The sequence below is a fragment of the Listeria farberi genome (assembly GCF_014229295.1).
Classification (GTDB): Bacteria; Bacillota; Bacilli; order Lactobacillales; family Listeriaceae; genus Listeria; species Listeria farberi.
Map to the genome: position 1 here is coordinate 283,796 of NZ_JAARZL010000002.1, position 57,671 is coordinate 341,466.

Genomic DNA, 57,671 nt, shown 5'->3' on the forward strand with positions numbered 1-57,671 from the left:
GCAAAGGCCCTGGTGAAGTAAACGCATAATTTTTTTGAAAAACTGGAGGTAGCGAAAATGGAAACATACTTAGAAATTGAAACATTGATTAAGCGTATTTTTAATAGTTTTCGTCATGAGGTAGAAGCAGTTCTTGACAAGAGACTAAGTGGTAGCGAATATCGAGTCTTGAGTCTCATTTCTAGTGGATTAACGAAAACATCTGATTTAGCTAAAACGCTTGATGTTTCAGCCAGTCATATCACAGCCATTACAGATACTTTAGTTGAAGAGAAATTTATTACTCGTCATCGTTCTGAAGTAGACCGCCGAATTATCGAATTAAAATTAACGTCCATGGCCGAGGAATTTGTTAAAGAAATTGATAAAAAGAAAAAAGAAATGATCGTTAAACGTTTTACTGTTTTTTCCGAATACGAACAGGCGGAATTTCGCAAGTTACTAAAAAAATTAGCAGATGGTTCACAATCAAATAAATAGTAAAAATCCTGTAGTTAATAAAACTACAGGATTTTTTTTAAACATTTTACTTTACAATAAAATAATTGTTCGTTATACTTTGAATTAAAGTTGCTCTAAGGAAACATTTTTAGTTGAGTATAAAAAATAGTCTTATGGGAAAAGGGTGGTAAAAATGAACATTCAAGGTTTAACAATAGCATACAAACAAAAAGTGGCGATTGATGATGTCACTCTTCAAATAGCAACAGGAAAATTAACTGGAATAGTCGGTCCGAACGGTGCGGGTAAATCTACGTTATTAAAAGGAATGATGGGATTAGTTCCCAGAGAACAAGGCATAGTAACATTAGATAATCGGCCTCTTTCTGATTGGAGAAAGAAAATTGCTTATGTTCCGCAACGTAGTGAAGTAGATTTAACTTTTCCAATTACCGTTTTCGATATGGTAGTTCTTGGTACTTATCCGGCACTTGGGTTAATTAAACGTCCAGGAAAAAAAGAAAAACAATTGGCATTAGATGCTTTAGAACAAGTAGAAATGACCGCATTTAAAAAAAGGCAAATCGGGGAACTTTCTGGTGGTCAATTACAACGTGTTTTTATTGCACGTGCTCTAGCTCAGCATGCAGAAATTTTCTTTTTAGATGAGCCATTTGCTGGTATTGATATGACTAGTGAAGCACTTATTATGAAGCTGTTAAAAAAACTAAGGGATAATGGAAAAACCATCGTAGTAGTCCACCATGATTTTCATAAAGTAGCTGCTTACTTTGATGAGATTATTTTACTGAATAAAAAATTAGTAGCATACGGACCAGTAGAACAAACATTTACAGAAGAAAAAATTAAATTTGCTTATGGTGATGCACCAGTAGCATTTGCGGCGGGGGTGTAGAAATGTTGTTTTTAGAAGGGTTAATGCAATATGGTTTTTTACAGAAAGCACTTATTACTTCTGTGACAGTTGGGATTGTATCGGGTGTTATTGGTAGTTTTATTATTTTACGGGGTATGTCGCTTATGGGAGATGCGATTTCTCATGCGGTCTTACCAGGCGTAGCGATTTCTTATATGATGGGGATGAACTTTTTTATTGGGGCAGCGACATTTGGTATAGCAGCAGCGCTTGGAATCGGTTTTGTTAATCAAAAAAGTCGGATAAAAAATGACACTGCGATTGGTATTGTATTTAGTGCATTTTTTGCTCTTGGGATTATCTTGATTTCGTTCGCGAAAAGTAGTACCGATTTGTATCATATCTTATTTGGAAATGTGCTTGCGGTGAGAAGTTCGGATATGTGGATGACAATCATTATCGCGATACTTGTTATTTCGCTCGTTACACTATTTTACAAAGAATTTTTAGTAAGCTCATTTGATCCAGTAATGGCAGAAGCATATGGTCTAAATGTAAAGTTTTTGCACTATTTCTTAATGCTTCTTTTAACGCTAGTGACGGTTTCGGCCTTACAAACAGTTGGAATTATCTTAGTTGTGGCAATGTTAATTACACCGGCTGCAACAGCGTATCTGCTTACGAATAAACTATCTAAAATGATTGTTTTAGCTTCCACGTTTGGAGCAGTGAGTGCGATTATCGGCCTTTATTTCAGTTATATTTTCAACTTAGCATCAGGTGCGGCAATGGTTTTAGTTGCGACAGTTATTTTCTTTATTGCCTTTTTATTCGCACCAAAACAAGGAATATTGTTTACTAAAAAGAGGGAGGTTATCGAATGAAAAAAATGATAGTTGTAGTGCTTTTCGCATTAGTAGTTGTGCTTGCGGGGTGTTCCAGCCAAAAAAGCGATTCAGAAAAAACGAGTGACAAATTAAATGTGGTTGCTACGTATTCAATTCTAGCGGACATTGTTAAAAATGTCGGTGGGGATAAAATTGAACTCCATAGCATTGTACCGGTTGGCGTTGACCCGCATGAATATGATCCTTTGCCAGACAATATTCAAAGTGCAGCAGATGCAGATTTAATTTTTTACAATGGCTTAAATTTAGAAACTGGGAATGGTTGGTTTGACCGAATGCTCGAAACCGCTGATAAATCAAGAGATGACAAAGAGCAAGTAATCGAGTTAAGTAAAGGGGTAAAACCAAAATATTTAACAGAAAAAGGAAAAACTTCTGAAACAGACCCACATGCTTGGTTAGATCTTCATAATGGTATTATTTATACTGAAAATGCACGAGACGCTCTTGTAAAAGCTGATCCAGATAATGCTGATTTTTATAAAGAAAACGCCAAAAAATATATCGATAAACTAGCTACACTGGATAAAGAAGCAAAACAAAAATTTGCGGATTTACCAGAAAATCAAAAAACATTAGTGACGAGCGAAGGAGCTTTTAAATATTTTGCAGCTCGCTATGGATTAAAAGCATCATACATTTGGGAGATTAACACAGAAAGCCAAGGCACACCAGAACAAATGAAACAAATTATTAGCATTGTTGAAAAAGAGCAAGTACCTAACTTATTTGTCGAAACAAGCGTGGATCCGCGTAGTATGGAGAGTGTATCTAAAGAAACAGGTGTACCTATTTTTGCTAAAATCTTTACCGATTCTACCGCCAAAAAAGGCGAAGTAGGCGACACCTATTTAGAAATGATGCGCTATAATCTTGATAAAATTCATGATGGTTTAGCTAAATAAAGAAGACGCAGAGATTAATTAGAAATCTCTGCGTTTTTTGCGTTTAAAGAAAGACTACGTTCTGTTTTACGAACCCGAATGGATAAAATAAACGCGGCGACAAACAAGCCAGTACTTAATCCTATCCAATAACCAAATGGACCAAGATTCGTAAATGATAAACCGTAGCCTACCGGAAGTCCAATCAACCAATAAGAAATAAAGGCGACAATCGAGGTAACCGTCACATCTTTATATCCTCTAAGTGCTCCGAGAACTGGCGACAAGACAGCGTCCGCAAATTGAAACAATATCGCATAAACTAAGAAATGCATGATTAAATTGCTCAAAGCGAAATCATTCGTATAGAAACCAGCAATAATATCACGGAAGAAAAACAGTAGCGCTCCATTAATACAGCCAATTAGAATCGCAGCTGTCATACCAATATGACGATATTGTTTGGCATCTTTTAAGCGTTTGGCGCCCGTTTCGTAACCACCAAGAATTGTTAGCGTGGAGGCGACACTAAGCGGGAAAGCATAAAGCAGTGTACAAACACTGTTGGCTGATTGATGAGCTGCAATCGTCTCCGTTCCAAAAGCGCCCATTAAAATTGTTACCGCTGAGAAAATACTCGTTTCAAATAAAATTGTTAAACCATTTGGCACACCAATTCCGATAATTTCTTTTATTTTAGAAAAATGTAGCGCCGTAAGTCCTTTAAAAATACCAAATTTGCGTAATCTAATTTGTGTTTGAATCAAAATAACACTAACCAAAACAACGAGCCAGTATGTAATCCCTGTCGCATAACCACTACCAGCGCCGCCCATTTCTGGAAAGCCAAAGTTTCCAAAAATAAAACAATAATTTAAAAAGATATTAAATGGTACGGTACAAAGGGTAATGAGCATCGTCACCCTGGTTAAACCAAGCGAATCAATAAAAGAACGCAAAATCGCTGAAATAAAGAAAGCGGGAATTCCGATACAAATGCCATTTAAGAAGTGGCGAGCGATATGTGCAACTTCTGCGGTGACAGGCATGTGCGTTAAAATAGTTGGAACGACTAAAAAATTAATAAGAATTAAAATAAAAGCTAAAAATAAGGCGATATATAGGCCATTGTGAACCGTGTTTTTCACTTGTTTTTCTTTTTTTGCACCGATTAATTGAGCAATAATAGGCGTGATGGCCATAAGTAAACCAGAAAAAGCTGCATTCACAGGAGCCCAAAAGGAGCTACCAATGGCTACACCCGCAAGCGCTTGATTCGAATAATTTCCACTCATCGTCGTATCAAAAAAAGTCATCGAGAAAAGTGTGAGTTGTGTAATGACAATTGGTGTGAAAATCGTTAAAAATTGTTTCCATTTTGCCCCATAAGTGACTGTTTGTTGCAAGTAATCATCTCCTTTTTGCATCCATTCAGATTATAGCATAAATAAGGTGTTCTGGCGGTGTAACAAAAAACTTTTCCTTTCGTATATCTACTATCTTTGTTATAATAAAGTTCTGTGGCAGGGGCAATACTCTGCGGGTTGGGAGAGGGACAATTTCATAATGAGGAAAAAGTATGCAGAAATTTTTCAACAAAGTATTTCGGCTGAACGAGCATAAAACCAATATCCGGACCGAATTTTTGGCTGGTATGATTGGCTTTTTTACGGTGGCATATATTATTGTCGTCAATAGCTCGATTTTAGCGGAAGCTGGAGTTCCTTATCAAGGAGCAGTCCTTGCGACGATTTTTATTTCGGCGTTAGGTTGTTTGATTATGGGATTTTGGGCAAATGCACCACTTATTCTAATGCCAGGAATGGGGATTAATGCGCTGTTTGCATATACCCTTGTTCAGGGGATGGGACTGAGTTGGCAGGTTGCACTCGCTGCTGTTACGATGAGTGGCATATTATTTATGATTCTTGCGTTTACACCACTTGCAGGAAAACTAAATAAAGCTATCCCGCTTATTTTAAAGCAGGCAATTACGGTTGGGTTAGGTATATTCTTAATCTTTCTAGGGCTTGAAAAAGGCGGAATCGTAACAAGTGGGAAACATGCCATTATTGCAGTTGGAGATTTAAGCGATCCATTCGTCTTAGCAACGCTAGTTACACTTTTACTAACAATGATTTTAGTTATCCGAAAAATTCCAGGCACTTTCTTATGGAGTTTAATTATCGGAACACTCGTTGGAGTAATGTTTGGTGTAACCGGGAAAGCTGATGGCGCTTCGATTAGTGTTGCGCCGTGGAGTGATGTTCTCTTTAAAGCCGATTTTTCTGGAATGGCGAGCGTTAGTTTTTGGAGTGCCGTCTTTACGATGACAATGGTCATTGTGTTTGAAACGGTTGGTCTTACAAATGGTCAAGTAAGACAATTAAAACAAACCGAAAAATTACCACGGGTTTTAAAAGCGAGTTCCCTAACTGCCTTTTTATCTGGCTTATTTGGTACAAGCCCAACCATCTCTGCGCTTGAGAGTGGCTCGATGTTTGCGAGTGGAGCAAAAACCGGTCTAGCAACAATTACGACAGGTCTTTTCTTCATCGCGTCTCTTTTTTTAATGCCGGTATTATCTTTTATTCCGAACAGTGCGATTGCGCCCATTTTAGTTGTAATTGGGATGTCGATGCTACAAGAATTTAAAGAAATGGATTTATCCAATCCGGCAGAAACTTTTTCAGCACTACTGATTATTGTGTTAATCCCACTGACGTATAGTATTGCAGACGGAATTGCGGCTGGTTTTATCGCGTATCCAATTCTTCGTGCTTTTACGAAAAACGAAGAACGTACTTCACCAGTCATGTATGTGATTGCAGCTTTATTTTTGCTCCAATTTATCATACAATAACAAAGAAGCAATGCGCTCTTCTTATTTTTAAAGGGGAGCGCGTACTTTTTATCTAACTGATGTGAAAAGAGGGTTCGAAAAATGTATTATTATCTAATCACCCTAGCCGTGATTGCGCTAGACCAATTGACTAAATGGATTGTTGTTCAAAATATGGAAATTGGACAGAAAATAGAAGTTATTCCTGGGTTTTTATACTGGACAAGCTATCGTAATGACGGAGCAGCTTGGAGTATTTTAGAAGGGCATATGTGGTTTTTCTATCTTATTACTGTAATTGTTATTGGAATTATAATTTATATTATGCAAAAATATGCCAAAGGAAAGCGACTATTTTCTATTAGTTTAGCGTTTATTCTAGGTGGTGCGATTGGTAATTTTATCGACCGAGTCCTGCATCAAGAAGTAGTAGATTTTGTACAAACAGTATGGGGAAATTATTACTTCCCTATCTTTAATGTGGCAGATGCCTCGCTTTCAGTTGGTGTCGTACTAATGCTCGTGTATGTTTTTGTAGACGACCGCAAAACGAAAGGAATTAAATAATGCAGAATGAAACATTGATTATAAAAGAAAGTCACGCGCGAGAACGTGTGGATAAAGTTATCGCTGAAATGATGGGGAAAAGTCGTTCAGCGATACAACTTATGCTGAAAAATGGTGATATTACAGTTAACGGAGAACTTGCGAAGCCGAATTACAAAGTACAAGTTGGCGACGAAATTCATTATGAAGCTCGTGAACCTGAAGAACTGGAAATTTTAGCCGAAGATATTCCACTTGAGATTTATTTTGAAGACAAAGATATGCTTGTTGTAAATAAACCTGAAGGAATGGTCGTTCATCCATCAGCTGGTCATGCGAGTGGAACGCTTGTAAATGCTTTGCTGTTTCATTGTGACGATTTGTCTGGTATAAATGGTAAAATTCGTCCAGGGATTGTTCACCGAATTGATAAAGATACATCGGGATTACTTATGGTTGCTAAAAACGACCATGCCCATGAATCACTAGCCAAACAATTAAAAGATAAAACTTCAGATAGAGAATATATCGCACTTGTCCATGGTGATATTGTCCACCAAAAAGGAACAATCGAAGCGCCAATTGGTCGAGCAAAAGAAGATCGTCAAAAAATGGCTGTTGTTCGTGATGGCAAGGAAGCGCGGACACATTTTGAAGTAATAGAACGGTTACCTGGTTATACACTTATTAACTGTAAGCTTGATACTGGGCGCACACACCAAATACGTGTTCACCTTAAATATATTGGTCATCCACTAGCTGGTGATCCAAAATATGGACCGAAAAATACAATCAAAGGTAATGGACAATTCCTTCATGCTGCTAAACTAGGATTTGATCATCCGAGGACAAATGAACGAATGACCTTTGAAGCATCGTTACCAGACTCCTTTGAGCAAGCACTAAAATCGTTACGACAAGAAAACTAAAAAAGAAGCAAGAATGCCTATTTAGGGGCATTTCTTGCTTCTTTTTCTTTCATAAGTGATTTGGTTGCTTGACGCAAAGTGGCAAAAGTTTTTATTCCTTTTTGCTCCGTTAAATTAACTTGTATCATTACTTTGGCTGTTTGCGGCTGCATTCCAGTAATGATTGGTGTCACTCCGACAAGTTTTAGAGAGGAGAAAAAATGCTCGATATATTCTCCAATATTAGCAGAATCAAATTGTGCGCCAGATAAGTCAATAATCAAATAGTTTACGGGTTGTTCGCAAGCTTCAAAAAGTGCTGTTTCAGTAATTTGTTTTGCTCGATCATCAGTAATTTTTCCAATAAGTGGCAAAAGAAATACTTTTTCAGCAAGCCAAATTAATTTTGTAGAATTTTTGATGATTTGATTTTCTTTTTGTTGCACTAACAGCTCTGTAGCAAGTGTATATCCTTCGATTAAATTTTGTGTAAAACTACTAAATACTTGATGCAGTTTAATACTAAAAAGATATAAATCGCGATAGTTACTATAATCTGCGTGTATCTCCGAGGCATAATCTAGTAAAAATTCTTCTAGCAAACGAATATGGAATAAAATTCGTGAAATTCCAAGTGACGTAATAAATTGTGCCTTCCCTAAATCACGTGCGAATGTATTCATTTTTGTAAGGTCTTCTGTCATACCTATAAATAAATTTTCCAAGATAAGTCCAGTTTCATCCATTAGACGGTGGTCATCTTTTAATGTGAGAACATAAGGGTCATCTACAGATATATAATACGTGAGCCAGCCTTTTACTACGATTTCTTTCTGTTGTAATAAACTATCCATAATACTCATTCTCTTCACCTCTCAAGTACATGTCTTTTAGCTATTAAAGCATAGCATAAAGCATAAAAAAAGAGGACTAATTTCTAAAAGGAGCCAATTATTTTAAAGCGTTTTATGTATAAAATGTGAAAACTTAAAAAAAACCGCAAAAAAAGAATCATCTTCTTGGTGATTCTTCTTTTTCCTACTATAAAGATATCCTTTTTTAGTTTTTGTTTGCTTGGAACTTAAATCAATGAGTGCAAAGGGGCTTCGTTTGATTTCTGGATTTAAACGACCTTCGCGCACTAGTTTTTGACGTTTCTTTTTCGCTTTAGATGTAGCCATAATTTTGGCCTCCTTTATGTTATTATAAATAGTATAACATGTTTTATATTTTTTTGATTGACAGGGAGAGTTCTTTCAGGTAATATGAATCTAATGAAATAAAGTCCTTTAACATAGTCCAGAGAGACTAAGAAGGTGGCGACAATTTGACGGGTTATTTGTATACTCGTACGCGTTCCCTTGCTTACACTGGCAGAGGGTTATTTTTTTGCACAAAAGGAGAGATTTCGGATGCAAAAACAAGTAGTTGTCATGGACGAGGCGGCAATCAAACGTGCGCTTACCCGGGTTAGTTACGAAATCATCGAACGAAATAAAGGGACAAAGAATTTAGCACTAGTCGGAATTAAGACTCGTGGTATCTATCTTGCTGAGCGTTTGCATAAGCGGATACTTGAAATTGAAGGTATTGACGTGCCAGTCGGGGATATTGACATTACGCTTTATCGCGATGACTTATCTTTCAAAGATGATAAAACGCGCGAACCCGCAGTACATGGGACGAACATTCCATTTGATATTAATGGAAAAAAAGTCGTTCTTGTAGATGATGTGCTCTACACTGGTCGAACTGTGCGTGCCGCAATGGACGCATTAATGGATGTAGGTAGACCAGCACAAATTCACCTTGCAGTACTTGCTGACCGTGGCCATAGAGAGCTACCAATCAGAGCAGACTATGTAGGGAAAAATATTCCGACATCAGGAAACGAACGAGTAGAAGTTCGCTTGACCGATGTGGATCATGCAGAAGATGCGGTCATCATTAACAAAAATGAATAATAATGTAACACTTTTTTAAAAGCAGTCCTGTGAGGCTGACAAAGAGTGATTAATTTCTATAGGGGATTATTCTATACTCTTTGTCGACCAAGGCAAGGGGTATTTTTTATGAAGAAAGAGGGAAGAAAATGACAGAAACGACAGAAACAGTAACAAAACCAGTACTAGATATACACGAAAAACCAAGCTTCAATAAATGGATTATTCTTAGCATCCAGCACCTTTTCACCATGTTTGGCTCTACTATCTTTGTGCCAAGTGTGACAGGGTTAAGTCCGGGAGTGGCGCTTGTATCTAGCGGGCTCGGAACACTTGCTTATCTAGGAATTACTCGCGGAAAAATACCCGCATATCTAGGTTCTTCCTTTACCTTTATTGCACCAATTACAGCATTACTTGCCGCAAAATTTGGCGGAGGGCCGGGCGCAGTTATGGTAGGAACTTTCTCAGTCGGAGTTGTGTATGCGATTGTTTCTTTGATTGTTTACTACGCAGGTGTTAACTGGATTCAAAAGGTGTTACCACCAATTGTTGTTGGGCCGGTCATTATGGTTATCGGTTTGTCGCTCGCTCCAAGTGCAGCGGCGATGGCAATGGGGACGAACAATGGTAACTATGATTTGAAAACGTTAGGAGTTGCATTTGTCACGCTACTTGCAACCATCATCGCCATGATGTTTTTCAAAGGATTTATGGGCTTGATTCCGATTTTGTTCGGCTTCATAGTAGGCTATTTAACAAGTATGGCGCTTGGTATGGTAGATTACACGCTAATCAAAAATGCTTCGTTTTTCCAAGTACCAGATTTCAGCATTCCATTTGTAAATATCGACCCAGTAATTACAATTACAGTCGTTCTAAGTATGGCGCCGCTTGCGTTTGTTACGATGGCAGAACACATGGGGCATCAATTACTATTAAATCGAATTACGAATAAAAACTTCTTTAAGGACCCAGGACTTCATCGTTCCTTGCTTGCAGATGGTACAGCTTCGATTATTGCATCTTTAATCGGGGGACCACCTGTAACAACATACGGTGAAAACATTGGTGTTCTTGCAATTACAAAAGTATACAGTGTGTTTGTTATCGGAGGAGCGGCAGTTTTTGCTATCCTCTTCGGATTTATCGGCTACATTAATGCAGTTATCACCTCGGTTCCAACGGCAGTTCTAGGCGGAATTTCCCTGTTACTCTTCGGGGTTATTGCAACAAGCGGGCTTCGAATGATGATTGAAAACAAAATTGATCTAAGTGTTAATCGTAATATGATTATTGCATCTGTTGTACTAGTAGTAGGAATTGGCGGCTTATTCATTAAAGCTGGAACGTTCGAACTATCTGGTATGGCACTAGCAGCAGTCATTGGAATTATCTTAAACTTAGTCTTACCAGCCGAGCATAGATCAGCATAACACACGACAAAAACCTCTGCAGACAAAATTTCACAGAGGTTTTTGTATAAAATGAATGAGAAAAGGTGGCGCTTTGAATGAAAAATTTGTTGTCTATGGAAGCATTAACTGTCCATGAAATCGAGCATTTATTAGAGCAGGCGACACAGTTTAAGCACGGAAAAAAAGCAACATTGAAAGAACAAGCTTTTGCAGTAAATATGTTTTTTGAACCAAGTACTAGAACACATACGAGCTTTGAAGTAGCGGAGAAAAAGTTAGGAGTGGAGGTTGTCTCCTTTGACGCAGCAACTTCTAGCATGACAAAAGGAGAAACGCTTTATGACACACTGTTAACCATGGAAGCTGTCGGAGTAAATGTAGCAGTTATCAGGCATTCTGAAGAAAACTACTATGCTGGGCTTGATAAATTAAATATTGCTATCGTAAACGGTGGAGACGGATGCGGAGAACATCCGAGTCAATCACTACTAGACTTATTCACGATAAAAGAACAATTTGGAACATTTCAAGATTTGAAAGTAGCAATTGCAGGTGATATAAGGCACAGCAGAGTAGCAAACTCAAATATGAAAGTATTAAAAAGACTTGGGGCGAAGTTGTTTTTCTCTGGGCCGAGAGAATGGTTTGATGAAAGCTACTTAGAATATGGCACGTACCTACCCGTCGATGAGCTTGTTGAAAAAGTTGATGTGATGATGCTTCTGCGTGTACAACATGAGCGACACAGTGGAACAGAACAATTTACAAAAGCAAGTTATCACGAAAAATTTGGACTTACAGTTGAGCGGGCAGCGAAATTAAAACAAGATGCAATCATTATGCACCCAAGTCCAGTGAACCGCGACGTTGAAATTGCTGATAGCTTAGTTGAAAGCGAAAAATCACGCATTGTTACGCAAATGACAAATGGCGTTTTTATAAGAATGGCAATTTTGGAATCTATTTTAAAAGAACAGGAAATGAGGGCGAAATTATGTACGTATTAAAAAATGGTCAAGTGCTAAATGAATCAGGCGAACTAGAGAAGAGAGATGTACTTATTCAAAACGGCAAAGTTAATTTGATTACCGATTCTATTGAAGTAACAAGTGGCGAAGAATTTGACGCTACAGGTAAGCTAATCGCACCAGGTTTTATCGATGTTCACGTACATCTTCGCGAACCAGGCGGAGAACATAAGGAAACCATTTTGACAGGAACAAAAGCGGCGGCACGCGGTGGTTATACGACAATTTGTTCGATGCCGAATACAAAGCCTGTTCCAGATTCCAAAAAAGTAATGGAAAGTATACAAGCAAAAATCAAAGAAACAGCAGAAGTTCGAGTGTTACCATACGCATCCATTACAACGAGTCTTGGAACGGACGAGCTAGTAGATTTTGAAGCTTTAAAAGAAGCTGGAGCATTTGCTTTTACAGACGATGGCGTAGGGGTACAGCTAGCCGGAACGATGTACGAGGCAATGAAACGAGCAGCAGCACTAGATATGGCAATCGTTGCTCACTGTGAAGACAACTCGCTAATTTACGGCGGAGTGGTCCATGATGGAATTTTTGCTGAAAGAGAAGGACTGAAAGGTATTCCAAATATTGCTGAATCAGTCCAAATCGCACGGGACGTCTTACTAGCAGAAGCAGCAGGCTGTCACTATCATGTCTGTCATATTTCAACAAAAGAATCTGTTCGTGTTGTGCGAGATGCGAAACGGGCAGGAATTCGTGTCACTGCCGAAGTTTCCCCACATCACTTAATTTTAGACGAAGAAGCTATTCCTGGAAATGATGGTAATTGGAAAATGAACCCACCACTTCGTAGCAAAGAAGATCGTGCGGCACTTTTAGCGGGATTACTTGACGGAACAATTGACTTTATCGCAACAGACCATGCCCCACACGCTGCAGAAGAGAAAAATGTACCAATGGAACAAGCAGCATTCGGAATTGTAGGATTAGAAACAGCTTTCCCACTTTTATACACACATTTTGTTAAAACGAATGAATGGACATTGAAACAGCTAATTGACTGGATGACTGTAAAACCGGCAGAATGTTTTAAACTACCATACGGAAAACTAGAAGAAGGCGCAGTAGCAGATATTGTCGTACTTGATTTAGAAAAAGAATCAACTATTGATCCAGACACTTTTTATTCAAAAGGAAAAAACACACCATTTGTAGGAGAAACGTGTATCGGCTGGCCGGTAGCAACGTTTGCAGAAGGAACGCTTGTATACAATGAGGGGGAAATTAAATGACAAAGCGAATTTTAATGCTAGAAGATGGTAATTACTTTATCGGTGATGCGATTGGTAGTGAAAAAGAAACAATCGGTGAAGTTGTTTTTAATACGGGAATGACTGGCTACCAAGAAACAATCACAGACCCTTCCTATTATGGACAAATTATCACTTTTACGTATCCACTTGTTGGAAATTACGGGGTGAATCGTGACGATTTTGAATCCATTAATCCTGCTGTTAAAGGAGTTGTGGTACGTGAGGCTGCAGAATTCCCTTCTAACTGGCGTAACCAAATGACATTAAATGATTTTTTGAAAGAAAAAGGTATTCCAGGAATTGCAGGAATTGATACACGTAAATTAACCAAATTAATTCGTAAAGAAGGAACGCTTAAAGGAATACTGTCAGTAGCATCAGCAGATAAAGAAGAATTATTACATCACCTTCGTTCTGTGCGCCTTCCTGTTGATCAAGTACACGAAGTTTCCTCAGCTAAAGCATTTGCAAGCCCAGGAGATGGTAAACGAGTAGTGCTTGTTGATTACGGTGTAAAAAGTTCGATTTTGCGAGAATTAAATAAGCGTAATTGCTATGTGACGGTTGTTCCTTACAATACAACAGCTGAAGAAATTTTGGCGATGCACCCAGATGGTGTGATGTTATCCAATGGACCAGGGGATCCAAAAGATGTTCCAGAAGCATTAGAAATGATTCGCGGTATTCAAGGTAAACTACCATTATTTGGAATTTGCTTAGGACATCAACTATTTGCGCTAGCGAACGGAGCGGATACGTTCAAACTAAAATTTGGTCATCGAGGTGCGAATCATCCAGTAAAAGAACTAGCAACTGGCCGTGTGGACTTTACTGCGCAAAATCACGGTTATGCGGTAGAAAAGGAATCACTTATCGGCACGGATTTAAAAGTAACGCATATTGAATTAAATGATGAAACAGTTGAAGGTCTTGCACATAAGGAATACCAAGCGTATACCGTACAATATCATCCAGAAGCAAACCCAGGTCCAAGTGATGTTAACTACCTATTTGACGAGTTTATGGAAATGATGAATGTGAAAGAGGAGGGTGAATTACATGCCTAAACGTGACGATATAAAAACAATTCTTGTAATCGGCTCTGGCCCGATTGTTATTGGACAAGCAGCGGAGTTTGACTATGCGGGAACTCAAGCTTGCTTAAGCTTAAAAGAAGAAGGTTATCGGGTAGTTTTAGTGAACTCGAATCCAGCGACGATTATGACAGACGCAGAAATGGCTGACAAAGTATATATTGAGCCAATTACACTTGATTTTGTATCGCGCATCATTCGTAAAGAACGTCCTGACGCAATTTTACCTACGCTTGGAGGACAAACAGGGTTAAACATGGCAATGGAACTTTCAGCTGCAGGAATTTTGGATGAATGTAATGTGGAAGTACTTGGAACCGATTTAACAGCGATAAAAAAAGCAGAAGACCGGGAAGCTTTCCGTGATTTGATGAATGAACTTGGGGAACCAGTACCAGAAAGCGATATTATCCACAATTTAGACGAAGCATATACTTTTGTAGAACGAATTGGCTACCCGGTTATTGTTCGCCCGGCTTATACGTTAGGTGGTTCTGGCGGCGGTATATGCCATAATGAACAAGAATTAATTGAAACAGTAACAAGTGGTTTAAAGTTAAGTCCAGTAACACAATGCTTGCTAGAAAAAAGTATAGCTGGTTTTAAAGAAGTAGAGTATGAAGTGATGCGTGATGCGAACAATAACGCAATGGTTGTTTGTAACATGGAAAATATTGACCCAGTTGGTATACATACAGGAGATTCGATTGTTGTTGCACCAAGTCAAACGCTTTCCGACCGCGAATATCAATTATTGCGCGATGTATCCTTAAAAATTATCCGTGCACTTGAAATTGAGGGAGGCTGTAACGTTCAACTGGCACTTGATCCAGATAGTTACAACTACTATGTTATCGAAGTAAACCCACGTGTGAGTCGTTCTTCTGCGCTAGCATCTAAAGCGACAGGGTACCCAATTGCAAAACTAGCAGCGAAAATTGCAGTTGGCTTAACGTTAGATGAAGTTAGAAATCCAGTAACAGGAACAACTTTTGCTCACTTTGAACCAACACTAGATTATGTGGTTGCGAAAATCCCACGCTTTGCTTTCGACAAATTTGAACAAGCGGATCGTCGTCTTGGAACGCAGATGAAAGCAACCGGAGAAGTCATGGCAATCGGTCGTTCTTGGGAAGAAGCTCTTTTAAAAGCTGTACGTTCGCTTGAAATTGGCGCGGACCATTTACTACTTGAAGAAGCCGAAAATGCTGACGAGGAAACATTAGAACGCAAAATTTGCTTCCCAGAAGATGATCGCTTATTCTTCTTAGCTGCAGCCTTGCGTCGTGGTCAAACAATCGAACAACTCCACGCGAAAACAAAAATAGATTTATTCTTCTTATATAAACTTAGTAAAACAATGGAACTTGAAAATCGTATCAAAGAGAACCCGCAAAACCAAGAGATTTTGGTAGAAGCAAAACGGGCTGGATTTTCTGATGCTTTCCTTGCGACTTGCTGGAATATAGACGAACAAGCCATTTACGACTTACGAAAAGCCCAAAATCTTTTCCCGGTTTACAAAATGGTCGACACATGTGCAGCTGAGTTTGAATCAACAACTCCATACTTTTACAGCACATATGAAGAGGAAAATGAGTCCACACGGTCTGAGAAAGAAAGCGTGATTGTACTTGGCTCTGGTCCGATTCGGATTGGTCAAGGAGTGGAATTTGATTATGCAACTGTGCATTCAGTGTGGGCAATTCAACAAGCAGGTTATGAAGCAATTATCATCAATAATAACCCAGAAACAGTTTCGACCGACTTTAGTATTTCGGACAAACTATATTTTGAGCCACTGACATTAGAAGATGTGATGCACGTCATTGAAATTGAGCAGCCACTAGGAGTTGTCGTACAATTTGGTGGGCAAACGGCTATTAACTTAGCAGACGGTTTAGCTAAGCGAGGGGTAAAAATTCTTGGCACAAGCTTAGAAGATACCGACCGTGCGGAAAATCGTGATGCCTTTGAAAAAGCGTTAGAAATTTTACAAATCCCACAACCAGCTGGGAAAACTGCTACTTCCGTGAAAGAAGCAATCAATGTAGCGACAGATATCGGCTATCCGGTTCTAGTTCGTCCATCTTATGTACTAGGTGGTCGAGCAATGGAAATTGTGGAATCAGAAGAAGCGTTAAAACATTATATGACAAACGCCGTTAAAGTAAATCCAAAACATCCAGTTTTAGTAGACCGTTATGTAAGCGGCCAAGAAGTAGAAGTGGATGCAATCAGTGACGGTGAAAACGTCTTAATTCCTGGAATTATGGAACACATCGAACGGGCAGGTGTCCATTCAGGGGACTCAATTGCTGTGTACCCAGCACAACGTTTAAGCATTCAAGTGAAAAATACAATTGTGGATTATACGACAAAGCTAGCAACTGGCTTAAATATTATCGGTATGCTGAACATTCAATATGTGGTGGACGGAGAAGAAGTTTTTGTTATCGAAGTGAATCCGCGTTCAAGCCGGACCGCGCCATTTTTGAGCAAAATTACGGAAATTCCAATGGCAAATGTGGCGACGAAAGTGATTTTAGGAGAAAACTTAATTGACCTTGGTTACACGCCAGGACTTGCTCCAGAAAAACAAGAAATTTTTGTCAAAGTGCCGGTGTTCTCTTTCGCGAAATTGCGTAGTGTTGATACGTCACTTGGGCCTGAAATGAAATCAACTGGTGAAGTCATGGGCAAAGATGTCACACTAGAAAAAGCACTCTACAAAGGTTTTGTTGCGAGCGGGACAACCATGCATGACTATGGAACAGTACTTTTAACCGTAGCTGACCGCGATAAAGAAGAGGCAGTAGAACTAGCTGCAAGATTCAATCGCATTGGCTTCACTATCATGGCAACAAAAGGAACTGCAAGTACACTAGAAGAAGCAGGAATTCCAGTTTCGCAAGTGAAAAAAATTGGTGAAAATCAAGAAACATTAATTGACTATATCCGCAATGGCCAAGTAACGCTCGTAGTGAATACCTTAACAACTGGTAAACGTCCCGAACGTGATGGCTTCCAAATTCGCCGCGAATCTGTTGAAAATGGCATTCCAGTTTGTACATCGCTTGATACCGCAGAAGCAATCTTGCGTGTACTAGAATCACGCTCTTTTGAACTCGAATCGATGAATGCCAGTGAAGTGAAACAACCAAAAGCACGAGTATAAATAGAAGAAACGGGGTGGAACCGTGTTACAGACGGAAATGAAAGTCATTCAGCAAACTGAAATTGCAGATAAAGTATACGAATTAATTTTAACAGGGGAATGTGTAGCCGATATGTCACCGGGACAGTTTTTAATGCTGAAACCGAGTCGTTCTGATTTATTAATGAGACGTCCGATAAGTATTTGTTCTTATGATAAAACAGCCAATACATGCATTCTGTTGTACCGAGTAGAAGGCGATGGGACAAGAGATTTCAGTAAACTTTCAGAAGGGGATACTATCGATGTGTTGGGTCCGCTTGGAAAAGGTTTCGATATTGACCGGACACCTTTACCAAAAACCGCTCTTTTAATCGGAGGCGGAATCGGTGTTCCTCCAATGTATCAACTCGGTAAAGAATTAGCTGGAAAAGGCGTTCAAGTCACGTTTGTAAACGGGTTCCAATCTGCGAAAGACAGTTTTTATGAAAAAGAAATGACAGCATATGGCACGGTTCATATTGCGACAGTGGACGGCTCGCTTGGAACACAGGGTTTCGTCACAGATATTACGAAAAATTTTCCGGAAGAAGCAGATGTTATTTACAGTTGCGGGCCAAAAGCAATGCTACAGGCAGTGAAAGCAAATTTTCCAGAAACGAAAACGTATCTTTCATTAGAAGAACGGATGGCTTGTGGGATTGGAGCTTGCTACGCTTGTGTCTGTCCAAAAGCAGATGATGTGAAAAAGCAATTTAAAGTTTGCGAAGATGGTCCAGTATTTCGTGCGGATGAGGTGAGTTTATGAATCGATTAGCTGTAGAAATTCCCGGATTATCGCTCAAAAATCCGATTATGCCCGCATCAGGATGTTTTGGTTTCGGGCAAGAATATAGCAAATACTATGATTTAAATGAACTTGGTGCGATTATGGCCAAAGCCGTGACACCAGAACCTAGACTTGGGAACCCCACTCCGCGAGTAGCAGAAACCGCGAGCGGGATGCTTAATGCAATCGGCTTACAAAATCCTGGTCTGGAACATGTGTTAGCGCATGAACTCCCATTTTTAGAACAATTTGAAACACCGATTATCGCTAATGTGGCGGGAGCGACGGAGGACGATTATGTCCAAGTCTGCTCCCGAATCGGGGAATCAAAAGCAGTGAAAGCAATCGAACTCAATATTTCCTGCCCAAATGTGAAGCACGGCGGTATCGCTTTTGGAACGGATCCGGAAGTAGCGCACCGTTTAACGAAAGCCGTGAAAAGTGTCGCAAGTGTTCCCGTTTATGTAAAACTATCCCCGAATGTAGCAGATATTGTTTCTATCGCGCAAGCAATTGAAACAGCTGGTGCGGATGGGCTCACGATGATAAATACCTTACTTGGCATGCGTATTGATTTAAAAACTAGAAAACCAGTTATCGCAAATGGAACAGGGGGGCTTTCTGGCCCAGCAATTAAACCTGTTGCTATTCGGATGATTCACCAAGTCCGCTCGGTAAGTAATATTCCTATCATTGGCATGGGCGGTGTGCAAACCGTAGATGACGTACTAGAATTCTTGATTGCCGGAGCAGATGCAGTCGCAGTAGGAACGATGAATTTTACCGACCCATTTATTTGTCCGAAATTAATTAGTGAACTACCAAAACGAATGGACGAACTCGGTATTTCTTCCCTACAAGATCTTAAAAAGGAGCGAACAAATCAATGAATAAACCTATTATCGCGCTTGATTTCCAGACTTACGAAGAAGTAGCGAGCTTTTTAGCCAAATTTTCTGGAGAAACACTATCCGTGAAAGTTGGCATGGAACTTTTTTATAGTAATGGTCCAATCATTGTCGAAAAAATAAAGCAACAAAATCATGAAATTTTCTTAGATTTAAAACTACATGATATCCCCAATACGGTCAAAAGTGCGATGATTGGCTTGGCAAAACTAGGCGTTGATATGGTTAATGTACACGCAGCTGGTGGGAAGAAAATGATGGAAGCTGCCCGGGAAGGTCTAGAAATAGGTTCGCAAAGTGGGAAACGCCCAAAAATTATCGCCGTAACACAATTGACAAGTACAAGTGAAACGGACATGCAAAGAGAGCAATTAATAAAAACGAGCCTGCTTCAATCCGTCATGCATTATAGCGATTTATCGAAACAAGCTGGGCTAGATGGTGTGGTTTGTTCTGCGCTAGAAGCAGAAGACATTAAACGACAAAATGGCACTGAATTTTTACGTGTAACACCAGGCATCCGACTGGCAAGTGACACAGTAGATGATCAAATTCGTGTCGTAACACCAGAAAAAGCGCGTTTGATTGGCTCGTCAAACATTGTCGTTGGTCGCTCTATCACACGCGCAGATGACCCGGTAGCAGCTTATAATCAAGTTTTAGAGGAGTGGAATGCATGAGCATCGAAAAACAAGTAGCTGAACAATTATTAGAAATTAAAGCTGTATTTTTAAAACCAAATGAGCCTTTCACTTGGGCATCTGGAATTAAATCTCCTATATACTGCGACAATCGCCTAACGCTAGGCTTTCCAAAAGTTCGCCAATTTATCGCCAAATCATTAGCCGAAAAAATTAAGCAAACATTTGGTGAGGTAGATGTTGTTGCTGGTACTGCGACTGCAGGAATTCCACATGCCGCATGGGTGAGCGATTTACTAGACTTACCAATGGTTTACGTGCGTTCCAAAGCAAAAGAACATGGTAAAGGGAACCAAATTGAAGGACCAATTGCTAAAGGTCAAAAAGTAGTGGTAATTGAAGATTTGATTTCGACTGGCGGAAGCTCATTAAAAGCAGTGGAAGCGCTGGAGGAAGCTGGAGCGGAAGTAGTTGGAATCGCGGCCATTTTTACATATGGACTCGCTAAAGGGAAACAATTGCTAAAAGAGTCTGGCACAAAACTAGTAACATTAACGAACTACGATGAGCTAATTGAAGTAGCTCTAAATGAAAATTACGTGACTGGTGAAGATATGGCGACACTGAAAGAATGGAAGAAAAATCCAGAAAACTGGGGTAAATAAAAAGAAGCTCACCTTTATTACAGGTGAGCTTCTTTTTCTATTAATATACTTTATAACTTTCACCAGTTTGTGCACCAAAAACGCTTTTTTCAAAAGCACGAGCGACTTTTGCAGCTGGAACTGGAACGAAGCCTTGGAAAAATGATTCCAGTTTGTCCCAAGATTCTTCTAAAACATTTGGGCTCACGGTGTTAATCCGAATTCCACGAGGCATTTCAAGTGCAGCCGATTTAGCAAAAGCAGTAACCGCACCGTTTGCCATCGCTGCTGAAGCCCCTTGAACGATTGGATCTTCCATCATAATACCGGTAGTAAGCGTAAAACTTCCTTTGTCATTCAATGAGTCAATGCCCAGTAAAACCAAATTAATTTGACCGCCTAATTTACTACTAATCGTCACCGCATTTTTCTCAGGCGTTAATTCTGTTAAAGGGGAAAAAGTGGCACTGCCTGTTGCCGAAACAATTGCATCGACTTTGCCAACTTGGGCGTACATTTTTTTGATACTATCAATACTCGTAATATCCACTGTCACGTCGCCACTATGTCTGCCCGCTGTAATCACATCTGCCTTTTTCTCCAAACGGTCTTTCACCGCAGAACCAAGCGTACCAGAAGCACCAATTAATAAAATTTTCATTCGTCTATCATCCTTCCAATAAAAAAATAATGTCAGTAAATATGTACCCTAAAAATAGAAAGAAAAAACGGCTCCAAGAAGGAACCGTTAATTTTTCAAGCCTAGAACAAGCTTTTCATCTGGTGTAACAAAATAAGTCGTTTGGTTATCATAAATGACATAACCAGGTTTGGCACCATTTGGTTTTTTCACGTGTTTAACAAGCGTGCCGTCGACGGGGACGGTTGCTGAAAGGCGCGCTTTTGAATAATAGGCTGCAATCATTGCGGCTTCTGTAATCGATATCTCATCTGGATTATTTGATTGAATGACCACATGCGAACCAGGCAAATCTTTTACATGGAACCAGTATTCATTATTCCTAGCTAATTTATTCGTTAAATAATCATTTTGTTTATTATTTTTTCCGACTAAAATCGTTAAGCCAGTCGAAGAAGTATATTTTTCTGGAGCAGGTAAAGTCGCTTTTTTACGGCCGCCTTTTTTCTGTTTGTAGCGAAGATAGCCTTGTTCAGCTAGTTCTTGGCGGATTTCTTCCACGTCTTGTGGGCCGGATGTTTCAAGTTGTGATTCCACGGACTCTAAGTAAGTAATTTCTTCTTTCGTGAGTGCGATTTGCTCTTTCACTACTTCGACCGCGTTACGTAGTTTTTGGTAGCGGCTAAAGTAGCTTTGCGCATTGGCGGATGGCGTTTTTCTAGTATCAAGCGGAATCGTCATTTTCTTCATATCATCGTAAAAGTTTTCTACAGTAATTTCTTCCATCCCGCGTTCCATTAAATGCAGGTTGGCAGTTAGAAGTTCACCTTGAATACGATAAACATCTGCTTTTTCTGTTTCGAGCAAAGTGTTTTCGAGTTTTTCGATTTTCAGCCTGCTTCGAGCCAGTTCGTTGGATAATAGTTTTTCTAAATCATGCGCGAATTGATGGACACGATCACGACGTGCTTTACCTATATAAAAATGGTCTAACAGGGTACTTAAGTTAGCGAATTCTGTTGTGTCTGCATCGATATGACGGAGCGGGAAAAAATAGTAATCCTCTTTATTTTGGATGCGCCATTCGTTTGGCACGGCTGCATGTCCTAAATGCTCGTTCACTAGCCCAATTACTTCGAAAAAGGCGGCAACTAGCGAATCTGCCGTTAAGTTCCCAGCACGAAATACTATTTCCCGAGCAAGCAAAGGGCTGAATCCTGCAAAATTTTGTACAAGTTGCTTATCCATTCGACCCGCTGAGAAATCTAGTCTATCCAGAATCTGCTCTGAAGTAACCTCAAATGGGTGGAGTTTATCCGTTGCAGGAGGTAACACATAAGTCGCTCCAGGAAGCAGTGTTCGGTAACTATTTTGTGCTGGAGAGACGTGTTTAATACAATCAACAATCACATTTTTCTCACGGTCGACAAGGGTAATATTACTATGACGTCCCATGATTTCTACAAATAAATCACAAAAACGATTTTCACCAATATCATCTTTCCCGCGAATACTAAATTGTAAAATCCGTTCATTAGGAAGTTGCGTGATAGACTCAATAATTGCCCCTTCTAAATATTTCCGGAGTAACATACAGAACATTGGCGGAGTTGCTGGGTTTTCAGGTATATCATCCGTCCACTGAATCCGTGCATAGCTAGGATGCGATGAGATAAGTAAACGTTTATTTTCACGATTTTTTCGGATATATAAAACAAGTTCATGTGAAAACGGTTGGTGGATCTTCATAATGCGCCCACTTTCACCGTGTTCGGCAAGTTCTTCAGTCATAGCTTTTAAAAACATTGCATCAAACGCCATTAGTTATTCATTCCTTTTTTAGTTAGTTACTTTCTATTTTAACATACATTCCGAAAATGTATTGTATGCATGAAGGAGCTTTGGTATAATAAGAAGTCAGAACAAATTTCAAGTAATCTTAGAGGGAACTTTAAGTTATGAAAGGTGTCTTGCCAAATGGTGAAAAGCATGACGGGATTTGGGCGCGCCACAAAAGAATTTGAAGCGTTCAAAGTAACCATTGAATTAAAAGCAGTCAACCATCGCTACTCCGAATTTCTTTTTCGGATGCCTAAACAACTCGCTTATTTAGAAGGAAAATTAAAAAAGATCATAAGTAAGCAAATCAAACGTGGTAGAATTGAAGTTTTCTTTTCCATCACAGGAGAGCAAATTTCAAAACGTGAACTACATATTGACTGGGACCTCGCAGACAGCTATTACCGTTTTATCAAACAAGCAAGCGCTAGATATGAATTACAAGAATTACCTACAATGACCGATTTACTTCAAGAGCAAGCCTATCTTTCAATTGAAGAAGAAGTGGAGGCAAGTAGCGAGCTAGAGCGATTAGTTTTAGAAACCCTTGCCCGTGCAACCGAGCGACTGGACGAGATGAGAAGTATGGAAGGAGCAGAATTACTGCTGTATTTCAAACAACATCTTACAGCACTCGAAACAAGTTTGGAAATCATTCAAGCCGAAATTCCAAATACAGAAAAACATTATCAAGAAAAAATTGAAACTCGCTTACAAAACGTTGTAGGCGACCAATTTGATCCTAGTATCGTTCTTACAGAAGTCGCAATGCTACTTGAAAAGGCAGATATTAACGAAGAAGTCGAACGAACTAAGAGCCATTTAAAGCAATTTTATGGTATTATTTTACTCGAAGAACCAATTGGACGGAAACTGGATTTTCTTATCCAAGAAATGAACCGTGAAGTTAACACGATTGGATCCAAAGCAAGTTCTCTGAAAATCACCGAACAAGTGGTTGAAATGAAAACGACGCTAGAGAAAATTCGGGAACAAGTACAAAATGTGGAATGATATGCAGGAGGGGAAATGATGACAGAAAGAGGACTGTTAATTGTACTTTCAGGTCCATCTGGAGTAGGTAAGGGAACTGTTCGGGAAGCTGTTTTTAAAGATCCGGAAACAAGTTTTGATTATTCTATTTCTATGACAACGCGTCTTCCTCGTGAAGGAGAACAAGACGGTGTCGATTATTATTTTCGTTCACGAGAAGTGTTTGAACAAGCTATCAAAGACGGAAAAATGTTAGAATATGCAGAGTATGTCGGTAACTATTACGGCACTCCGCTTGAATATGTCGAGGAAAAACTTGCTGCAGGAGTAGACATTTTTCTCGAAATTGAAGTGCAAGGAGCAATGCAAGTTCGAAAAGCGATGCCAGAAGGAATTTTTATTTTCTTAACGCCACCAGATTTGTCCGAACTGAAAAACCGGATTATCGGGCGCGGTACAGAATCGATGGAAGTTGTCGAGGAACGCATGGAAACAGCGAAAAAAGAAATCGAAATGATGGCGTCTTATGATTATGCTGTGGTGAATGATGTCGTATCAAAAGCCGTACAAAAAATCAAAGGCATCGTCGAAACAGAACACTTAAAAACTGAGCGAGTAATTCATCGCTACAAAAAAATGTTGGAGGGATTACAATGATGTTATATCCATCAATTGATAATTTATTGTTAAAAATCGACTCAAAATACTCGCTAGTCACAGTGGCTGCTAAACGCGCACGCTACATGCAACTGGAAAATGATAAAGGCGTATTGCCAAGCTACCAATCTGACAAATTTGTTGGGAAAGCATTAGAAGAAATTCATGCTGGAAAATTAGTTTTACAAAATGATGATAAATAAGCTTAACTGCTCCGCTTTCCTGCGGGGCTTTTTTGTTAGCCGCACGTACAATAAAAATAAGCTGAAATCTAGTTTCTTCATGGTTTTGTCCTGTCTTAATTTAAGGTATAATAGAATTAATGATTTTTATATTAAAATGAGGTGACTTGTCAATGCAAGGAAAAAATATCTTACTCGCAGTGTCCGGTGGCATTGCTGTTTATAAAGCAGTCGCACTTACAAGTAAATTAACGCAAGCAGGAGCAAACGTCAAAGTGATGATGACAGAACATGCTCAGGAATTTGTTCCACCGCTTTCGTTCCAAGTATTATCTAAAAATGATGTATACACAGATACATTTGACGAAAAAAAATCAAGTGTGGTCGCGCATATTGACTTAGCTGATTGGGCCGATTTAGTAATTGTCGCACCAGCTACCGCAAATGTGATTGGCAAAATGGCAAATGGCATCGCAGACGATATGGTAACCACGACCATTCTTGCAACAGAGGCACCTGTCTGGGTAGCACCAGCGATGAATGTCCACATGATCCAGCACCCAGCAGTCATTCGCAATATTAACAGGTTATATACAGATGGTGTCCGTTTTATCGAACCAGAAGAAGGTTACTTGGCATGTGGCTATGTTGGCCGCGGGCGTCTCGAAGAACCAGAAAAAATCGTTCTCCGTATTGCGGATTTTTTTCAAGAAGATAAAGACCTACTTCAGGGGAAAAATGTACTAGTAACAGCTGGCGCGACTCGTGAAAAATTAGATCCAGTCCGCTATTTCACTAATCACTCAACAGGGAAAATGGGCTTCAGTATAGCAGAATCAGCAGCACGTCATGGTGCGAATGTCACGCTAGTTACTACGAGCGAGACGCTTCCCGTACCTCCTGGTGTTGAAGCTATCTATGTGGAATCAGCAGAAGAAATGTACCAAGCCGTAAATGAACGTAAAGAGACACAGGCTATTTTCGTGATGACAGCAGCAGTTGCCGATTACACACCAGCACAAATTTCAGACCAAAAAATTAAAAAACAGCCGGGTGATTTTACGATTGAAATGAAACGAACGAAAGATATTTTACTCGAAATTGGTCAACAAAAAAATGCAGAACAAGTTGTAATTGGTTTTGCCGCTGAAACAGAGAATTTAGAAGTAAATGCACGCAAAAAACTGACATCTAAAAACGCTGATATGATTGTCGCAAACAATATTAGCGAAGCCGGTGCAGGTTTTTCTGGTGACACGAACATCGTGACATTTTACCGGAAAGATGGTTCTAGCGAAGCGTTACCAATATTAGATAAAAAAGAAGTTGCTGAATATATCATTAAAGAAGCCGCTAACTTTTTAAGGAAGTGAACAAATGATTAATATAGCAAAAGTGATAGTGGACGTTCCAGCCATGCAAGTGGACCGTCCCTTTGATTACTATATTCCAGAAGATTTAGAAGAACTTATTCGTCCTGGCATGCGAGTAAGTGTCCCATTCGGGAATAGAAAAATACAAGGCTTTGTCATTTCGCTTGGTAAAACAGAAGAAAATCCAAAATTAAAAGGTATTGAGGCAGTGATGGATTTAGCGCCTGTTTTAAATGAGGAGTTGATGGAACTTGGGGATTGGTTAGCAGAGGAGACGCTTAGTTTTCGCGTTTCTGCTTATCAAGCCATGTTGCCTGCTGCATTACGAGCGAAATATGAAAAATATTTTTTGCGCTTAGAGGAAGAAAATGAAGAATTAGAACGCTTATTCGAAGGTTATGAAACACTTGATTGGAAAGTTGCAGAAACACGAGGCTTACTTAAAGAAATTAGTAAATGGGTGAGAGAAGGTAGTGTAGAAGTTGTCTACCAAGTGAAAAATAAAATTACTAACAAAAAAGTTCGTGTTGTTAACTGCTTAAAAACGCCACACCAACTAGCTGAAATAATAGAAGATATGCCTAAAAATGCCAAAGCACAATCACGTGTATTAGCATTTTTTCAGGCATATGAAGGAACAGAAATCCCCATCACTGAGTTAAAAAAACAAGCTGAAACGACCGATGCAACCATTAAAAAACTAGTGGATTTAAACATACTCACTATCCAAGAAAAAATCATTTCACGTGATCCATATCAACATCATCAATTTGAAAAAAGCGAATCGCTCCAGTTGCTACCAAATCAAGCGATAGCCTGTGAGAAAATTACCGCAGCAACGGAGCAAGAAACATTCTTAATACATGGTGTTACTGGAAGCGGAAAAACAGAAATCTATCTACAAACAATTGAAGCAAAACTAAAAGAAGGTAAAGAAGCTATCGTTTTAGTACCAGAAATTTCTCTTACCCCACAAATGGTAGAGCGTTTTAAAAGCCGATTTGGAAGTGAAGTTGCAGTATTACACAGTGCACTTTCTTCTGGGGAAAAATACGATGAATGGCGTAAAATTGAACGTAAAGAAGCACGAGTTGTCGTTGGAGCTCGCTCAGCTGTATTTGCACCATTTGAGAATTTGGGCATTATTATTATTGATGAAGAACACGAAGCGAGTTATAAACAAGAAGACAATCCGCGCTACCATGCAAGAGATGTAGCGATTTGGCGCGCGGTTAAATATCAATGTCCAGTTGTTCTCGGGAGCGCGACACCATCCCTTGAATCTTTTGCTAGGGCGAAAAAAGGTGTTTATACATTGATTGAACTTCCTAGTCGAGTGAATGAGCGAGCGATGCCAGAAGTTCGTGTAGTAGACATGCGTGAAGAACTACGTAAAGAAAATCGCACCGAATTTTCCACTGAATTGCTAGAAAAAATCAAAGATCGAATTGCTAAAAAAGAGCAAACGGTATTAATGCTAAATCGGCGTGGTTATTCTTCTTTTGTAATGTGTCGTGATTGTGGTTATGTCGTGGAATGTCCTAACTGTGATATTTCGCTCACATATCATCAATCAAGTAACCAAATGAAATGTCACTACTGCGGTCATGAAGAACGTGTCCCGCAAAAATGCCCAAGCTGTGAAGGTGAGCATATTCGTTACTTTGGAACAGGAACACAAAAAGTAGAAGAAAGCCTGACGAAATTAATTCCAGAAGCACGTGTGATTCGCATGGATGTCGATACAACAAGAACAAAAGGCGCCCATGAAAAATTACTTAAAAGCTTTCGTAATCATGAAGCTGATATTTTACTCGGAACACAAATGATTGCTAAAGGGCTCGATTTCCCAGATATTACCTTGGTTGGCGTATTAAACGCTGACACCATGCTTCATTTGCCGGATTTTCGTGCCTCAGAACGGACTTTTCAACTTCTTACCCAAGTAAGTGGACGAGCTGGACGCCATGAGCGTACAGGTGAGGTGGTTGTTCAAAGCTACAACCCAGAGCATTACAGCATTGAATTTGCTAAAAAACATGACTTTATCGGTTTTTATAATCACGAAATGCAGTTACGGAAAATGGGGGCCTACCCGCCTTTTTACTATTTAACGATGATTAATGTCAGTGATGAAAATGAAATGAAAGCCATTCGAACTATACAAGAAATGGCACAGTTTTTACGAGGTAAGTTAGGTCCCGATGCCGTTATTCTTGGTCCAGTACCTAGCACTATTACTAGAATAAAAAACAAATATCGTTACCAATGTATTATTAAATATAAAATCGAACCAAACTTGAAAAAAGAATTAAAAACCTTAATTACTCATTATCAAAAAGACCAACAAAAAGGCTTAACTATAACCATTGACGTACAACCTTATGTACTAATGTAAAAGGAGCAAACCGATGACAAAAATTATTTTTATGGGTACACCTGAATTTTCTGTTCCCGTTTTAACACAATTAGCCAGCACGTATGATGTAGTTGCAGTTGTTACACAGCCAGACAGACCAGTTGGACGCAAACGAGTTTTAACACCACCGCCAGTAAAAAAAGCTGCTTTAGAATTAGGTATTCCAGTCTACCAACCAGAAAAATTACGGACATCTAGCGAATTAGAAGAACTGATTGCACTTCAGGCTGATTTACTTGTCACAGCTGCATATGGACAAATTTTACCAAATAATTTACTTGAATCACCAAAGCATGGCGCAATCAACGTTCACGCATCACTTTTACCAGAATATCGCGGCGGTGCGCCAGTTCATTATGCACTGCTTGATGGCAAAACAGAAACAGGTGTTACCATTATGTATATGGTTGAAAAATTGGATGCTGGCGATATGATTAGTCAGCGTAAAATCCCTATTACAGAGGAAGATAATACAGGTACTATGTTTGATAAATTAAGTAAGCTCGGTGCCGAGCTATTAATGGATACCTTACCGGACTTTTTAGCAGGAAAAATTACTGCTATAGCGCAAGACCCTGAAAAAGTAACTTTCGCGCGAAATATTTCTAGAGAACAAGAAAAAATTAATTGGGAAAAATCAGGCCGAACGATTTTCAACCAAATTCGTGGACTTTCTCCTTGGCCAGTCGCTTATACAACGCTTGAAGAAAAACCTTTTAAAATTTGGGAAGCAATATTTGAAGATACAAAAACAACGGGTGCACCAGGTACGATTTTAACGGATAAATCAACACTAAAAATCGTAGCAGGTGATGGTACTCTCATTGTCCCAACAGTAATACAACCAGCTGGAAAGCCGAAGATGGATATTCATTCGTTCATGTCTGGTGCTGGTAGAAATCTAAGCAAAACAACAAGGTTTGGTGAATAAATGAAAAAACAAAAAACAGTTCGTGCGATAGCTTTAGAACTTATTATTAAAATCGAAAACAATCAGTCATATAGCCATTTGTTAATTAACGATGCACTAAAAAAACAAAAATTAAATCCACTTGATAAAGGACTTTTAACAGAGTTGGTATACGGGACAACACAGCGTAAAATTACACTTGATTACTATTTAGCTCCGTTTTTAAATAAAGAACCAGATAACTGGGTGAAAAATTTACTAAGAATGTCCGTTTATCAATTAACCTTTTTAGATAAAGTTCCAGAGCATGCGATTTTAAATGAAGCTGGTGATATTGCTAAAGATCTTGGACACCAAGGCGTAACAAAATTTGTCAACGGAGTGTTGCGAAATGTTATTCGTAAAGGCGTACCAAGTATTGAGTTAATCAAAGACCCAGTGCAAAAAATCGCTGTCGAAACAAGCTTGCCGGAATGGTTAGCAAGACGATGGGCTGATCAATATGGCCTTGAAAAACTGCGTGAAATCGGACTAGCGTTCTTAGTAGCTCCACACCAAAGTATCCGTGTCAATGAGACGGAAATTCGCGCCGAGCAACTAATCAAAGAATTGAATGACCAAGGTATCACTGTTACACGCAATGAATTTATCCATGAGGCTTTACTTGTTGAAAAAGGCTCCGTAGCAGAAACCAAAGCTTATAAAGACGGTAAATGTAGTATTCAAGATGAAAGCTCAATGCTTGTAGCTTATGCGCTTCAATTAGAAGACAATTTAACTGTACTAGATGCTTGCGCCGCTCCTGGCGGGAAAACAACCCATATCGCGGAGAAAATGCACGGCACGGGTATGGTTCATGCACTTGATATTCATGAAAAGAAAACAAAACTGATTAATCAAGCCGCAAAAAGATTACAACTATTAAATATTCGTACAGCGCATTTAGATGCGAGAACCGCAAGTACCATGTTTGAACCAGAAACATTTGACCGTGTTTTAGTTGATGCTCCATGTTCAGGGTTTGGTGTTCTGCGTAGAAAACCAGATATTAAATACGCAAAATCAGAAAAAGATATTCATAAATTAGCAGAAATTCAACTAGCGATTTTAGATGATGTTAGCCAATTAGTAAAAGAAAATGGTATATTAGTTTATAGTACTTGTACCATTGATAAGGAAGAAAATGAAACGGTTTTGCGCGCATTCCTAGAAAAACATCCAGAATTCATACTAGAACCAGTAGTACTTCCTGAAAAATTGGCACAAATTAAGAAGGACGATGTTGTACAACTTTTACCAACAGATATTGGAAGCGATGGTTTCTTTGTTTCCAGCTTAAGAAAAGTGAGTCTTGAAAAATAGTGAGGTGCGTATAAATGCATGCAGAATTTAGAACAGACAGGGGTAGAATAAGACATCATAATGAAGACAATGGCGGCGTGTTTGAAAATAAAGATAAGCAGCCAATTGTTATTGTTGCAGACGGTATGGGTGGGCACCGCGCGGGAGATGTAGCGAGCGAAATGGCAGTCCGTTTACTTAGCGATGCGTGGAAAGAAACAACCGCTCTTTTAACCGCGGAAGAAATCGAAAAGTGGCTTCAAAAAACAATCCAAGAAGTCAATAAAGAAATTGTACTTTACGCGGAAAGTGAAATGGATTTAAATGGTATGGGTACAACCCTTGTTGCAGCAATTATGGCTCAGTCACAAGTAGTTATCGCCAATGTAGGGGATAGCCGAGGTTATTTACTTCAAAATAATGCAATGCGCCAATTAACTGAAGACCACTCACTTGTACACGAGCTTTTAAGAACTGGTGAAATCAGTAAAGAAGATGCGATGAATCATCCGCGAAAAAATATTCTTTTACGAGCACTAGGTGTTGAAGGCAAAGTAGAAGTGGACACATTTGTAGTCCCTTTTCAAACAAGTGATACATTATTACTTTGTTCGGATGGCTTAACTAATATGGTTCCAGAAGCTGAAATGGAAGAAATTCTAAAAAGCAAACGAACTCTTTCTGAAAAAGCAGATGTGTTTATTACAAAAGCGAATTCTTACGGGGGAGAAGATAATATTACTGTGTTGTTAGTAGAGAGAAATCTGATGCAAAAAGGGAGGGATGCTTCATGATGATTGGTAAACGACTAAATGATCGATACAAAATTTTACATGCGATAGGCGGAGGCGGAATGGCCAATGTATACCTTGCGCATGACATAATTCTTGACAGGGATGTAGCTGTAAAAATTTTACGGATTGATTTAGCAGATGAAAGCAACCTTATCCGTCGGTTCCAACGTGAAGCCCAATCAGCAACTAGCTTAGTACATCCTAATATAGTTAGTGTGTATGATGTTGGTGAAGAAAATGATTTACATTATATAGTAATGGAACATGTAGATGGAATGGATTTAAAACAGTATATTCAAGAAAATCATCCGATTAGCTACGAAAAAGCTGTAGATATCATGCTTCAAATCGTTTCAGCAGTAGCAATCGCCCATCAGCACCATATTATTCACCGCGATTTAAAACCTCAAAATATTTTAATTGATCATGATGGCGTGGTAAAAATTACAGATTTTGGGATTGCGATGGCGCTTTCTGAAACATCCATCACCCAAACAAATTCTTTACTTGGTTCCGTCCATTATTTATCACCAGAACAAGCTAGAGGTGGGATGGCAACACAAAAATCAGACATTTATTCGCTTGGAATAGTTTTATACGAACTTCTGACTGGAAAGGTTCCTTTTGATGGAGAATCAGCTGTTTCTATCGCTATTAAACATTTACAAGCAGAAATTCCATCTGCTAGAGCGCAAAATCCAGAGATCCCACAAAGCTTAGAAAATATTATTATGAAAGCAACAGCAAAAGATCCATTTTTACGTTATCAAAATGCAGAAGAAATGGAAAAAGATTTACAAACTTGCTTAAATAAAGATCGTCTGAATGAACCTAAATATGTTTTTCCGACAAATGATGATGATGGAGACACAAAAACAATTCCAATTATCGCAACTAAAGAAGCAATGCAAAATTTAGATAAAACTATTGTCCCAGAAGGTAAAGTAGCTGCAGAAGAAGTGGTTACTGAAGACAAAAAAGATAAAAAGAAGAAAAAAATGAGTAAGAAAAAGAAGATTATTTTAATTGTTTCTTCGGTTATCGTCCTTTTCATCATTGGAATTTTACTATTATGGCTTTTAGGTAAAAGTCCAGATGAAGTCGCTGTTCCCGATGTTTCTGGTAAAACAGAAGATCAAGCAATTGCCTTACTTCAAAAAGACGGTTTTGTTATTGGGAAAACAGTAGAAAAAAATAGCGATGACGTGGAAGAAGGCAAAGTTATTAATACCGATCCATCAGCGGGTGAAATGAAAGAAAAAGGAACAAAAATCAATTTATTTGTAAGTATAGGCTCTAAGAAAATTACTATGGAAGACTATACTGGCAGAAGTTACTCTGAAACTAAAACTTTGTTAGAGCAACAAGGTTTCAACAATATTTCTGCAGAAGAAGTCTATAGTTCTGAAGTTGGTAAAGGAATGATTATTAGCCAAACACCAACTCAAGGAACAGAAGTAGTTGCTAAGTCTACAGATGTGAAGTTTGTGGTAAGTAAGGGCGCTGAACCGATAACACTAATAGACCTTCGTGGTTATACAAAAACAGCTGTAGAAGATTATGCTTCACCACTTGGACTTAAAGTTTCAAGTAAGGAAGAAAATTCTAGCTCCGTCGAAAAAGGGCAAGTAATTTCGCAATCCCCATCAGCTGGAACGACAATGAATACTGGTGATACGATCGAAATCGTCATTTCTGCAGGGCCAAAAGAAAAACAAGTTAAAGAAGTTACAAAAACATTTAATATTCCTTACACACCAAGCGATGAAGAAAATCCACAACCACAGAAAGTCCAAATTTATATACAAGATAAAGATCATAGTATGACAAGTGCATACCGAGAAATGAATATTACTCAAAATACTTCAATAGAAGTAACTTTCCAAATTGAAGAAGGTTCTAGCGCGGGTTATAAAATTATCAGTGACGATAAAGTAATCGATGAAGGTACAGTCCCTTATCCAAATTAAAAAAGAGAACGGAGGAAATGTGCTGGAAGGACAAATTATCAAAGCGTTGAGCGGATTTTACTATGTATTCTCTGAAGGAAAAATATACCAATGCAGGGCGCGGGGGAATTTTAGAAAACGAAATATTTCCCCCCTAGTTGGCGATGATGTAGAATTTCAAGTAGAAAATAAGACGGATGGCTATATTTTAGATGTACTATCTCGGGAGAATGCCTTAGTTCGTCCTCCTGTGGCAAACATCGATATTGCGATTCTTGTATTTTCAGCAGTAGAACCAGATTTTTCTACAAACCTGGCAGATCGTTTCTTAGTCGCAATTGAAAAAGAAGACATTCAGCCTGTTATTTGTATTAGTAAAATGGATTTAGCGACAGATGTAGAAAAAGAACAAATCGCTGTCTATAAAGAAGTATATGAAACGATTGGTTACGATGTTTTTGTAACCAATGATGAACCGGATAAAGAAGCAATTAAAGACTATATTAGTGGTAAAACCGCAGTTATAGCCGGGCAATCAGGTGTAGGGAAGTCAACCTTATTAAATAGTCTAAATAGTGATTTAACCTTAAAAACGGCCGAAATATCAAACTCACTTGGACGAGGTAAACACACCACTAGGCATGTAGAACTAATGCCGATTGGAGATGGTTTTGTTGCAGATACTCCTGGCTTTAGTTCGATTGAATGGGACGATTTACAACCAGAAACTTTACAATTTTGTTTTCCAGAAATGGAAGATCGTCGTAGTGGCTGTAAATTCCGGGGTTGCATGCATGACAATGAGCCCAGTTGCGCCGTAAAAACAGCTGTTGAAGCCAATGAAATAGCAGATTTTCGTTATAAACACTACATCCAAATTTTACAAGAATTAAAAAACAGAAAGCCGAGGTATTAAAAATGGGGAAAATAGCTCCTTCGATTTTAAGTGCAGACTTTGCAAATCTTGCAAGAGATATTAAAGAAGTAGAAAATTACGGTGCGGATTACATCCATATTGATGTAATGGACGGACATTTCGTTCCAAATATCACTTTCGGTCCCGCTGTCGTAAAAGCAATTCGTCCAGAAACAAAATTACCACTTGATGTTCATTTAATGATTGAAAATCCTGATACATACATCCCTGAATTTGCAAAAGCAGGTGCTGATTATATTACCGTTCATGTGGAAGCGTGCACGCATCTTCATCGTACGTTACAACTCATCCGTTCGTACGGTGTAAAAGCAGGCGCAGTTCTTAATCCAGCTACACCAATTGACGTAATACAACATGTTTTAAATGAACTAGATATGGTTTTATTTATGACAGTAAATCCTGGTTTTGGTGGACAAAAATTTATTCCAGAAGTACTAGAAAAAATTTCTTCCTTTAAAAAAATCGTGAATGAAAAAGGCTTAGACATCGAAATCGAAGTAGATGGTGGTGTAGATCACGAAACTGCGAAACTATGTCGTGACGCTGGTGCAAATGTTTTTGTAGCTGGAAGTTATATTTATGGAAATAAAAATCGTCAAACGCCAATTGACAAATTACGAGCTATTGTAGGTGAATAATATTGGGGCTGGGACAGATTTTTCGTTCCAGCCTTATTTGTTAGGAAAGAAGGGAACACAAATATGAAAATAATTAATATCATGGTTGGTGGACCTGCGTCAGAAATTCCTGATTTAATACAATATACGAATACAGATATTAGTTGGGTTGGCGTAGACCGCGGGGCTAAGCGTTTATTAGATAGGGGAATTGTTCCGACAGTTGCTATGGGAGATTTTGATTCGTTAACAAAAGAGGAACTAGCAGATTTAAAAACAAAAGTGGCTGATGTACATGAATTTCCTGCTGAAAAGGATGAAACAGATACAGAAATTGGGCTAAGCTGGGCAATGGAACAGAAACCAGATAAGATACGTATTTTTGGAGCAACAGGAGGCCGTTTAGACCACTTACTTGCGAATCTGATGATGTTAACAAAGCCGCGATTTTTAAAAGCAGTACCAGTAGTTGAAATGATTGACCGTTATAACTATATCAAAATGTATACCCCAGGGAGCTACACAATTGAAAAACTACCCGATAAAAAATATGTAGCATTTACAACAATGAAAGATGTTACAGGACTTACGCTAAAAGGATTCGTTTATCCACTTGATAATGCTACTTACCCAGTAGGTTCTGCACTTTCGAGTAATGAATTTGTCAATCACATTGGAGAGTTTTCTTTTAAAACTGGAATGATTTTATTAACACAAAGTAATGATTAATGAGAAATACGGGTGATTTTCGCCTGTATTTTTTTATTTGTAGACAAAGAAAAAATGCACCGACATAATTGTCGCTGCACTTGATTTCTCCTTCGATTAAACGCGTTCCACTTTACCAGATTTAAGCGCACGAGCAGATACCCAAACTTTTTTAGGTTTGCCGTTAACCAGAATCCGTACTTTTTGCAAGTTAGCTTTCCAAGTACGTTTGCTGGAGTTCATTGCGTGGGAACGTTTGTTACCGGAACGTGATTTGCGGCCTGTAATAACACATTCTTTAGCCATAGTTTACCCCTCCTTACAGAGCTCTTCGGATAATTTATTTAAAATAATCTATCCATTTGTTTTTCATACACTAGAATAATTTATCATAAACAAGTATACTTTGCAAGAGGATATGCGAAAATAGTGCAAAGAATTTTTACTTGACAGCATAAATACGGATTTAACCAGTCAAATTTGTGATATGCTTTCCAAAGGGCTGTGATTATAGTAAAATAGGTAAGGACAACTAAACGAACAAATAAAAACAATAATAAAAAATAATTGAACGAGAATATAATCCGTAGGGAGGAATATAGAATGGCAATCGAAATCGACACAAAGCTTGGTAAAATTGATATTACTAGTGATGTTATCGCAACAATCGCTGGCGGTGCTGCCGAAGAAAATTTTGGAATAGTAGGTATGGCAAGTAGACATCAAATACGTGATGGTTTAACAGACATTCTTAGAAGAGAAAATTATACAAAAGGTGTTATTGTAAGACAAGAAGAAGAAGGTATACATATTGACATGTATATTATTGTTAGCTTTGGAACTAAAATTTCAGAGGTAGCTCATAACGTACAAGAGCGTGTGAAATATACCCTAGAGAAAACACTCGGTATTACAGTGGAATCAGTGAATATTTATGTTCAAGGTGTCCGAGTAATCAAGGAATCATAAGGAGGATTATGTAAGTGAGTATATATCAGTTAGATCCAGAGAAATTTGCAGCGATGATAGCGCTTGGAGCAGAGAATTTAGCAAAAAATGCTGATTTTGTTGATTCATTAAACGTTTTCCCGGTTCCAGATGGTGACACGGGTACAAATATGAACTTATCCATGACTAGTGGAGCAGAAGAAGTAGCAAAAAATGACAAAGAAACGATTAGCGCTGTTGGAGCAAATCTTGCAAAAGGTTTATTGATGGGAGCTCGTGGAAATTCTGGTGTTATTTTATCCCAACTTTTCCGTGGTTTTTCTAAAGCGATTGAAAATAAAGAAACACTTAATGCAGAAGAATTTGCAAGTGCATTTGTAAAAGGCGTAGAGACAGCTTATAAAGCAGTAATGAAGCCAGTTGAAGGAACTATTTTAACTGTAGCACGTGAAGCTGCCAAAGCGGGTGTTCTTGCCGCAAATGAACATCAAGAAATCGAATTAGTAATGGAAGCAATTTTAAAACAAGGAAAAATTGCTCTTGAAAAAACACCCGATTTACTTCCAGTTTTAAAAGAAGTTGGTGTTGTCGATAGTGGTGGCCAAGGTCTAATTATTATTTATGAAGGATTTTACGGGGTACTAACAGGTAAAATGGCTGAAGCACCTGATTATATGGCATCAATGGGCGAATTAATTAATGCAGAACATCATCGCCACGTGCAAGATTTTATGTCCACTGAGGATATTCATTTTGGTTATTGTACAGAAATTATTGTTAAGATTAACGAAAATAAACCAGGGTTAAAACCTTTTGATGAAGAACAATTCCGTCAAGACTTAAGTGAACTAGGTGATTCTTTACTTGTAGCAGCAGATGATGAAGTCGTAAAAGTACATGTCCATGTAGAACATCCCGGTGAAGTTTTAAATTACGGTCAACAATATGGTAGTCTTCTTAAAATGAAAGTAGAAAATATGCGTGAACAGCATAATGAAATTGTTGGCGATAATAAAGCGACTACTAAAGAAAAAGCGGTTTATGGTATCGTTACAGTTTCAGCAGGAGAAGGATTAAAAAAACTATTTGAAAGCATGGGTGTTTCCATTGTTCTTTCTGGTGGTCAAACAATGAATCCAAGTACAGAAGATATTGTAAAAGCCATTGAATCAGCAAATGCAGAACAAGTTTTTGTTCTTCCAAATAATAAAAATATCCAAATGGCTGCAGAACAAGCGGCACAAATTCTTGGAGAAGATAAAGTACAAATCATCCCAACTAAAACAATTCCACAAGGGCTTACTGCTGTGCTTACTTTCCAGCCAGATCAAGATTTCACTTCCAATGCTGAAGCGATGAGAGAAGCAATTCAGGAGATAGCAAGTGGGCAGGTTACAACAGCTGTAAGAGACACTACAGTGGAGGGCGTTGTAATTAAAAAAGATAGTTTTATCGGTATGGTAGAAGGTAAAATCAAAGTCAGCCGAGAAACTTTAGAAGAAGCTGCTTATGAAACATTAGAAAAATTACTTGATGATGATAGTGAAATTGTTACTATTATTTTCGGGGAAGATGCAGATGCTAAAAAAGCAGAACTTTTAGCAGACAAAATAACAGAAGCATTCCCAGACATAGAAGTAGAGATTCATGAAGGTGGCCAACCAGTTTATCCGTATATTTTTGCGGTAGAGTAAAGACTTGTTTTAAATGAATAGAAGGAAGGGTGATGATAGTGAAATTTAATAGCGTGTTTGATATTATTGGTCCAGTAATGATTGGTCCATCCAGTTCTCATACTGCCGGTGCTAGTCGTATTGGTGCCATTGCACGAGCTGTTTTTAATGAACAACCATCCCAAGTAGATATTCATTTATATGGTTCTTTTGCTAAAACGTATAAAGGCCACGGAACAGATGTGGCGCTGATCGGTGGATTACTTGGTTTTGAGCCTGATGATCCACGGATGAAAGAATCTGCCAAACTTGCAGAAGATTGGGGCATGCGCATCCAGTTTATTGAAGAAGTAGAAGAGCCTCCTCATCCTAACACCGTAAAATTAGTGTTAAAACATGGCATGCAACAAATGACCTTAATTGGTGCATCCATAGGTGGCGGGAAAGTAGAAATTATTCGCTTAAATGAATTTGAACTAGAATTCACTGGAACTGCTCCAGCTATCCTTATTTTACATCAAGACAAATTTGGCGCGATTGCTGCAGTATCTTCCGTGATTGCAGACCATAAAATCAATATCGGTCAAATGAAAGTATCGCGTAAAGTTAAGGGCGATGAAGCTTTAATGGTAATTGAGGTTGATCAACAAGTTGAACAAAATCTAATAAGCAAAATTGCTGAATTACCAGGGATTTATCAAGTAGCAAGTGTCATGATTTAATCGTTTTGTTACTTATCTTTAGTGAATCGATGGCTTTCGCTCGATTTGTGTAAAGCCAAATGCGCGTAAATAAAACGTGCATTTGGCTTTATTTTGAGTTGTAAATCAGGTATGTTGGTAATAGTATAGAAAGTGAGTGTGGATAATGTTTAGAACTGTGGCAGAATTAGTAGACATCGCTGAACGCGAAAATCTAACTATTGCAGAAATTATGATTAAACGTGAAATGAGTATTTCTGGTTTACCGCGCGAGGAAATAACGGCTGCGATGGAACGGAATTTAGATATTATGGAAGAAGCTATTCATGAAGGCGAGGCGGGTGTTACTTCAACTACTGGATTAACAGGTGGGGATGCTGTCTTAATGCAAGACTATATCCAAAAAGGAAACTTCCTATCTGGGGAAGTTTTGCTAGATTCGGTAGCAAAAGCGATTGCAACGAATGAAGTCAATGCAGCTATGGGTGTTATTTGTGCGACCCCAACTGCTGGAAGCGCAGGCGTTGTGCCAGGCGTACTTTTCTCTTTAAAAGATCGCCTTGAAATGACACGTGAGGATATGGTTAACTTTTTATTCACAGCTGGAGCATTTGGTTATGTAGTTGCGAATAATGCTTTTATAAGCGGGGCAGCGGGTGGTTGTCAGGCGGAAATTGGTTCTGCAAGTGCAATGGCTTCAGCAGCGATTGTAGCAGCAGCGGGAGGAACCCCTGAACAATCTGCGCATGCGATGGCGATGACAATGAAAAATATGCTTGGCCTTGTTTGTGATCCAGTAGCAGGACTTGTAGAAGTACCATGCGTGAAAAGAAATGCGCTTGGTTCTTCGCAAGCAATTATTTCAGCTGATATGGCACTAGCAGGCATTAAAAGTCGTATCCCGTGTGATGAAGTTATTGAAGCAATGCACCGTGTAGGTTTACAAATGCCAAGCTCTTTAAGAGAAACAGCAGAAGGAGGATTGGCGGCTACACCGACTGGACGCGCCATTCAGCGGAAGATTTTCGGATTGTCGCCAGAAGATAAACGTGAGTGAACTTAAACGAATCCCGACAACTGAAATCAAAGGAATTGGTGAAGAAACAGCTAAAACATTAAAAGAGCTAGGTTTATCGACCGTACATGATTTACTATGGAACTTCCCATATCGCTATGAAGATTACCGGTTGCGAGATTTATCGGAAGTAGCCCATGAAGAACGAATTACAATTCAAGGGGAAGTGCTTACCGAAGCAACTGTTGCCTTTTACGGTCGAAAAAAATCTAAGCTCTCTTTCCGTGTGTCAACAGAAGGCCAAGTCATCAAAATCGATTTTTTCAACCAACCTTATTTAAAAAGTAAAATAAGTGTCGGGGAAACAGTGACGATTTCTGGCAAATGGGATAAGAGTCGTGCACAAGTTACAGCGAGCAAAATTAAAATAGGCGCAGTAGAAAGTGAAGAAGAATTAGAAGGCGTTTATCGCTTAAAAGGAACGCTGCGCAATAAAACAATGCAAAAATATACAAGGCTCGCTTTTGATAGCTATAGTAAAGATATAGAAGAAGTTATTCCAAGTAATTTACTAGAAAAATACCAATTAATGAATCGGTTAGAAGCTGTTCGCGTTCTTCATTTCCCAAAAAATAATGAAGAACTAAAACAAGCTAGACGCCGAATGGTTTACGAAGAATTCTTATTATTTCAATTAAAAATGCAATTTTTTCGTAAAATCGAACGCGAGAAATCAGGCGGAATTTCGATTAATTACGATGTAGAAGATTTGCGTCACTATATTGATTCCTTGCCATTCCCCTTAACAAAAGCGCAAAAACGAGTTGTTAATGAAATTTGCGGCGACATGTTATCCCATTTTCATATGAATCGTTTACTGCAAGGCGATGTTGGATCAGGTAAAACGGTCGTAGCATCTATTGCCATGTATGCAGCTGCTAAGAGTGGTTTCCAAAGCGCTCTGATGGTGCCAACCGAAATTTTAGCCGAACAACACGCTAATTCCTTAGTAGAGCTATTACAACCCTTTGATATTACAGTGGGTTTGCTTACTAGTAGTGTGAAAGGGAAGCAACGTAGAGAATTACTAGCAATGCTTGAAAATGGATCAATAGATGTTTTAATCGGAACGCATGCTTTGATTCAAGACGAAGTAATTTATCACCGACTGGGTTTGGTTATTACAGATGAACAACACAGATTTGGTGTTGCACAGCGTCGTGTTCTACGTGAAAAAGGCGAATACCCGGATGTGCTATTTATGACCGCAACACCAATCCCTAGAACGCTTGCAATTACAGCTTTCGGGGAAATGGATGTATCGATCATTGATGAACTTCCAGCTGGACGAAAAGAAATTGAAACCTACTGGGTAAAACACCAAATGCTTGATCGGGTTATTGGTTTTATGGAAAAAGAAATCGATAAAGGTCACCAAGTATACATTATTTGTCCATTAATTGAAGAATCCGAAAAACTCGATGTACAAAATGCGATAGACGTTTTCAACATTTTACAAAATAAATGGGGCACTAAATATGTCCCGGGACTCATGCATGGCAAGCTATTACCGGCAGACAAAGAACAAATTATGCGCGACTTTAATGATAAAAAAATTGACTGCCTCGTATCTACTACTGTAGTTGAAGTTGGCGTAAATGTTCCGAATGCTACGATGATGGTTATATATGATGCAGATCGTTTTGGTTTAGCACAGTTGCATCAACTGAGAGGCCGAGTTGGGCGAGGGGCTGATCAATCCTATTGTATTTTAATTGCTGATCCAAAAACCGAGGTCGGAAAAGAACGAATGATGATAATGTCAGAAACAAACGATGGCTTTGTCGTCAGCGAACGCGATCTCGAACTTCGTGGACCAGGAGATTTCTTCGGTAGAAAACAAAGTGGTGTTCCAGAATTCAAAGTTGCTGATATGGTTCATGATTACCGTGTGCTTGAAATCGCTCGCCAAGATGCTGTCCATATGATCTTTGAAGAAAATATGTTAGAAAATAAAATATATGCCAAATTAGTGGCTCTGCTGGAAGAGGAAGGCGTCTTCACAGAACAAAAACTAGATTAAACATATGTAACAAACTTTAAAAAAACTTGCAACTTGGATAGATTTTTAATAACATATTAAAGTACCAACAAAATACGAGGAAGTTCTGAAGGTTATCAAGCAGAGGTAACTTCCTTTTTTTAACCGGTGTTTAGTAGCTGGTGTTAATACCTTTCACAAAAAAAGAGATGAGGAACCGTGCATGAAAAAATATTCTAAGAAGGATCGACAAATGAAACTTCAAGTTGCTATTGAAGAAAATCCTTTCATAACTGATGAGCAACTTGCTGAAAAATTTGGGGTTAGTGTTCAGACTATCCGTTTAGATAGGGTAGCCCTTTCTATCCCTGAACTCAGAGAGCGAATCAAACATGTAGCGAGTGTCAATTATGCCGACGCAGTAAAAAGCCTTCCCATTGATGAAGTGATTGGTGAAATTATTGATATCCAACTTAGTAAGAGTGCAATTTCCATCTTTGATGTGAGAAGCGAGCATGTTTTTAAAAGAAACAAAATCGCTCGTGGGCATCATTTATTTGCTCAAGCTAATTCTTTAGCAACCGCAGTCATCCCAAATGAACTAGCTTTAACCACACAAGCAACTGTTCGCTTTGTTCGTTCTGTAAACGAAGGAGAACGCATCATCGCAAAAGCAAAAGTACGTCCGGCAACTGACAACAGGGCTATCACAATCGTAGACGTGAAAAGCTATGTTGGAGATGAAATTGTACTCAAAGGTAAGTTTGAAATGTATCACGCAACGCAAAAATGAAAATAAAGGACTGACGTATAATGAAAATTGCTGTAGATGCGATGGGTGGAGATCACGCACCAAAAGAAATTGTTTTAGGTGTGATGAAGGCTGTGGCCCAATATAAAGATATCGAAATTCTTCTTTTTGGAGATGAAACAAAAATTAATGAATATTTAACAGATAAAACCCGCGTGAAAATCATACATACCGATGAAAAAATTGAAAGTGATGATGAACCAGTTCGCGCTGTAAAACGGAAGAAAAAAGCTTCTATGGTACTTGCTGCCCAAGCGGTAAAAGACGGAGAAGCAGATGCATGTATTTCAGCTGGAAACACAGGGGCTTTAATGTCTACTGGACTCTTTGTCATTGGACGTATTAAAGGAATCGACCGCCCAGCACTTGCGCCAACACTACCAACAGTAACAGGGAAAGGTTTCGTTATGCTTGATTTAGGAGCAAATGCCGAAGCAAAACCGGAACATTTACTTCAATTTGGTTTAATGGGCTCGGTTTACGCAGAAAAAGTGCGTAAAATTGATCGCCCGCGTGTAGCACTTTTAAATATTGGAACAGAAGAAACAAAAGGAAATGATTTAACGAAAAAATCATTTGAACTCATGAAAAATCAAGATGCTTACGAATTTATTGGCAACATCGAAGCACGTGATTTATTAATGGATGTAGCAGATGTAGTTGTTACTGATGGATTTACTGGTAATATGGTTCTTAAATCAATTGAAGGAACAGGAGCTGCTTTCCTAAGCATGTTAAAAATGAGTTTACTAAATGGCTTTAAAAATAAAGTCGCAGCAAGTTTCTTGAAAAAAGATTTGATGGCTTTAAAAGCAAAAATGGATTATAGCGAATATGGCGGTGCTTGTTTGTTCGGTGTTCAAGCTCCAGTTGTAAAAGCTCACGGTTCATCCAATGCTAATGGTATTTTCACCACTATTCGTCAAGTGCGTGAAATGGTTGAAAAACAAGTGGTTGAAACAATTAAGGCAGAAGTAGATAAAGTAAAAGTAGGAGGAACAGAATCTAATGACTAAAATTGCATTCGTATTTCCCGGTCAAGGAGCACAAAAAATTGGCATGGGACAAGATGTAGCAGCAGAATATTCTGAAGCAAAAAAAATCTATGATGATGCTGACGAAAGATTAGGATTTTCCATCACAGATGTTATTACAGAAGGCCCAATCGAACGGTTAACCAAATCTGAAAATGCACAACCAGCCCTTGTTTCAACAAGTGTCGCTATTTTACGTGCATTAGAAACATATGGAATTAAAGCTGATTACGTAGCAGGACATAGCCTTGGTGAATATAGCGCGCTTGTTGCTGGTGGATTTTTAGAAGCAAGTGATGCGATTTACCTTGTACGTAAACGCGGTGAATTAATGGAAGCAGCTGTACCAAATGGAGCTGGTGCGATGGCTGCGGTTCTTGGCGTAGACCGAGAAACATTAAAAAAAGTAACAGAAGAAGTAACATCAAAAGGGGATGCAGTTCAATTAGCAAATCTGAACTGTCCAGGTCAAATCGTTATCTCTGGAACAACTGCTGGCGTTGAAAAAGCCGGGGAAAAAGCAAAAGAAAATGGTGCAAAACGCGTATTACCACTTGCTGTGAGCGGTCCTTTCCACTCAAGTTTAATGGAACCAGCAGCACTTGCTTTCCGTGATATTTTAGCAGAAGTAGAAATTTCAGACGGCAACATTCCAGTTATAAACAACGTGGATGCGAAACAAACTACTGACAAAGCAGAAATTAGTGATAAACTAATCAAACAAATTTATTCCCCAGTACTATGGGAAGACATCGTCGAAGAACTAATCAAAAACGGCGTAGATACATTTGTCGAAATTGGTGCCGGAAAAGTGTTAGCTGGCTTAATTAAAAAAATCAATCGTGATGTAACTGTACTGACAGCAGGTGACACTGAATCAGTGAAAAGCGTTGCAGCGACATTGAAAGGAGAATAATAAATGACTTTACAAGGCAAAGTAGCAGTAGTAACAGGCGGATCACGTGGAATTGGTCGTGATATTGCCATCAAACTAGCTAAAGAAGGCGCGAATATCTTCTTCAATTATAATGGTAGCCCAGAAGCTGCGGAAGAAACAGCAAAACTCGTTGCCGAACATGGCGTTGAAGTAGAAGCAATGAAAGCAAATGTTGCAATTGCCGAAGATGTGGATGCATTTTTCAAACAAGCAATTGAACGCTTTGGTCGTGTTGATATTCTCGTGAATAACGCTGGAATTACGCGTGATAATTTATTAATGCGTATGAAAGAAGACGAATGGGATGACGTTATTAACATCAACCTAAAAGGAACATTTCTTTGTACAAAAGCAGTAAGTCGTACAATGATGAAACAACGCGCTGGTAAAATTATCAACATGGCGTCTGTTGTTGGCTTAATTGGTAATGCAGGTCAAGCAAACTATGTTGCAAGTAAAGCAGGCGTCATTGGTTTAACGAAAACAACTGCTCGTGAACTTGCTCCGCGTGGTATTAACGTCAATGCTGTTGCTCCTGGATTCATTACAACAGAAATGACAGACAAATTAGATGATAAAACAAAAGAAGCAATGTTAGCACAAATTCCGCTCGGTGCATACGGAACAACTGAAGATATTGCGAATGCAGTTCTTTTTCTAGCAAGTGATGCATCAAAGTATATTACGGGTCAAACACTATCTGTTGATGGCGGAATGGTGATGTAAAATTGGTGAATGAATGCGAATTTACTTGGCTCGCATTACTTTAAATATTTTTGTTTACGTAGGAGAAATAATCCTATATAATACTTGGAGGGAGGTGAAGTGAAAAATGGCAGAAGTATTAGAAAAAGTTACAAAAATCATCGTCGACCGTCTAGGTGTCGAGGAATCCAAAGTAACTTTAGAAGCTTCCTTCAAAGAAGATCTAGGTGCAGATTCTCTAGATGTTGTTGAATTAGTAATGGAACTTGAAGACGAGTTCGGAGTTGAAATCTCTGATGGCGACGCTGAAAACATTAACACAGTTGGTGATGCAGTGAAGTACATAGAGGCAAACGCATAAAACTTTATGTGACCGGATAAATGAGGGTGCCCGTGTTACTTATCTTTGCTGTGGTAACTTCCGCACATGAGATAAGTAATACTGGTAGCCTCTTTTTCAAGCTTAAGAAGATTGGTTGGTTCATTTTCTAAGCAGCTTGTTGCAAGTGGCTGTTTAGAAAATGAACTTGCTTACTAGTAAAGAGAGGGGCAAGTGAAATGAATCAATGGGAAGAATTACAAGAAAGTGTCGGTTTTGATTTTCAAAATGTAGAAATATTAAAACAAGCATTTACACATTCCTCGTATGTCAACGAACACCGCCGGGAAAATGTGAAAGATAATGAACGCTTAGAATTTCTTGGTGATGCAGTACTTGAACTCACAGTATCAAACTATCTATTTAATAAATACCCAGATATGGCAGAAGGACACATGACAAAAATGCGCGCAGCAATTGTTTGTGAGCCTTCATTAGTAGAATTTGCAGAAGCAGTACATTTTTCCAAATATGTACGTCTTGGTAAAGGGGAAGAAAAAGCTGGCGGAAGAACTCGTCCAGCGCTTCTTGCTGATGTATTCGAATCTTTTATCGGCGCGCTTTATTTAGATAATGGTATCGATAAAGTCGTTACATTTTTAGAACGTGTTATTTTTCCAAAAATTGACGCAGGAGCATATTTGCAAACAGTTGATTATAAAACACAACTACAAGAAATTGTTCAAAGGGACCGTGATGTCTTGATTGAATACGATATCCTAGGCGAAACTGGACCAGCGCATAATAAAGCGTTCGATGCCCAAGTTATTGTTAACGGACAAGTACTTGGAAAAGGCAGCGGCAGAACAAAAAAACAAGCAGAACAAAGTGCGGCACAATTTGCTATAAACCAACTAACACACAGATAAACAAAAATGGAGGTGTCCGGACATGTTATTAAAACGATTAGAAATGAATGGCTTTAAATCCTTTGCTGACAAAGTTGCGATAGATTTCGTGCCCGGCATGACTGCAGTTGTAGGACCAAATGGCAGTGGAAAAAGTAACATTACAGAAGCAATTCGCTGGGTTCTTGGTGAGCAGTCCGCTAAATCGCTCCGTGGTGGCCGAATGGGCGATGTTATTTTTGCTGGAAGTGATACACGTAAACCAATTAATTTTGCGGAAGTATCGCTTATTCTCGAAAATGAAGACCATTTTTTACCACTTGATTATAGCGAAGTAGCTGTTACTAGGCGTATTTACCGTAATGGTGATAGCGAATTTTTAATTAATAAAGAAAATTGTCGACTGAAAGATATTGTCGATTTATTTATGGATTCTGGACTTGGAAGAGAGTCTTTTTCGATTATTTCGCAAGGAAAAATTGATGAAATTCTAAACAGTAAACCAGAAGAACGTCGCTCGATTTTTGAAGAAGCAGCTGGCGTACTTAAATATAAACACCGCAAAAAACAAGCAGAAAATAAATTATTTGAAACCGAAGAAAATTTAAACCGCGTACAAGATATTTTGTATGAATTAGAAGGGCAGTTAGAACCGCTTGAAATGCAAGCTTCAATTGCCAAAGATTACTTATTCCAACAAGAAGAATTAGAAAAATATGAAGTGACTTTGCTCTCGAGTGAAATTAGTTCCTTAACAGAAAAACTAGCCGAAGTACGTAAAGAATTTGGCGAAAATCAAACTGTTTTAATCAAATTGCGCGAAGAATTACACACCGAAGAAGCAGTTATTTCACGTGAAAAACAAGCACTGAATGAAACTGATATTGCGCTAGATAAGTTACAAGAACGCCTTTTAGTTGAAACGGAAAAACTCGAACAATTAGAAGGGGAACGAAATCTTCAATTAGAACGTAAAAAACACAGTAGCGAAAATGAACAAGTTTATGCAGAAACACTGGCGGCAATTACGGAAAAAATTACAGCCTTAGAAGAGCAAAAAGAAGTTCTAAGTAGCTCAAAACTCGAAAAAGAAACAGCACTTGAAATTGCTGTAAAGGCAAAAAAAGAGCTAGAAGCGACACTTGCCAAATATAATGATTTATCCGAAGAAGCAATTGAAAACCGTAAAAGTGATTATATTGATTTGCGTCATACACAGACAACAATCCATAATGATTTAGGTTATATTGAACGTCAAATTGGTCAGATCACTAATCGGATTGATAAATTAGACTTAGAAAATAGTCATCATGTTGATGATAGAAAAGATATGTTGTCACAAATCGAAACAACCAAGTCTCATTTAACAAAAATCCAAAATGAGCTCACAGAACAAATGGAAATTTATCGTGAAGTACAGCAAACTTTAGCAAAACAAGAAGGCGTTTTCGGAACACAAGAGCGCGCGCTATATAAACATTATGAAACAGTGCAACAAATGAAGTCGCGGAAGGAAACGTTAGAAGAGTTAGCAGATGATTATGCTGGCTTTTTCCAAGGTGTTCGGGAAGTATTAAAAGCTAAAAAAGAAATTCCAGGGATTTTAGGTGCGTTAGTTGAACTCATTGAAATTCCTGAGAAATACCAACAAGCCATGGAAACTGCGCTTGGAGCAAGTGCGCAAAATGTGGTGGTAGAAGATGATCGTGTAGCTCGTGAAGCCATTAGTTTCTTGAAGAAAACGAAAAGCGGACGTGCAACCTTCTTACCACTTTTGACTATTCAACCACGCGAACTGCCAGCAGCAACGAAAAACGCTTTAAGTAATCAACCTGCTTTTATCGCGCTTGCTAGTGAGGTCATTTCTTTTGATGAAAAAGTTTCTCCAGTGATTTTAAATGCACTAGGTACAACGATTTTAGCGAAAGACTTAAAAGGCGCGAATACGCTAGCTCGTCTAGTCAACTTTAGGTATCGTATTGTGACACTGGAAGGAGACGTAGTGAATGCGGGTGGTTCGATGACCGGTGGAGCAACCAAAGGCGGAAAATCATCTATATTAACGAGAAAACATGAACTAGGTCAATTAGCCGAGAAAATTACTGAACTAAATGCATCTACTCATGAAATGGAATCTGCGGTTCAATTAGCGAAAGATAGCATGGCGAAAAAACGTGAAGAACTCGAAGAAACACGAGTTATTGGTGAAAATTTACGTTTGCAAGAAAAAGAATTACTTGGTAAATTAGACCGAGAAAACGAGAACTTAGAACGTTTTAATAAACAATTACAACTATATGATATTGAAAAAGCAGACGGTAGTGAAGAATTAAACAAACTACTAGAACGAAAAGAAACTTTACTGCAAGAGCAAATGGAAATCGCCAAACAAATCGAAACAACTGATGAAGAAATCAAAGCGATGACAAGTTCAAGTAAAGCACTAGAAAGCAAACGTACCGCAGATTTAGAAAGCTTATCATCCTTAAAAGCGCAAATCGCCGCTAAACGAGAGCAACTTCAATCTGCTACAGAAGCAGTCGAACGAGTAACCGCAACCCTACATGAAAATTACGAACAAAAAGAAGCTGCCGAACAAAAACTAGCATCCTTAAAAACAAATCTTTCAAGTGTTCATACAAGTGAAGAAACAGCCAGACAATCTATCGAAGAACTGCGCAAAGATAAGGCTGAAACAAGCGAGAAACTAACGCAAACAAGACAAACTCGTGCCGAACTACAAGAAAAACTGGAACTATTAGAAGCTGAGTTAACGCAAAAAAATAATCAAATCAGTTTTTATGTGGAGCAAAAAAATAATGCAGAAATCGGTATCGGTCGTTTAGAAGTAGATATCGAAAACCGAATCGATCGCTTGCAAGAAGCCTATTTACTAACGCCTGAGCAAGCAGAAGAAAAAATCTTGCCAGAAATTGATACCGAGCAAGCGCGCTCGAAAGTTCGATTATTAAAACGTTCTATTGATGAACTAGGTATCGTCAACATTGGGGCTATCGAAGAATTCGAGCGTATCCAAGAACGTTTTGACTTCTTAACCGGGCAACAAGCGGATTTACTTGCAGCAAAAGAAACTCTCTTTAAAGTCATGGACGAAATGGACGAAGAAATGAAAATTCGTTTTAGTGAAAGTTTTGAAGCAATTAAAACGGAATTCGCGATTGTTTTCCCAGAATTATTTGGTGGCGGAAGTGCAGAACTTGTTCTACTCGATCCAGAAAATCTCTTAACAACCGGGATTGATATCGTCGTTCAACCTCCAGGCAAAAAACTGCAAAACTTATCGCTTCGTTCCGGCGGAGAACGGGCCTTAACCGCGATTGCTTTACTATTTGCTATTATCCGTGTTCGTCCAGTACCATTTTGTATTTTGGATGAAGTAGAAGCAGCTCTAGATGAAGCGAATGTCACGCGCTTTAGCCGTTACTTGAAACAATTCGAGTCCGGCACCCAGTTTATTGTTATCACCCACCGTAAAGGAACAATGGAAGAAGCCGATGTATTATATGGCGTTACCATGCAAGAGTCCGGCGTCTCCAAATTAGTATCGGTTCGTTTAGAAGAAACCGCTGAACTCATTAAATAAAAGGAGTAGACAAAATGACCTTTTTTAAAAAATTAAAAGATAAAATAACCCAGCAAACTGATTCTGTTTCTGGAAAATTTAAAGATGGCTTATCGAAAACACGCGGTAATTTTTCTGGAAAAATCAATGAAATGGTCGCTCGTTATCGTAAAGTCGATGAGGATTTCTTTGAAGAACTAGAAGAAATTCTTATCGGAGCAGATGTTGGTTTTGAAACGGTAATGGAACTAGTGGATACACTTCGCCGTGAAGTACAACTTAGAAATATTAGCGATCCAAAAGACGTTCAAGAAGTGATTGTTGAAAAATTAGTTGAGATTTATCAAGGCGATGAAAAAGAAGATGAAACCCTTCATATGGCTGAAGATGGTTTAACAGTTATCTTATTTGTTGGTGTGAATGGGGTTGGTAAAACAACCTCTATTGGAAAAATGGCTCATCGCTTTAAACAAGAAGGTAAAAAAGTGATGCTGGCAGCTGGAGATACATTCCGTGCTGGTGCAATTGATCAACTAGAAGTATGGGGCGAGAGAACGGGTGTTGATGTCATTAAACAAGCTGAAGGAAGTGATCCTGCTGCTGTCATGTTTGATGCCGTTCAAGCCGCTAAAGCACGCAAAGCCGATGTGCTACTCTGCGATACAGCCGGTCGCTTACAAAACAAGGTTAATCTAATGAACGAACTGGAGAAAGTAAAGCGTGTTATTACCCGAGAAATTCCAAACGCACCACATGAAGTTTTATTAGTACTTGATGCAACAACTGGTCAAAATGCCTTCGTTCAAGCAAAGCAATTTAAAGAAACAACCGACGTAACAGGGATTATCTTAACAAAACTGGATGGGACTGCAAAAGGCGGTATCGTCATTGCCATCCGTAACGAACTCGATATCCCGGTAAAATTTGTCGGACTCGGAGAACAAATGGACGATCTGCAAGCCTTTGATGCAAATGAATATGTGTATGGCTTATTTGCTGATATGGTTGATAACGAAAAATAATCAGAGAAAGCCGAATGATACCCGTCATTCCGGCTTTTTTCTCTTTTATTTAACCTTCCTTGACATTCCCGCGATTTCCCCGTATCCTTTAAAAGGAGAGAGGTGAAATGCCTTGTTTGAGAAGACAAACCGTATGAATTTATTATTTGATTTTTACCAAGAATTACTAACAACAAAACAGAAATCGTATGTTTCTTTTTATTACTTGGATGATTACTCCCTAGGTGAAATTGCCGAAGAATTTGAAGTGAGTAGACAAGCTATTTATGATAATATTAAAAGAACAGAAGAAAGCCTAGAAAAATACGAAGAAAAACTAGGGATGTTAAGAAAATATCAACAACGAGAAAAACTCTTTAACCAATTAGAAGCACAATTAACCAAGAAGAATTTTCTGGACGAGCAAGTGAAAGATACGCTCGAACAGCTTAAAAATATCGATTAGGAGGCCAGAATCATGGCATTTGAAGGACTAGCTGGAAGACTCCAAGAAACAATGAACAAAATTCGTGGCAAAGGGAAAGTAAACGAAGCTGACGTAAAAGAAATGATGCGTGAAGTTCGTCTTGCTTTACTAGAAGCCGATGTTAACTTTAAGGTTGTTAAACAATTTATTAAAGCTGTAAGCGAACGTGCAGTTGGCGCGGACGTAATGAAAAGCCTAACACCCGGTCAACAAGTAATTAAAATCGTTCAAGAAGAATTAACAAGTCTTATGGGCGGCGAAGAAAGTAAAATCGGAACAGCTGATCGCCCACCAACCGTTATTATGATGGTAGGTCTACAAGGTGCTGGTAAAACAACTACTTCAGGAAAACTAGCTAATTTATTACGAAAAAAATATAATCGTAAACCTTTACTAGTCGCAGCAGATATTTACCGTCCTGCTGCAATTAAACAATTAGAAACACTTGGCAAACAATTAGATATGCCAGTATTTTCTCTAGGTGATCAAGTAAGCCCAGTAGAAATCGCGAAACAAGCTATCGCTAAAGCCAAAGAAGAGCATTTAGATTATGTTATTATCGATACAGCTGGTCGTCTTCATATCGATGAAACACTGATGGACGAATTAAAACAAGTGAAAGAAATCGCTACGCCAACTGAAATTCTGCTTGTAGTTGACTCCATGACTGGGCAAGACGCAGTCAACGTGGCCCAAAGTTTTAACGAACAATTAGAAATTACTGGCGTTGTATTAACAAAATTAGACGGTGATACACGTGGTGGGGCAGCACTTTCCATCCGTTCAGTCACAGGAAAACCAATTAAATTTGTTGCTACTGGGGAAAAAATGGAAGCAATCGAAACGTTCCATCCAGATCGTATGGCTTCAAGAATTCTCGGTATGGGTGATGTACTTTCTCTTATTGAAAAAGCACAAACGGATGTAGACGCAGAGAAAATGAAAGCCATGGAACAAAAAATGAAAGACAACAGCATGACCTTAGATGACTTCTTGGACCAATTGCAACAAGTAAAACAAATGGGACCACTAGATGAACTACTAAAAATGATGCCAGGGGCAAACAAAATGAAAGGCCTCGACAACATGCAAGTAGATGATAAACAACTTGGTCACATCGAAGCAATAATTAAATCCATGACCAAAAATGAAAAAGACAATCCGGACATTATCAATGCGAGCAGAAGAAAGCGAATTGCTCGCGGTAGCGGACGTCCAATTCAAGAAATCAATCGCCTCCTAAAACAATTTGCTGAAATGAAAAAAATGATGAAACAAATGACTGGTGGAGGAAAAGGTAAAAAAGGTAAAAATCCATTCGGCAATTTCAAAATGCCATTTTAATTCAAAAAGCCAAAACCCTAAAGCGGTTTTGGCTTTTTTCATACCTTAACACCCTGCAAATCATTTCTTTACAAACCCTTTATTCAATCCATAAATTCCATTGCTATAATAACAATTAAGCTTACAAAAGGAGGAGAAAAAATGAAAAATTGGGTAAAAGTAACAGGAGCAGGTGTTTTAAGCGCAACATTATTACTAGGGGGATGTGGAACTCAGTCAGAAGAAAAAGCAGAAGCAAATGTTAAAACCGAAAAAATACTCCAACCAGGTAGTCAAATAAAATTACAAGGGGCGGTAAACGTTCGTGACCTAGGCGGTTATAAAACGACAGATGGCTTAACAATCAAACCTCACAAATTAATCAGAAGCGCTGAACTCGCTACTTTAAGCGATTCAGATAAAAAGAAACTCGTAAATACATATGACCTTTCGCATATAGTTGATTTTAGGACGAATACAGAAGTGAAAACTAAGCCAGATCCAGAGATTACCGGAGTAGCTTATACACATGATTCGGTCATGAAAGATAATGGAGCATCCACGAGCACGCAAGATTTAACCGCCAGCCTAGCTAAAATGGATAACCCTGAAACCTTTCTAATTAATGCCAATAAAAGCTTCGTAACGGATGAAACTTCTATTCAAGCCTACAAAGAATTTTTTGAGATACTACTAGCGAACCAAGATGGCTCAGTTCTTTGGCATTGTACAGCTGGAAAAGATAGAGCAGGATTTGGAACAGCTCTAGTTCTCTCGGCATTAGGCGTAGACAAAAACACCATAATAGACGATTACATGTTATCCAATAAATATCGTGCCGCGGAAAATGAAAAAGCAATCCAAGCAGTCGCAGCTAAAACAGATAATAAAAAAATTATCGATGGGATGACAGCTGTAATGGAAGTTCGTGAATCATATATCAATGCTGCTTTCGATGAAATTGATGCCAAATATGGTTCGATGGATAACTTTTTGAAAGAAAAAATCGGACTAACTGATGATAAAAAAGAGCAACTTAAAAAAGCTTATCTTTACTAAAAAAATGGCCCTCTTTGAAAGAGGGCTATTTTTTTGCGTACAAATAGATTTAAAGTGAGGAACCATTTCAAAAAGATTTGTATACAATTTAAAGATAATTCATGTAAAGTTGGATTTAGTAGATATATTTACCTACTAAAGACCAGTGCTAAAGTTTAAATATAAGCCTTAAATGCGCATATTTGTGTAACTTTTAGACTAATGTTATTGAATTGAAGTATTTTTTCTTTCTAGTACTTTTTACTTTAACTTTTAAAAATATACTATATAGTAAAGTTATCTAACGGGTTATAACATTAAATGAAATGAAAGGTTCAATAGAAACATAACAAGAAAGGAGGAGCATTTTGCTGAAATGATTTTAATCTGATAGTGAATAAAGGTTCAGGGGATACTTAATAGTTAGCTTATTAGTAAACAATAATTAAAAACCTTTATTCTGTTTTCAGTTGTTTTTCAAAATCAAGATATATTGATTTTTAAGGGGGAAAAATGATGAAAAAACAGCGTGTGGATTACAAAAGGAAACTTGACCAAAAGCGAGCTCAAAAAGCAAAATTAATTGCTGCTCTAATTACAACAACAACCATGATGGTAGCACCTATCACAGTGAATTATGATTCTTTTAATCACAAATTTGCCCTCAGTGGTATTCAAGCGGATGCAGCAACGATTGATTTACTTGGGAATTCAAACTTGAATACGCAATATGTAAATGGGAAATTAGTGATTACTCTATCAGGGAACCAATTAGTTAGTGCTAGTGCTGTGTCTACTTATTATCCATATTTTGAGTTGCCTAGTGAATTATCTTCTATTTTGAGTAATCCAAATATAAGAGCAAATACAAAAATTGATTATAAAATCGCTTATCTGGGAATTGGAAATATTGGGTTATTTAATCAAGGGACCATTAATGGTAGTAACTCAAGTAACTTCTTTATTGATACTACGAGAAATGCCCTTGGCGCAAGAGTAAATCACTTACTGGGAGTTGGCGTTAGTAGTGTATCTACTTTTACGCTAACAATTGATTTGCTTGCACTTGGTGTAACGGCACTTCCTAGTGCTAACGATGGGAAATTGGATTTCGCGGCTAGAACTGGAGATGGACTGCTGGATGTTGATTTGTTGAATAGTAATGCAGCTCGTGGATTTATTACAACGGATGTTGGGGATGCTGACGCCGATGCCGATGCGGATGCTGATGCTGACGCTGACGCGGATGCTGACGCTGACGCGGATGCTGACGCTGATGCGGATGCAGATGCCGATGCTGACGCCGATGCGGATGCTGACGCTGATGCGGATGCGGATGCTGACGCTGATGCGGATGCTGACGCCGATGCGGATGCGGATGCGGATGCGGATGCCGACGCCGATGCGGATGCTGACGCGGATGCTGACGCCGATGCGGACGCCGACGCTGATGCGGATGCTGACGCCGATGCGGATGCGGATGCTGACGCCGATGCGGATGCGGATGCTGACGCCGATGCCGATGCCGACGCTGATGCGGATGCGGATGCGGACGCTGACGCTGATGCTGATGCTGACGCTGACGCGGATGCGGATGCGGATGCCGATGCCGATGCCGACGCTGATGCGGATGCGGATGCGGACGCTGACGCTGATGCGGATGCGGATGCCGACGCTGATGCCGACGCTGATGCGGATGCGGATGCGGACGCTGACGCTGATGCGGATGCCGATGCCGACGCTGATGCGGATGCGGATGCCGACGCTGATGCGGATGCTGACGCTGATGCGGATGCTGACGCCGATGCGGATGCTGACGCCGATGCGGATGCTGACGCCGATGCTGACGCCGATGCTGACGCCGATGCGGATGCTGACGCCGATGCGGATGCCGACGCTGATGCGGATGCGGATGCTGACGCCGATGCTGACGCCGATGCGGATGCGGATGCGGATGCGGATGCGGATGCGGATGCTGATGCTGACGCTGATGCTGACGCCGATGCGGATGCTGATGCGGACGCCGATGCGGATGCGGATGCGGATGCGGATGCGGATGCTGACGCCGACGCCGATGCTGATGCGGATGCCGACGCGGATGCGGATGCTGACGCCGATGCTGACGCCGATGCTGATGCGGACGCCGATGCTGACGCCGATGCCGATGCTGACGCCGATGCTGATGCGGACGCCGATGCGGACGCCGATGCCGATGCTGACGCCGATGCTGACGCCGATGCGGATGCTGATGCTGACGCTGATGCGGATGCTGACGCCGATGCGGATGCTGACGCTGATGCGGATGCGGATGCCGACGCGGATGCTGACGCCGATGCGGATGCTGATGTAGATATCGACTGGAGAGATTTCCTAGTTGAAAAACCGACTGTTAATCCAATTTATGAAGGAACTAAAACTATTACAGGTTCTTCTATTTATAAGAATTTTCATATGAACACTCTTTTAAAATCATTACAAGCAGATGCTCCAGCTGGAACAGTTTTTTATATTAATTTAACGCTTCCAGATGGTAATGTAATTGGAAATGTATTAATTAATGCAGATGGAACCTATACAATAAATATTCCTAATTATGATTTGAAAGCTGGAGATGTTATCCGCCTTCAAGTAACAGCTAAATATGGTGATGAAGTAAAAACAAGTGAAGCTGTATCTGTATCAGTTCTACCATTAGTTGATTCAGATGCGGACGCTGATGCAGATGCCGACGCCGATGCGGATGCCGATGCGGATGCCGACGCTGATGCAGATGCCGATGCGGATGCCGACGCTGATGCTGATGGGGGAGGAACTAATACTCCTAATAACGGTGGAACTACTGGAACCGCAAACGGAGGAATGGGGGCAACCGTTTCTAATATGAGTACAAATGGTTCTGGAACAATGCTTTCCTCTGGTTATAGTGCTGGTGGAACAACGAGTATGTCTGCAAGTGACCTCCCATCTACAGGAGATACTAGTAATAGTCTTCCTTGGGTAGGGCTTGGACTCTTCTCACTAGCTGGCGCGTTTTTACTACGTCTTTTCCGTAAATAAAGCCACAAAATATTGATTCCCTGCTGCTAAGTAAGTTTTAGTGGCAGGGGAATTATAAAAAGGAGTGGTACATATGCCTTGGAGAGGTGTACTTGATGAACTTGAAAATAAAATTATTGATCAATTAACAGAAGCAGAAGAGCATGCCACTTATAATGGGAAATGGCATGGCTTTCTAACAATAGGTTATAAAAATAAGCGAGCTTCAGTAATCAATTTTAGTTATCTTTGTCTAGCAAATTTAATTAATGAAATGAAAAAAAGTGCTTTGAAAAACCAAACCGAAGAAGCAATTTCATTTAAAATGGATATTGCAGTAAATTATCAACTCGAAAACCTAGGCGAATGGAATAGAAAAGCTTTAAAAACGAAGAAAAATTATTATAGACGAGGCA

Annotated in this window: 53 protein-coding genes and 1 pseudogene (2 of these 54 running past the window's edge); 48 read left to right on the forward strand and 6 right to left on the reverse strand. The window is 39.1% G+C overall.

Annotation, left to right across the window (positions count from 1 at the left end; all coding sequences use genetic code 11):
• The 5 genes from HCB38_RS09005 to HCB38_RS09025 all read left to right on the forward strand — a co-directional run.
• Positions 1-21: the end of a lmo1851 family serine protease gene (locus tag HCB38_RS09005; protein WP_185319065.1), read on the forward strand. 1,470 nt of this gene lie to the left of the window's left edge; only the last 21 of its 1,491 coding nucleotides appear in the window; its start codon lies beyond the left edge, outside the window; its stop codon occupies positions 19-21.
• A 36-nt stretch (positions 22-57) separates the two neighbouring features.
• The gene (locus HCB38_RS09010; RefSeq protein ID WP_185607889.1) at positions 58-480 is read left to right on the forward strand and encodes a MarR family winged helix-turn-helix transcriptional regulator; all 423 of its coding nucleotides are present in this window, start codon (positions 58-60) and stop codon (positions 478-480) included.
• 154 nt (positions 481-634) lie between these two features.
• Positions 635-1,357, forward strand: coding sequence for a metal ABC transporter ATP-binding protein (locus HCB38_RS09015; RefSeq protein ID WP_185607890.1), 723 nt, complete (start codon positions 635-637; stop codon positions 1,355-1,357).
• A gap of 2 nt (positions 1,358-1,359) precedes the next feature.
• Complete coding sequence (locus HCB38_RS09020; protein WP_185319062.1) at positions 1,360-2,202, forward strand: metal ABC transporter permease; 843 nt, start codon at positions 1,360-1,362, stop codon at positions 2,200-2,202.
• Positions 2,199-3,131, forward strand: coding sequence for a metal ABC transporter substrate-binding protein (locus tag HCB38_RS09025; RefSeq protein ID WP_185638291.1), 933 nt, complete (start codon positions 2,199-2,201; stop codon positions 3,129-3,131). Before HCB38_RS09020 ends, HCB38_RS09025 begins: the two co-directional genes overlap by 4 nt.
• Positions 3,132-3,145: 14 nt before the next feature.
• Here HCB38_RS09025 and HCB38_RS09030 read toward each other — a convergent pair whose 3' ends face one another.
• Positions 3,146-4,516 carry an MATE family efflux transporter gene (locus HCB38_RS09030; RefSeq protein ID WP_185638293.1) on the reverse strand — a complete coding sequence of 457 codons (1,371 nt, stop codon included), beginning with the start codon at positions 4,514-4,516 and terminating at the stop codon, positions 3,146-3,148.
• 173 nt (positions 4,517-4,689) lie between these two features.
• Between HCB38_RS09030 and HCB38_RS09035 the strand changes: the two genes are divergently transcribed.
• The 3 genes from HCB38_RS09035 (at position 4,690) to HCB38_RS09045 (ending at position 7,427) form a co-directional block, all read left to right on the forward strand.
• On the forward strand, positions 4,690-5,973 hold the full coding sequence (locus HCB38_RS09035) for an NCS2 family permease (RefSeq protein WP_185319059.1): 1,284 nt from the start codon (positions 4,690-4,692) through the stop codon (positions 5,971-5,973).
• Positions 5,974-6,054: 81 nt separating this feature from the next.
• On the forward strand, positions 6,055-6,519 hold the full coding sequence (gene lspA, locus HCB38_RS09040; RefSeq protein ID WP_149117455.1) for a signal peptidase II: 465 nt from the start codon (positions 6,055-6,057) through the stop codon (positions 6,517-6,519).
• Positions 6,519-7,427 (forward strand): RluA family pseudouridine synthase, encoded by a 909-nt coding sequence (locus HCB38_RS09045; protein WP_185638295.1) that lies wholly within the window; start codon positions 6,519-6,521, stop codon positions 7,425-7,427. Before lspA ends, HCB38_RS09045 begins: the two co-directional genes overlap by 1 nt.
• A gap of 17 nt (positions 7,428-7,444) precedes the next feature.
• Here HCB38_RS09045 and HCB38_RS09050 read toward each other — a convergent pair whose 3' ends face one another.
• Together HCB38_RS09050 and brfA are read right to left on the reverse strand one after the other, a co-directional pair.
• Positions 7,445-8,269 (reverse strand): STAS domain-containing protein, encoded by an 825-nt coding sequence (locus tag HCB38_RS09050; RefSeq protein ID WP_185319057.1) that lies wholly within the window; start codon positions 8,267-8,269, stop codon positions 7,445-7,447.
• A 93-nt stretch (positions 8,270-8,362) separates the two neighbouring features.
• Positions 8,363-8,587 (reverse strand): ribosome rescue factor BrfA, encoded by a 225-nt coding sequence (brfA, locus tag HCB38_RS09055; RefSeq protein WP_003767465.1) that lies wholly within the window; start codon positions 8,585-8,587, stop codon positions 8,363-8,365.
• A 231-nt stretch (positions 8,588-8,818) separates the two neighbouring features.
• Here brfA and pyrR point away from each other — a divergent pair, with 231 nt between their 5' ends.
• From pyrR to pyrE, 10 genes and pseudogenes are all read left to right on the forward strand, one after another.
• The gene (gene pyrR / locus HCB38_RS09060; RefSeq protein WP_003729510.1) at positions 8,819-9,370 is read left to right on the forward strand and encodes a bifunctional pyr operon transcriptional regulator/uracil phosphoribosyltransferase PyrR; all 552 of its coding nucleotides are present in this window, start codon (positions 8,819-8,821) and stop codon (positions 9,368-9,370) included.
• Positions 9,371-9,498: 128 nt separating this feature from the next.
• Positions 9,499-10,785 (forward strand): solute carrier family 23 protein, encoded by a 1,287-nt coding sequence (locus tag HCB38_RS09065; RefSeq protein WP_185638297.1) that lies wholly within the window; start codon positions 9,499-9,501, stop codon positions 10,783-10,785.
• Positions 10,786-10,862: 77 nt separating this feature from the next.
• Complete coding sequence (locus HCB38_RS09070; protein ID WP_185638299.1) at positions 10,863-11,774, forward strand: aspartate carbamoyltransferase catalytic subunit; 912 nt, start codon at positions 10,863-10,865, stop codon at positions 11,772-11,774.
• Positions 11,762-13,042 (forward strand): dihydroorotase, encoded by a 1,281-nt coding sequence (pyrC, locus tag HCB38_RS09075; protein WP_185319054.1) that lies wholly within the window; start codon positions 11,762-11,764, stop codon positions 13,040-13,042. Before HCB38_RS09070 ends, pyrC begins: the two co-directional genes overlap by 13 nt.
• Positions 13,039-14,130, forward strand: coding sequence for a carbamoyl phosphate synthase small subunit (locus HCB38_RS09080; protein WP_185319053.1), 1,092 nt, complete (start codon positions 13,039-13,041; stop codon positions 14,128-14,130). The genes pyrC and HCB38_RS09080 overlap by 4 nt, the downstream gene beginning before the upstream one ends.
• Complete coding sequence (gene carB / locus HCB38_RS09085; protein WP_185607894.1) at positions 14,123-17,335, forward strand: carbamoyl-phosphate synthase large subunit; 3,213 nt, start codon at positions 14,123-14,125, stop codon at positions 17,333-17,335. The genes HCB38_RS09080 and carB overlap by 8 nt, the downstream gene beginning before the upstream one ends.
• Before the next feature lie 19 nt (positions 17,336-17,354).
• Positions 17,355-18,122, forward strand: a pseudogene (locus tag HCB38_RS09090) (dihydroorotate dehydrogenase electron transfer subunit); the annotation flags it as partial.
• Positions 18,119-19,033, forward strand: coding sequence for a dihydroorotate dehydrogenase (locus HCB38_RS09095; protein WP_185319050.1), 915 nt, complete (start codon positions 18,119-18,121; stop codon positions 19,031-19,033). The pseudogene HCB38_RS09090 and the gene HCB38_RS09095, both read left to right, overlap by 4 nt.
• Entirely contained in the window at positions 19,030-19,731 is a 702-nt protein-coding gene (pyrF, locus tag HCB38_RS09100) for an orotidine-5'-phosphate decarboxylase (protein WP_185607895.1), read from the forward strand. The genes HCB38_RS09095 and pyrF overlap by 4 nt, the downstream gene beginning before the upstream one ends.
• Positions 19,728-20,357: an orotate phosphoribosyltransferase gene (gene pyrE / locus HCB38_RS09105; protein ID WP_185319048.1), complete on the forward strand. Its 630-nt coding sequence runs from the start codon at positions 19,728-19,730 to the stop codon at positions 20,355-20,357. The genes pyrF and pyrE overlap by 4 nt, the downstream gene beginning before the upstream one ends.
• Positions 20,358-20,397: 40 nt before the next feature.
• Here the strand turns inward: pyrE and HCB38_RS09110 are convergent, their stop codons facing one another.
• Positions 20,398-20,997: a short chain dehydrogenase gene (locus HCB38_RS09110; protein WP_185319047.1), complete on the reverse strand. Its 600-nt coding sequence runs from the start codon at positions 20,995-20,997 to the stop codon at positions 20,398-20,400.
• Between the two features lie 87 nt (positions 20,998-21,084).
• Positions 21,085-22,797: an Rqc2 family fibronectin-binding protein FbpA gene (fbpA, locus tag HCB38_RS09115; protein WP_185618440.1), complete on the reverse strand. Its 1,713-nt coding sequence runs from the start codon at positions 22,795-22,797 to the stop codon at positions 21,085-21,087.
• A gap of 156 nt (positions 22,798-22,953) precedes the next feature.
• Here fbpA and HCB38_RS09120 point away from each other — a divergent pair, with 156 nt between their 5' ends.
• From HCB38_RS09120 to HCB38_RS09175, 12 genes are all read left to right on the forward strand, one after another.
• Entirely contained in the window at positions 22,954-23,829 is an 876-nt protein-coding gene (locus HCB38_RS09120; RefSeq protein WP_185319045.1) for a YicC/YloC family endoribonuclease, read from the forward strand.
• A gap of 18 nt (positions 23,830-23,847) precedes the next feature.
• On the forward strand, positions 23,848-24,465 hold the full coding sequence (gmk, locus tag HCB38_RS09125) for a guanylate kinase (RefSeq protein WP_070211190.1): 618 nt from the start codon (positions 23,848-23,850) through the stop codon (positions 24,463-24,465).
• The gene (gene rpoZ / locus HCB38_RS09130; protein WP_003728294.1) at positions 24,465-24,668 is read left to right on the forward strand and encodes a DNA-directed RNA polymerase subunit omega; all 204 of its coding nucleotides are present in this window, start codon (positions 24,465-24,467) and stop codon (positions 24,666-24,668) included. The genes gmk and rpoZ overlap by 1 nt, the downstream gene beginning before the upstream one ends.
• A 152-nt stretch (positions 24,669-24,820) precedes the next feature.
• Positions 24,821-26,020: a bifunctional phosphopantothenoylcysteine decarboxylase/phosphopantothenate--cysteine ligase CoaBC gene (gene coaBC / locus HCB38_RS09135; protein WP_185638301.1), complete on the forward strand. Its 1,200-nt coding sequence runs from the start codon at positions 24,821-24,823 to the stop codon at positions 26,018-26,020.
• Between the two features lie 4 nt (positions 26,021-26,024).
• Positions 26,025-28,418, forward strand: a complete 2,394-nt coding sequence (priA, locus tag HCB38_RS09140) for a primosomal protein N' (RefSeq protein ID WP_185319043.1) — start codon at positions 26,025-26,027, stop codon at positions 28,416-28,418.
• A gap of 13 nt (positions 28,419-28,431) precedes the next feature.
• Complete coding sequence (gene fmt / locus HCB38_RS09145; protein WP_185638303.1) at positions 28,432-29,370, forward strand: methionyl-tRNA formyltransferase; 939 nt, start codon at positions 28,432-28,434, stop codon at positions 29,368-29,370.
• Positions 29,371-30,711: a 16S rRNA (cytosine(967)-C(5))-methyltransferase RsmB gene (gene rsmB, locus HCB38_RS09150; protein ID WP_185638305.1), complete on the forward strand. Its 1,341-nt coding sequence runs from the start codon at positions 29,371-29,373 to the stop codon at positions 30,709-30,711.
• A 14-nt stretch (positions 30,712-30,725) separates the two neighbouring features.
• Entirely contained in the window at positions 30,726-31,484 is a 759-nt protein-coding gene (locus tag HCB38_RS09155; protein WP_185319040.1) for a Stp1/IreP family PP2C-type Ser/Thr phosphatase, read from the forward strand.
• A complete protein-coding gene (pknB, locus tag HCB38_RS09160; protein ID WP_185638308.1) occupies positions 31,481-33,454 on the forward strand; it encodes a Stk1 family PASTA domain-containing Ser/Thr kinase in 1,974 nt (657 codons plus the stop codon). The genes HCB38_RS09155 and pknB overlap by 4 nt, the downstream gene beginning before the upstream one ends.
• 19 nt (positions 33,455-33,473) lie before the next feature.
• Positions 33,474-34,349, forward strand: a complete 876-nt coding sequence (rsgA, locus tag HCB38_RS09165) for a ribosome small subunit-dependent GTPase A (protein WP_185319038.1) — start codon at positions 33,474-33,476, stop codon at positions 34,347-34,349.
• A gap of 2 nt (positions 34,350-34,351) precedes the next feature.
• Positions 34,352-35,008 carry a ribulose-phosphate 3-epimerase gene (gene rpe, locus HCB38_RS09170; RefSeq protein WP_185319037.1) on the forward strand — a complete coding sequence of 219 codons (657 nt, stop codon included), beginning with the start codon at positions 34,352-34,354 and terminating at the stop codon, positions 35,006-35,008.
• 63 nt (positions 35,009-35,071) lie between these two features.
• Positions 35,072-35,716, forward strand: a complete 645-nt coding sequence (locus tag HCB38_RS09175; RefSeq protein ID WP_185319036.1) for a thiamine diphosphokinase — start codon at positions 35,072-35,074, stop codon at positions 35,714-35,716.
• A gap of 96 nt (positions 35,717-35,812) precedes the next feature.
• On the opposite strand, the gene rpmB is transcribed toward HCB38_RS09175, so the two are convergent.
• Positions 35,813-36,001: a 50S ribosomal protein L28 gene (rpmB, locus tag HCB38_RS09180; protein WP_003720131.1), complete on the reverse strand. Its 189-nt coding sequence runs from the start codon at positions 35,999-36,001 to the stop codon at positions 35,813-35,815.
• A gap of 297 nt (positions 36,002-36,298) precedes the next feature.
• Here rpmB and HCB38_RS09185 point away from each other — a divergent pair, with 297 nt between their 5' ends.
• The 18 genes from HCB38_RS09185 to HCB38_RS09270 all read left to right on the forward strand — a co-directional run.
• Positions 36,299-36,664 (forward strand): Asp23/Gls24 family envelope stress response protein, encoded by a 366-nt coding sequence (locus HCB38_RS09185; RefSeq protein ID WP_003720130.1) that lies wholly within the window; start codon positions 36,299-36,301, stop codon positions 36,662-36,664.
• A 14-nt stretch (positions 36,665-36,678) separates the two neighbouring features.
• On the forward strand, positions 36,679-38,337 hold the full coding sequence (locus HCB38_RS09190; protein WP_185319035.1) for a fatty acid kinase ATP-binding subunit FakA: 1,659 nt from the start codon (positions 36,679-36,681) through the stop codon (positions 38,335-38,337).
• 38 nt (positions 38,338-38,375) lie between these two features.
• Positions 38,376-39,038: an L-serine ammonia-lyase, iron-sulfur-dependent subunit beta gene (gene sdaAB, locus HCB38_RS09195; protein WP_185319034.1), complete on the forward strand. Its 663-nt coding sequence runs from the start codon at positions 38,376-38,378 to the stop codon at positions 39,036-39,038.
• Positions 39,039-39,183: 145 nt separating this feature from the next.
• Positions 39,184-40,074 (forward strand): L-serine ammonia-lyase, iron-sulfur-dependent, subunit alpha, encoded by an 891-nt coding sequence (sdaAA, locus tag HCB38_RS09200; RefSeq protein ID WP_185319033.1) that lies wholly within the window; start codon positions 39,184-39,186, stop codon positions 40,072-40,074.
• On the forward strand, positions 40,067-42,115 hold the full coding sequence (gene recG, locus HCB38_RS09205) for an ATP-dependent DNA helicase RecG (protein WP_185319032.1): 2,049 nt from the start codon (positions 40,067-40,069) through the stop codon (positions 42,113-42,115). Before sdaAA ends, recG begins: the two co-directional genes overlap by 8 nt.
• A gap of 181 nt (positions 42,116-42,296) precedes the next feature.
• Complete coding sequence (fapR, locus tag HCB38_RS09210) at positions 42,297-42,866, forward strand: transcription factor FapR (protein ID WP_003736917.1); 570 nt, start codon at positions 42,297-42,299, stop codon at positions 42,864-42,866.
• 20 nt (positions 42,867-42,886) lie between these two features.
• The gene (plsX, locus tag HCB38_RS09215) at positions 42,887-43,900 is read left to right on the forward strand and encodes a phosphate acyltransferase PlsX (RefSeq protein WP_185319031.1); all 1,014 of its coding nucleotides are present in this window, start codon (positions 42,887-42,889) and stop codon (positions 43,898-43,900) included.
• A complete protein-coding gene (gene fabD, locus HCB38_RS09220) occupies positions 43,893-44,834 on the forward strand; it encodes an ACP S-malonyltransferase (RefSeq protein WP_185319030.1) in 942 nt (313 codons plus the stop codon). Before plsX ends, fabD begins: the two co-directional genes overlap by 8 nt.
• A gap of 3 nt (positions 44,835-44,837) precedes the next feature.
• Positions 44,838-45,581: a 3-oxoacyl-[acyl-carrier-protein] reductase gene (gene fabG / locus HCB38_RS09225; protein ID WP_185319029.1), complete on the forward strand. Its 744-nt coding sequence runs from the start codon at positions 44,838-44,840 to the stop codon at positions 45,579-45,581.
• 106 nt (positions 45,582-45,687) lie between these two features.
• Positions 45,688-45,921: an acyl carrier protein gene (locus HCB38_RS09230; protein WP_003723866.1), complete on the forward strand. Its 234-nt coding sequence runs from the start codon at positions 45,688-45,690 to the stop codon at positions 45,919-45,921.
• Between the two features lie 197 nt (positions 45,922-46,118).
• Positions 46,119-46,808, forward strand: coding sequence for a ribonuclease III (gene rnc, locus HCB38_RS09235; protein ID WP_185319028.1), 690 nt, complete (start codon positions 46,119-46,121; stop codon positions 46,806-46,808).
• Between the two features lie 22 nt (positions 46,809-46,830).
• Positions 46,831-50,391 carry a chromosome segregation protein SMC gene (smc, locus tag HCB38_RS09240; protein WP_185638310.1) on the forward strand — a complete coding sequence of 1,187 codons (3,561 nt, stop codon included), beginning with the start codon at positions 46,831-46,833 and terminating at the stop codon, positions 50,389-50,391.
• 14 nt (positions 50,392-50,405) lie between these two features.
• Positions 50,406-51,392: a signal recognition particle-docking protein FtsY gene (gene ftsY, locus HCB38_RS09245; protein WP_185319026.1), complete on the forward strand. Its 987-nt coding sequence runs from the start codon at positions 50,406-50,408 to the stop codon at positions 51,390-51,392.
• Between the two features lie 112 nt (positions 51,393-51,504).
• Positions 51,505-51,837, forward strand: coding sequence for a putative DNA-binding protein (locus tag HCB38_RS09250; RefSeq protein ID WP_160465972.1), 333 nt, complete (start codon positions 51,505-51,507; stop codon positions 51,835-51,837).
• A 12-nt stretch (positions 51,838-51,849) separates the two neighbouring features.
• The gene (gene ffh, locus HCB38_RS09255; protein WP_185319025.1) at positions 51,850-53,202 is read left to right on the forward strand and encodes a signal recognition particle protein; all 1,353 of its coding nucleotides are present in this window, start codon (positions 51,850-51,852) and stop codon (positions 53,200-53,202) included.
• Between the two features lie 141 nt (positions 53,203-53,343).
• Complete coding sequence (lipA, locus tag HCB38_RS09260) at positions 53,344-54,240, forward strand: tyrosine/lipid phosphatase LipA (protein ID WP_185638312.1); 897 nt, start codon at positions 53,344-53,346, stop codon at positions 54,238-54,240.
• A 495-nt stretch (positions 54,241-54,735) separates the two neighbouring features.
• Positions 54,736-57,276, forward strand: a complete 2,541-nt coding sequence (locus HCB38_RS09265) for an Lmo1799 family Asp-Ala repeat surface protein (protein WP_185638314.1) — start codon at positions 54,736-54,738, stop codon at positions 57,274-57,276.
• Positions 57,277-57,349: 73 nt separating this feature from the next.
• Positions 57,350-57,671, forward strand: the 5' end (the start) of a protein-coding gene (locus tag HCB38_RS09270; RefSeq protein WP_185607902.1) for a YyaL domain-containing protein. Its footprint extends 1,337 nt past the window's final position; the window shows 322 of its 1,659 coding nt (coding positions 1-322); it begins with the start codon at positions 57,350-57,352; its stop codon lies beyond the right edge, outside the window.

Coding starts and splice junctions, on each gene's coding strand:
- HCB38_RS09010 (WP_185607889.1), top strand. CDS start 58: ATGGAAACATACTTAGAAATTGAAACATTGATTAAGCGTATTTTTAAT.
- HCB38_RS09015 (WP_185607890.1), top strand. CDS start 635: ATGAACATTCAAGGTTTAACAATAGCATACAAACAAAAAGTGGCGATT.
- HCB38_RS09020 (WP_185319062.1), top strand. CDS start 1,360: ATGTTGTTTTTAGAAGGGTTAATGCAATATGGTTTTTTACAGAAAGCA.
- HCB38_RS09025 (WP_185638291.1), top strand. CDS start 2,199: ATGAAAAAAATGATAGTTGTAGTGCTTTTCGCATTAGTAGTTGTGCTT.
- HCB38_RS09035 (WP_185319059.1), top strand. CDS start 4,690: ATGCAGAAATTTTTCAACAAAGTATTTCGGCTGAACGAGCATAAAACC.
- lspA (WP_149117455.1), top strand. CDS start 6,055: ATGTATTATTATCTAATCACCCTAGCCGTGATTGCGCTAGACCAATTG.
- HCB38_RS09045 (WP_185638295.1), top strand. CDS start 6,519: ATGCAGAATGAAACATTGATTATAAAAGAAAGTCACGCGCGAGAACGT.
- HCB38_RS09050 (WP_185319057.1), bottom strand. CDS start 8,269: ATGAGTATTATGGATAGTTTATTACAACAGAAAGAAATCGTAGTAAAA.
- brfA (WP_003767465.1), bottom strand. CDS start 8,587: ATGGCTACATCTAAAGCGAAAAAGAAACGTCAAAAACTAGTGCGCGAA.
- pyrR (WP_003729510.1), top strand. CDS start 8,819: ATGCAAAAACAAGTAGTTGTCATGGACGAGGCGGCAATCAAACGTGCG.
- HCB38_RS09065 (WP_185638297.1), top strand. CDS start 9,499: ATGACAGAAACGACAGAAACAGTAACAAAACCAGTACTAGATATACAC.
- HCB38_RS09070 (WP_185638299.1), top strand. CDS start 10,863: ATGAAAAATTTGTTGTCTATGGAAGCATTAACTGTCCATGAAATCGAG.
- pyrC (WP_185319054.1), top strand. CDS start 11,762: ATGTACGTATTAAAAAATGGTCAAGTGCTAAATGAATCAGGCGAACTA.
- HCB38_RS09080 (WP_185319053.1), top strand. CDS start 13,039: ATGACAAAGCGAATTTTAATGCTAGAAGATGGTAATTACTTTATCGGT.
- carB (WP_185607894.1), top strand. CDS start 14,123: ATGCCTAAACGTGACGATATAAAAACAATTCTTGTAATCGGCTCTGGC.
- HCB38_RS09095 (WP_185319050.1), top strand. CDS start 18,119: ATGAATCGATTAGCTGTAGAAATTCCCGGATTATCGCTCAAAAATCCG.
- pyrF (WP_185607895.1), top strand. CDS start 19,030: ATGAATAAACCTATTATCGCGCTTGATTTCCAGACTTACGAAGAAGTA.
- pyrE (WP_185319048.1), top strand. CDS start 19,728: ATGAGCATCGAAAAACAAGTAGCTGAACAATTATTAGAAATTAAAGCT.
- HCB38_RS09110 (WP_185319047.1), bottom strand. CDS start 20,997: ATGAAAATTTTATTAATTGGTGCTTCTGGTACGCTTGGTTCTGCGGTG.
- fbpA (WP_185618440.1), bottom strand. CDS start 22,797: ATGGCGTTTGATGCAATGTTTTTAAAAGCTATGACTGAAGAACTTGCC.
- HCB38_RS09120 (WP_185319045.1), top strand. CDS start 22,954: ATGGTGAAAAGCATGACGGGATTTGGGCGCGCCACAAAAGAATTTGAA.
- gmk (WP_070211190.1), top strand. CDS start 23,848: ATGACAGAAAGAGGACTGTTAATTGTACTTTCAGGTCCATCTGGAGTA.
- rpoZ (WP_003728294.1), top strand. CDS start 24,465: ATGTTATATCCATCAATTGATAATTTATTGTTAAAAATCGACTCAAAA.
- coaBC (WP_185638301.1), top strand. CDS start 24,821: ATGCAAGGAAAAAATATCTTACTCGCAGTGTCCGGTGGCATTGCTGTT.
- priA (WP_185319043.1), top strand. CDS start 26,025: ATGATTAATATAGCAAAAGTGATAGTGGACGTTCCAGCCATGCAAGTG.
- fmt (WP_185638303.1), top strand. CDS start 28,432: ATGACAAAAATTATTTTTATGGGTACACCTGAATTTTCTGTTCCCGTT.
- rsmB (WP_185638305.1), top strand. CDS start 29,371: ATGAAAAAACAAAAAACAGTTCGTGCGATAGCTTTAGAACTTATTATT.
- HCB38_RS09155 (WP_185319040.1), top strand. CDS start 30,726: ATGCATGCAGAATTTAGAACAGACAGGGGTAGAATAAGACATCATAAT.
- pknB (WP_185638308.1), top strand. CDS start 31,481: ATGATGATTGGTAAACGACTAAATGATCGATACAAAATTTTACATGCG.
- rpe (WP_185319037.1), top strand. CDS start 34,352: ATGGGGAAAATAGCTCCTTCGATTTTAAGTGCAGACTTTGCAAATCTT.
- HCB38_RS09175 (WP_185319036.1), top strand. CDS start 35,072: ATGAAAATAATTAATATCATGGTTGGTGGACCTGCGTCAGAAATTCCT.
- rpmB (WP_003720131.1), bottom strand. CDS start 36,001: ATGGCTAAAGAATGTGTTATTACAGGCCGCAAATCACGTTCCGGTAAC.
- HCB38_RS09185 (WP_003720130.1), top strand. CDS start 36,299: ATGGCAATCGAAATCGACACAAAGCTTGGTAAAATTGATATTACTAGT.
- sdaAA (WP_185319033.1), top strand. CDS start 39,184: ATGTTTAGAACTGTGGCAGAATTAGTAGACATCGCTGAACGCGAAAAT.
- fapR (WP_003736917.1), top strand. CDS start 42,297: ATGAAAAAATATTCTAAGAAGGATCGACAAATGAAACTTCAAGTTGCT.
- plsX (WP_185319031.1), top strand. CDS start 42,887: ATGAAAATTGCTGTAGATGCGATGGGTGGAGATCACGCACCAAAAGAA.
- fabD (WP_185319030.1), top strand. CDS start 43,893: ATGACTAAAATTGCATTCGTATTTCCCGGTCAAGGAGCACAAAAAATT.
- fabG (WP_185319029.1), top strand. CDS start 44,838: ATGACTTTACAAGGCAAAGTAGCAGTAGTAACAGGCGGATCACGTGGA.
- HCB38_RS09230 (WP_003723866.1), top strand. CDS start 45,688: ATGGCAGAAGTATTAGAAAAAGTTACAAAAATCATCGTCGACCGTCTA.
- rnc (WP_185319028.1), top strand. CDS start 46,119: ATGAATCAATGGGAAGAATTACAAGAAAGTGTCGGTTTTGATTTTCAA.
- smc (WP_185638310.1), top strand. CDS start 46,831: ATGTTATTAAAACGATTAGAAATGAATGGCTTTAAATCCTTTGCTGAC.
- ftsY (WP_185319026.1), top strand. CDS start 50,406: ATGACCTTTTTTAAAAAATTAAAAGATAAAATAACCCAGCAAACTGAT.
- ffh (WP_185319025.1), top strand. CDS start 51,850: ATGGCATTTGAAGGACTAGCTGGAAGACTCCAAGAAACAATGAACAAA.
- lipA (WP_185638312.1), top strand. CDS start 53,344: ATGAAAAATTGGGTAAAAGTAACAGGAGCAGGTGTTTTAAGCGCAACA.
- HCB38_RS09265 (WP_185638314.1), top strand. CDS start 54,736: ATGAAAAAACAGCGTGTGGATTACAAAAGGAAACTTGACCAAAAGCGA.